The 57,671-nt window shown below is 38.9% G+C and carries 56 protein-coding genes, 1 other RNA gene and 3 other annotated features (2 of these 60 cut by a window edge); of the genes, 51 read left to right on the top strand and 6 right to left on the bottom strand.

What is annotated here, in order from left to right:
• From C7B89_RS17030 to C7B89_RS16925, 22 genes are all read left to right on the top strand, one after another.
• Window positions 1-789, top strand: partial view of a valine--tRNA ligase gene (locus tag C7B89_RS17030; RefSeq protein ID WP_048395142.1) — the final stretch only. It extends 1,857 nt beyond the left edge of the window; the window shows 789 of its 2,646 coding nt (coding positions 1,858-2,646); its start codon lies beyond the left edge, outside the window; its stop codon occupies window positions 787-789.
• Between the two features lie 257 nt (window positions 790-1,046).
• The gene (locus tag C7B89_RS17025) at window positions 1,047-1,445 is read left to right on the top strand and encodes a hypothetical protein (protein WP_048395144.1); all 399 of its coding nucleotides are present in this window, start codon (window positions 1,047-1,049) and stop codon (window positions 1,443-1,445) included.
• A 134-nt stretch (window positions 1,446-1,579) separates the two neighbouring features.
• A complete protein-coding gene (locus C7B89_RS17020) occupies window positions 1,580-2,860 on the top strand; it encodes a bifunctional folylpolyglutamate synthase/dihydrofolate synthase (RefSeq protein ID WP_208644739.1) in 1,281 nt (426 codons plus the stop codon).
• Window positions 2,857-4,107 (top strand): bifunctional folylpolyglutamate synthase/dihydrofolate synthase, encoded by a 1,251-nt coding sequence (locus C7B89_RS17015; RefSeq protein ID WP_115674147.1) that lies wholly within the window; start codon window positions 2,857-2,859, stop codon window positions 4,105-4,107. The genes C7B89_RS17020 and C7B89_RS17015 overlap by 4 nt, the downstream gene beginning before the upstream one ends.
• 168 nt (window positions 4,108-4,275) lie before the next feature.
• The gene (locus C7B89_RS17010) at window positions 4,276-4,920 is read left to right on the top strand and encodes a hypothetical protein (protein ID WP_004226648.1); all 645 of its coding nucleotides are present in this window, start codon (window positions 4,276-4,278) and stop codon (window positions 4,918-4,920) included.
• 98 nt (window positions 4,921-5,018) lie between these two features.
• Window positions 5,019-5,612, top strand: a complete 594-nt coding sequence (locus C7B89_RS17005) for a Maf family protein (protein ID WP_066036508.1) — start codon at window positions 5,019-5,021, stop codon at window positions 5,610-5,612.
• 33 nt (window positions 5,613-5,645) lie between these two features.
• Entirely contained in the window at window positions 5,646-6,317 is a 672-nt protein-coding gene (gene radC, locus C7B89_RS17000; RefSeq protein ID WP_175400705.1) for a RadC family protein, read from the top strand.
• Between the two features lie 580 nt (window positions 6,318-6,897).
• Window positions 6,898-7,917, top strand: a complete 1,020-nt coding sequence (locus C7B89_RS16995) for a rod shape-determining protein (RefSeq protein ID WP_048395153.1) — start codon at window positions 6,898-6,900, stop codon at window positions 7,915-7,917.
• 13 nt (window positions 7,918-7,930) lie between these two features.
• Entirely contained in the window at window positions 7,931-8,845 is a 915-nt protein-coding gene (gene mreC, locus C7B89_RS16990) for a rod shape-determining protein MreC (protein ID WP_048395155.1), read from the top strand.
• A complete protein-coding gene (gene mreD / locus C7B89_RS16985; RefSeq protein WP_054550026.1) occupies window positions 8,845-9,369 on the top strand; it encodes a rod shape-determining protein MreD in 525 nt (174 codons plus the stop codon). Before mreC ends, mreD begins: the two co-directional genes overlap by 1 nt.
• A 27-nt stretch (window positions 9,370-9,396) precedes the next feature.
• Window positions 9,397-10,065: a septum site-determining protein MinC gene (gene minC, locus C7B89_RS16980; RefSeq protein WP_004226657.1), complete on the top strand. Its 669-nt coding sequence runs from the start codon at window positions 9,397-9,399 to the stop codon at window positions 10,063-10,065.
• 1 nt (window position 10,066) lies between these two features.
• Window positions 10,067-10,864, top strand: coding sequence for a septum site-determining protein MinD (minD, locus tag C7B89_RS16975; RefSeq protein WP_004226660.1), 798 nt, complete (start codon window positions 10,067-10,069; stop codon window positions 10,862-10,864).
• A gap of 93 nt (window positions 10,865-10,957) precedes the next feature.
• Entirely contained in the window at window positions 10,958-11,512 is a 555-nt protein-coding gene (locus C7B89_RS16970) for a peptidoglycan DD-metalloendopeptidase family protein (protein ID WP_016991889.1), read from the top strand.
• Window positions 11,502-12,113, top strand: a complete 612-nt coding sequence (locus C7B89_RS16965; protein WP_048395158.1) for a zinc metalloprotease — start codon at window positions 11,502-11,504, stop codon at window positions 12,111-12,113. Before C7B89_RS16970 ends, C7B89_RS16965 begins: the two co-directional genes overlap by 11 nt.
• A 45-nt stretch (window positions 12,114-12,158) precedes the next feature.
• Window positions 12,159-12,236 (top strand) — a sequence feature (ribosomal protein L21 leader region).
• Window positions 12,237-12,250: 14 nt separating this feature from the next.
• Window positions 12,251-12,559, top strand: coding sequence for a 50S ribosomal protein L21 (rplU, locus tag C7B89_RS16960; RefSeq protein ID WP_004226667.1), 309 nt, complete (start codon window positions 12,251-12,253; stop codon window positions 12,557-12,559).
• Window positions 12,560-12,575: 16 nt separating this feature from the next.
• Window positions 12,576-12,932: a ribosomal-processing cysteine protease Prp gene (locus C7B89_RS16955; protein ID WP_016991891.1), complete on the top strand. Its 357-nt coding sequence runs from the start codon at window positions 12,576-12,578 to the stop codon at window positions 12,930-12,932.
• Entirely contained in the window at window positions 12,929-13,228 is a 300-nt protein-coding gene (gene rpmA, locus C7B89_RS16950) for a 50S ribosomal protein L27 (RefSeq protein ID WP_016991892.1), read from the top strand. Before C7B89_RS16955 ends, rpmA begins: the two co-directional genes overlap by 4 nt.
• Window positions 13,229-13,405: 177 nt before the next feature.
• Entirely contained in the window at window positions 13,406-13,933 is a 528-nt protein-coding gene (locus C7B89_RS16945) for a Spo0B domain-containing protein (protein WP_048395160.1), read from the top strand.
• Between the two features lie 5 nt (window positions 13,934-13,938).
• Entirely contained in the window at window positions 13,939-15,228 is a 1,290-nt protein-coding gene (gene obgE, locus C7B89_RS16940; RefSeq protein WP_054550027.1) for a GTPase ObgE, read from the top strand.
• A gap of 24 nt (window positions 15,229-15,252) precedes the next feature.
• Window positions 15,253-15,708, top strand: coding sequence for an ACT domain-containing protein (locus C7B89_RS16935; protein ID WP_004226679.1), 456 nt, complete (start codon window positions 15,253-15,255; stop codon window positions 15,706-15,708).
• A gap of 165 nt (window positions 15,709-15,873) precedes the next feature.
• Window positions 15,874-16,752, top strand: coding sequence for a prephenate dehydratase (pheA, locus tag C7B89_RS16930; RefSeq protein WP_048395164.1), 879 nt, complete (start codon window positions 15,874-15,876; stop codon window positions 16,750-16,752).
• 24 nt (window positions 16,753-16,776) lie between these two features.
• Window positions 16,777-17,169: a thiol-disulfide oxidoreductase DCC family protein gene (locus tag C7B89_RS16925; protein ID WP_048395166.1), complete on the top strand. Its 393-nt coding sequence runs from the start codon at window positions 16,777-16,779 to the stop codon at window positions 17,167-17,169.
• A 132-nt stretch (window positions 17,170-17,301) separates the two neighbouring features.
• Here the strand turns inward: C7B89_RS16925 and C7B89_RS16920 are convergent, their stop codons facing one another.
• The gene (locus C7B89_RS16920) at window positions 17,302-17,835 is read right to left on the bottom strand and encodes a transcription repressor NadR (RefSeq protein WP_054550028.1); all 534 of its coding nucleotides are present in this window, start codon (window positions 17,833-17,835) and stop codon (window positions 17,302-17,304) included.
• Window positions 17,836-17,976: 141 nt separating this feature from the next.
• Here C7B89_RS16920 and C7B89_RS23455 point away from each other — a divergent pair, with 141 nt between their 5' ends.
• The 7 genes from C7B89_RS23455 (at window position 17,977) to yajC (ending at window position 24,427) form a co-directional block, all read left to right on the top strand.
• A complete protein-coding gene (locus tag C7B89_RS23455; protein WP_048395169.1) occupies window positions 17,977-19,023 on the top strand; it encodes a LysM peptidoglycan-binding domain-containing protein in 1,047 nt (348 codons plus the stop codon).
• Window positions 19,013-19,891: a phosphotransferase gene (locus tag C7B89_RS16910; RefSeq protein WP_310794744.1), complete on the top strand. Its 879-nt coding sequence runs from the start codon at window positions 19,013-19,015 to the stop codon at window positions 19,889-19,891. Before C7B89_RS23455 ends, C7B89_RS16910 begins: the two co-directional genes overlap by 11 nt.
• A gap of 111 nt (window positions 19,892-20,002) precedes the next feature.
• Window positions 20,003-20,623, top strand: a complete 621-nt coding sequence (gene ruvA / locus C7B89_RS16905; RefSeq protein ID WP_048395174.1) for a Holliday junction branch migration protein RuvA — start codon at window positions 20,003-20,005, stop codon at window positions 20,621-20,623.
• Between the two features lie 18 nt (window positions 20,624-20,641).
• Window positions 20,642-21,646, top strand: a complete 1,005-nt coding sequence (gene ruvB, locus C7B89_RS16900; RefSeq protein ID WP_004226692.1) for a Holliday junction branch migration DNA helicase RuvB — start codon at window positions 20,642-20,644, stop codon at window positions 21,644-21,646.
• A 17-nt stretch (window positions 21,647-21,663) separates the two neighbouring features.
• Window positions 21,664-22,704, top strand: coding sequence for a tRNA preQ1(34) S-adenosylmethionine ribosyltransferase-isomerase QueA (queA, locus tag C7B89_RS16895; RefSeq protein WP_054550032.1), 1,041 nt, complete (start codon window positions 21,664-21,666; stop codon window positions 22,702-22,704).
• A 57-nt stretch (window positions 22,705-22,761) separates the two neighbouring features.
• Window positions 22,762-23,907 (top strand): tRNA guanosine(34) transglycosylase Tgt, encoded by a 1,146-nt coding sequence (gene tgt / locus C7B89_RS16890; protein WP_016991901.1) that lies wholly within the window; start codon window positions 22,762-22,764, stop codon window positions 23,905-23,907.
• Window positions 23,908-24,160: 253 nt separating this feature from the next.
• Entirely contained in the window at window positions 24,161-24,427 is a 267-nt protein-coding gene (gene yajC / locus C7B89_RS16885; RefSeq protein ID WP_004226696.1) for a preprotein translocase subunit YajC, read from the top strand.
• A gap of 73 nt (window positions 24,428-24,500) precedes the next feature.
• On the opposite strand, the gene C7B89_RS16880 is transcribed toward yajC, so the two are convergent.
• Window positions 24,501-25,352, bottom strand: coding sequence for a polysaccharide deacetylase family protein (locus C7B89_RS16880; protein WP_048395178.1), 852 nt, complete (start codon window positions 25,350-25,352; stop codon window positions 24,501-24,503).
• A 138-nt stretch (window positions 25,353-25,490) separates the two neighbouring features.
• Between C7B89_RS16880 and C7B89_RS16875 the strand changes: the two genes are divergently transcribed.
• Complete coding sequence (locus C7B89_RS16875; protein ID WP_066036504.1) at window positions 25,491-26,126, top strand: DUF421 domain-containing protein; 636 nt, start codon at window positions 25,491-25,493, stop codon at window positions 26,124-26,126.
• On the opposite strand, the gene C7B89_RS16870 is transcribed toward C7B89_RS16875, so the two are convergent.
• Window positions 26,123-27,640 carry a putative polysaccharide biosynthesis protein gene (locus C7B89_RS16870; RefSeq protein WP_004226701.1) on the bottom strand — a complete coding sequence of 506 codons (1,518 nt, stop codon included), beginning with the start codon at window positions 27,638-27,640 and terminating at the stop codon, window positions 26,123-26,125. The genes C7B89_RS16875 and C7B89_RS16870 overlap by 4 nt on opposite strands.
• A 93-nt stretch (window positions 27,641-27,733) precedes the next feature.
• Between C7B89_RS16870 and C7B89_RS16865 the strand changes: the two genes are divergently transcribed.
• Both C7B89_RS16865 and secDF read left to right on the top strand, forming a co-directional pair.
• A complete protein-coding gene (locus C7B89_RS16865; RefSeq protein WP_004226703.1) occupies window positions 27,734-28,042 on the top strand; it encodes a post-transcriptional regulator in 309 nt (102 codons plus the stop codon).
• Window positions 28,043-28,388: 346 nt separating this feature from the next.
• The gene (secDF, locus tag C7B89_RS16860; protein WP_066036503.1) at window positions 28,389-30,656 is read left to right on the top strand and encodes a protein translocase subunit SecDF; all 2,268 of its coding nucleotides are present in this window, start codon (window positions 28,389-28,391) and stop codon (window positions 30,654-30,656) included.
• Window positions 30,657-30,762: 106 nt separating this feature from the next.
• On the opposite strand, the gene C7B89_RS16855 is transcribed toward secDF, so the two are convergent.
• Window positions 30,763-32,451, bottom strand: a complete 1,689-nt coding sequence (locus tag C7B89_RS16855) for a methyl-accepting chemotaxis protein (protein ID WP_115674146.1) — start codon at window positions 32,449-32,451, stop codon at window positions 30,763-30,765.
• A gap of 320 nt (window positions 32,452-32,771) precedes the next feature.
• Window positions 32,772-33,013 (top strand) — a binding site (T-box leader).
• Window positions 33,014-33,112: 99 nt separating this feature from the next.
• On the opposite strand from C7B89_RS16855, the gene C7B89_RS16850 reads away from it, so the two are divergent.
• The 8 genes from C7B89_RS16850 to C7B89_RS16815 all read left to right on the top strand — a co-directional run bounded on the left by C7B89_RS16850 (window position 33,113) and on the right by C7B89_RS16815 (window position 41,878).
• A complete protein-coding gene (locus C7B89_RS16850) occupies window positions 33,113-34,441 on the top strand; it encodes a chorismate-binding protein (protein ID WP_054550036.1) in 1,329 nt (442 codons plus the stop codon).
• On the top strand, window positions 34,441-35,469 hold the full coding sequence (trpD, locus tag C7B89_RS16845) for an anthranilate phosphoribosyltransferase (RefSeq protein WP_054550037.1): 1,029 nt from the start codon (window positions 34,441-34,443) through the stop codon (window positions 35,467-35,469). The genes C7B89_RS16850 and trpD overlap by 1 nt, the downstream gene beginning before the upstream one ends.
• The gene (gene trpC / locus C7B89_RS16840) at window positions 35,469-36,260 is read left to right on the top strand and encodes an indole-3-glycerol phosphate synthase TrpC (protein ID WP_115674145.1); all 792 of its coding nucleotides are present in this window, start codon (window positions 35,469-35,471) and stop codon (window positions 36,258-36,260) included. Before trpD ends, trpC begins: the two co-directional genes overlap by 1 nt.
• Window positions 36,257-36,871, top strand: coding sequence for a phosphoribosylanthranilate isomerase (locus tag C7B89_RS16835; protein WP_115674144.1), 615 nt, complete (start codon window positions 36,257-36,259; stop codon window positions 36,869-36,871). Before trpC ends, C7B89_RS16835 begins: the two co-directional genes overlap by 4 nt.
• Window positions 36,871-38,082, top strand: a complete 1,212-nt coding sequence (gene trpB, locus C7B89_RS16830; protein ID WP_004226717.1) for a tryptophan synthase subunit beta — start codon at window positions 36,871-36,873, stop codon at window positions 38,080-38,082. The genes C7B89_RS16835 and trpB overlap by 1 nt, the downstream gene beginning before the upstream one ends.
• A complete protein-coding gene (gene trpA / locus C7B89_RS16825; protein WP_103118488.1) occupies window positions 38,079-38,870 on the top strand; it encodes a tryptophan synthase subunit alpha in 792 nt (263 codons plus the stop codon). The genes trpB and trpA overlap by 4 nt, the downstream gene beginning before the upstream one ends.
• Window positions 38,871-39,011: 141 nt before the next feature.
• Window positions 39,012-41,342, top strand: a complete 2,331-nt coding sequence (gene recJ, locus C7B89_RS16820; RefSeq protein WP_115674143.1) for a single-stranded-DNA-specific exonuclease RecJ — start codon at window positions 39,012-39,014, stop codon at window positions 41,340-41,342.
• Window positions 41,343-41,365: 23 nt separating this feature from the next.
• Window positions 41,366-41,878, top strand: a complete 513-nt coding sequence (locus tag C7B89_RS16815; RefSeq protein ID WP_004226730.1) for an adenine phosphoribosyltransferase — start codon at window positions 41,366-41,368, stop codon at window positions 41,876-41,878.
• A gap of 39 nt (window positions 41,879-41,917) precedes the next feature.
• Here C7B89_RS16815 and C7B89_RS16810 read toward each other — a convergent pair whose 3' ends face one another.
• Window positions 41,918-42,376 carry a MarR family winged helix-turn-helix transcriptional regulator gene (locus C7B89_RS16810; protein ID WP_009373748.1) on the bottom strand — a complete coding sequence of 153 codons (459 nt, stop codon included), beginning with the start codon at window positions 42,374-42,376 and terminating at the stop codon, window positions 41,918-41,920.
• A gap of 184 nt (window positions 42,377-42,560) precedes the next feature.
• On the opposite strand from C7B89_RS16810, the gene C7B89_RS16805 reads away from it, so the two are divergent.
• The 7 genes from C7B89_RS16805 (at window position 42,561) to C7B89_RS16770 (ending at window position 51,125) form a co-directional block, all read left to right on the top strand.
• Window positions 42,561-43,811: an MFS transporter gene (locus tag C7B89_RS16805; protein ID WP_048392111.1), complete on the top strand. Its 1,251-nt coding sequence runs from the start codon at window positions 42,561-42,563 to the stop codon at window positions 43,809-43,811.
• A gap of 113 nt (window positions 43,812-43,924) precedes the next feature.
• Window positions 43,925-45,016, top strand: a complete 1,092-nt coding sequence (locus C7B89_RS16800) for a carbohydrate kinase (protein WP_009373750.1) — start codon at window positions 43,925-43,927, stop codon at window positions 45,014-45,016.
• 4 nt (window positions 45,017-45,020) lie between these two features.
• On the top strand, window positions 45,021-45,935 hold the full coding sequence (locus tag C7B89_RS16795; RefSeq protein WP_115674142.1) for a pseudouridine-5'-phosphate glycosidase: 915 nt from the start codon (window positions 45,021-45,023) through the stop codon (window positions 45,933-45,935).
• A gap of 205 nt (window positions 45,936-46,140) precedes the next feature.
• On the top strand, window positions 46,141-48,336 hold the full coding sequence (locus C7B89_RS16790; protein WP_048392114.1) for a RelA/SpoT family protein: 2,196 nt from the start codon (window positions 46,141-46,143) through the stop codon (window positions 48,334-48,336).
• A 32-nt stretch (window positions 48,337-48,368) separates the two neighbouring features.
• Window positions 48,369-48,809, top strand: coding sequence for a D-aminoacyl-tRNA deacylase (gene dtd / locus C7B89_RS16785; protein WP_115674141.1), 441 nt, complete (start codon window positions 48,369-48,371; stop codon window positions 48,807-48,809).
• A 71-nt stretch (window positions 48,810-48,880) separates the two neighbouring features.
• Window positions 48,881-49,096: a DUF2642 domain-containing protein gene (locus C7B89_RS16780; RefSeq protein ID WP_004226745.1), complete on the top strand. Its 216-nt coding sequence runs from the start codon at window positions 48,881-48,883 to the stop codon at window positions 49,094-49,096.
• A 622-nt stretch (window positions 49,097-49,718) separates the two neighbouring features.
• Entirely contained in the window at window positions 49,719-51,125 is a 1,407-nt protein-coding gene (locus tag C7B89_RS16770; protein WP_115674140.1) for a YfcC family protein, read from the top strand.
• A gap of 43 nt (window positions 51,126-51,168) precedes the next feature.
• On the opposite strand, the gene C7B89_RS16765 is transcribed toward C7B89_RS16770, so the two are convergent.
• On the bottom strand, window positions 51,169-52,755 hold the full coding sequence (locus tag C7B89_RS16765) for an N-acetylmuramoyl-L-alanine amidase family protein (RefSeq protein ID WP_054550045.1): 1,587 nt from the start codon (window positions 52,753-52,755) through the stop codon (window positions 51,169-51,171).
• A 164-nt stretch (window positions 52,756-52,919) separates the two neighbouring features.
• Window positions 52,920-53,162, top strand: a binding site (T-box leader).
• Between the two features lie 231 nt (window positions 53,163-53,393).
• Between C7B89_RS16765 and hisS the strand changes: the two genes are divergently transcribed.
• The 4 genes from hisS to C7B89_RS16740 form a co-directional block, all read left to right on the top strand.
• Window positions 53,394-54,662, top strand: coding sequence for a histidine--tRNA ligase (hisS, locus tag C7B89_RS16755; protein WP_054550047.1), 1,269 nt, complete (start codon window positions 53,394-53,396; stop codon window positions 54,660-54,662).
• A 65-nt stretch (window positions 54,663-54,727) separates the two neighbouring features.
• Window positions 54,728-56,497, top strand: coding sequence for an aspartate--tRNA ligase (gene aspS / locus C7B89_RS16750; RefSeq protein WP_054550048.1), 1,770 nt, complete (start codon window positions 54,728-54,730; stop codon window positions 56,495-56,497).
• 139 nt (window positions 56,498-56,636) lie between these two features.
• Window positions 56,637-56,836: non-coding RNA, 6S RNA (gene ssrS, locus C7B89_RS16745), on the top strand.
• A gap of 552 nt (window positions 56,837-57,388) precedes the next feature.
• Window positions 57,389-57,671, top strand: partial view of a GntR family transcriptional regulator gene (locus tag C7B89_RS16740; protein ID WP_004226770.1) — the 5' portion only. 440 nt of this gene lie beyond the right edge of the window; 283 of the gene's 723 nt are visible here — the first part of the coding sequence; it begins with the start codon at window positions 57,389-57,391; the stop codon falls past the right edge of the window.

Below are 57,671 nucleotides of genomic sequence, written 5' to 3'. Positions count from 1 at the left end.
GAACGTGTAACCTCTCTTGCAGAGCGTTATGAATTCGGCGAAGTTGGCCGTGAATTATACAATTTCATTTGGGATGATTTCTGTTCTTGGTATATTGAAATGGCAAAATTACCACTTTACGGTGAAGATGAAGCAGCTAAAAAGACAACTCGATCTATTTTAGCTTACGTACTAGATCAAACAATGCGTCTTTTACATCCATTTATGCCTTTCATTACAGAAGAAATCTGGCAGCACTTACCACACGAAGGTGAATCTATTACAGTGGCAGCATGGCCAACAGTACGCACAGATCTTCATTTTGCTGATGAAGCAGATAATATGAAGCTCCTAATGGATATTATACGTTCAGTACGTAATATTCGTGCGGAAGTAAATACACCGATGAGCAAAAAAGTACCGTTGTTTATTTCAGCGAAAGATGCAGCAACAGCAGCTGTACTTAAAGATAATCAAGCATATCTAGAAAAATTCTGTAATCCTGACACTTTAACAATTGGTGAAGGTTTAGAGGCCCCAGGACAATCAATGACTGCTGTTGTGACAGGAGCACAGGTATTCCTGCCTCTTGTTGGACTGATCAATCTTGAGGAAGAAATTGCCCGTCTTGAAAAAGAATTAGAGAAATGGGCAAAAGAAGTAAAGCTTGTTACAGGTAAATTATCGAATGAGAAGTTTGTATCGAAAGCACCGGAAGCGTTAGTCAACGCAGAACGTGAGAAATTAGCAGATTACGAAAGCAAGCATGCAGTTGTGTTAAAACGTTTAGAAGAATTAAAAAATATGTAAAGACGAAGCAATGGATGACGAAAAAGTCATCCATTGCTTTTTTTATGTAGAGCTAAAGATATACATTGAATTAGGAAAAAATATATAGTATTATTTTAAATAAATTGGTCTAATAGATGATGTGCAGCGCTGAACTAATAGGAAACAAAACCTAATTTTATGTTATTTAGCCGTGAAAAACCAAATCTAAATAGATGGTTTTTTAGATAGATAGTCTTTATTAGTAAAGAAAATAAGAGCCAATGGAGGTGTTGAGAATGTCAGGAAATATTGCAACCATTATTACAAAAGTCAACAAAGCATGTGATGAATTAGACTTTGTAAGCGCGAGAGTATTGATCGAAACGAATCTCTTAAAATTATCCGAAGCAAAGTATTATCGTTTATTGAATACAAGTGGCCGTGTCCTGATTAAGCACATATTAGCAAATAGTAATCCCCAACAGGATAGCACTAAATTATCACGAACAGATTTATTAACGATCCAAAAAATTAATGAATATTGCTCAGATTTTGATATATCGATGCTAAAAAGAACGTTAAAAAATGCTTTTGACTTAGTGCAACGCCCAGATGTTCATCCATTATTAAATAGTGATGCAAAAACCATTTTAAATAATATGGGTGCTTTATTAGGTGCTCACAAAGTACACTAAAATAATATTAATACGAACACGCAGTTGCTAGCTGCGTGTTTTTTGTATTTTGTCATTTTGCTATGTTATTAAACGTTACTTGTACTAAAATAAAGATATTGCAGTAAGAAGGAGTGTTTCTTTTGTTTAACACAATGAACGAATGTACAAAATTTATTTTTACATTAAAAGCAGTTGATCATAAACGTGCGCCACTTGTCCTTATGCGGGAAGTACTAGGACATTTAGATGAACCTCACAACAAGCTAAGAGTAATCCATGTAGCAGGTTCAAATGGTAAAGGTTCTACGGTGAACGCATTAAGAGAAATGCTTCAACATGCAGGCTACACTGTAGGGGCATTTACGTCTCCACATTTAGAGCGAGTTAATGAACGTATGACCATCAACGGCCACCAAATTTCGGATGAGCAATTTCTCTACTATTTCAATAAACTTGCGAAAATTATAGAAGAACACTACAATGGTGAATTTCCAAGCTTTTTTGAGGTAGTTACACTCATTATGTTTCAGTATTTTGCACATGAAGGTGTAGATATAGCGCTTATTGAGACAGGGCTTGGAGGGCGTTTGGATGCGACAAATGTCGTAACACCGCTTTTAGCTATTATTACAACGATCTCGTTAGAGCATACAGCCTTTTTAGGCGACACTTTCGCAAAGGTTGCCGCTGAAAAAGCTGGCATCATCAAGGAAGGCATACCAGTTGTTGTAGGTGTTCATAATGAGGAGGCATTGGCTGTCATTAAAGCCACGGCAGAGGAACGACATGCGACGTGCTATGTTTTAGGTCAAGACTTCATGGTGACAAATAGTTGGCAAAGTACTGACTATCAGCATTTTACATATGAAAAGGACCCTGTCTTGATGAAGGATGTACCATTAAAAATGGCTGGTCAACATCAAATAAATAATGCAAGTTTGGCAATCACAGCCATACTAACATTACGTGAGCAGGGGGCAATTGTCATTACTGATGATTCTATTTGTCAAGGTCTACAATGTGCGCAATGGGCAGGCCGCTTTGAGCAATGGCCGAATCAAATTGTGCTAGATGGTGCTCATAATTCAGAGGGTACAGCTGCTCTGATCCAAACACTAAAAAATGTCTATCCAAGAAACAATTATCACTTTATTTATGCGGCATTAGCAGATAAGGATCATGGTAACAGTATAGAACTAATGGATGCTGTTGCCACCTCGATCACTTTTACACAAATAGATCTACCGAATGCAATGCCTGCTGAAAGCTTAGCGATGTTGTCGACTCATGCAAATAAAACGGTTCATATAGAATGGCTAAAAAGCCTTCAAACAGTATTACAAGAACGCCAAAAAGAGGATATTGTTGTCATTACAGGCTCATTATATTTTATAGCACAAGCTCGACAGTGGCTACAGGAGGAAGGACGATGATCCCAAACTTTGATCATTATAAAGAGAAATGGCAGGTTAAAAGTGAGGATATCATTAAACCAGGTCTTACAGCGATTGAAGAGGCTTTATCATATTTAGGTAATCCTGAGCAAACTTTGCGTGTTGTCCACTTAGCGGGCACAAATGGCAAAGGCTCTACGTTAACATTTCTAGAGGCAATTGCACAAGAACATGGCTTACGCGTGGGCAAATTTATGTCACCATGTATCGTTGATGTTCATGACCAAATTCAAATAGCTGGTCAACCTATAACAGAGGCTGAAATGGATCAAGTTTTCCAACAGATGCATGATGCTGGGCTGAGTGGCAAACTAACCGATTTTGAATTGCTGACGGTGGTGGCATTTTTACATTTTGTCAATGGGCAGGTGGATATTGCGCTGATTGAAGCGGGAATGGGTGGTTTATTGGATAGTACAAATGTGGTAACACCTATTGTCTCTATTATCCCAAGTATTGCTTTAGAGCACACAAAGTTTTTAGGGGATACGCTTGAAAGCATTGCACACCATAAAGCAGGTATTATTAAACAACAACGTCCAGTTATTATTGGTGATTTGCCTGATGAGGCGAAGCGAGTTGTGGATGCAGCAGCCGTTCGAAAAAAAGCCACTCTATTTGCATTAGGTCAGCATTTTGCCATTAAGCAAACAACTGATGGAGAAAGCTATATGAATGACGTACAGCAGTTCCAAATTGCGAACCTGAATCGTTCTATGAAGGGGACACATCAGGGAAACAATATGGCTCTCGCCATTACAGCATTTTTTGAAGTGGCGTCAGAATTAGACGTGTCTATTGATCAAACAGCTATTCGTCAAGCTGTGCAAAAGGCCTCTATTTTGGGACGCTTTGAAGAAATAATGCCTTTCGTTATATTGGATGGTGCGCATAATCCTGCAAGTGCTGAAAAATTAATAGAAACGATTCAGTGTGAATATCCAAATGAGCAGATAACATTTGTCGTTGGCATACTAGCAGATAAAGATGTTGAGCAGATTCTCGGAATTCTAGAGCAGGTGAGTGATGACTTTTACTTCGTCGATTTTGCTAATTCACGAGCAATGCCAGCACATCAAATGGTCAAACTTTCTCATGCAACATCGAAAACAACCTTGCTTGACTATGCATCCTTTATACAGGCACAATCACATAGACAGCAGAGAACCATTGTAGCAGGCTCGTTATATTTATTAACAGAGGTTCGTCATAGATTAAAACAATGAAATAACTAGGGCTCTTAATAGTGAGTCCTAGTTTTTTTATGGCTGCAAATTTAGGATTGCAATGAGTTCCGTATCAAAAAATAATAAATTCGCATTTACCCTTTGGAATGTACATATAATATCATATGATGTTGGCATAGATAGGTGGAAGGATGAGGTGATAGTTGAATGAAAATTGTAAGTCATGTGATGAAAAAACAAATATTTCGAGCAATGATTATTGGTGGATTTGTTGGTCTATTAGGTGTAGCAATTTTTCTGGGCGTTTTACAAGCCAGCACACAGTTACCTTTAAAGAAAAATGGTAGTGAAGTGGCAAATAATCAATCACAAACAGAAACGATTCCAACTGCCGGGGAGACAACCAATACATCTAATGCATCGATGTTTTATGCAAGCCAAGCTGGCGTGTATTCAAACTATGAGAGCGCAAGTTCATTTGTTGCTGAGTATCCTGCCTTAAAAGAGAGCGCGATCGTTCAAGTTGATGACAAGTTTTATGTGTGGACAAGCATGGTGACGGAGGAAAGTCAGCTAAAATTTTTACAGGACCCCGCAACCTTTAAAAAGGCATTTAGCGTCAGTGGTGAAAGCTGTAAAGAACCTACCTTGGCAGAACTACCAACTGCATTAGCAGATAAAAATGCCGCAAAATTAAATTTTAAGGAAAATGGCAAGGACTCAACGCTACCTGAGGATTGGCAGTCCATTGGCGCAGCGGCCTCTACTATTTCCAACGATATCAACATCATTCGTCTGCATGTTTTTGCACATTACCAATCTAAAAATACGTGTCTTCAAGTGAAGTTTTAACAATAAATAATAATGAAATCTTCATTATCTTGTTTTTTTGAAAATTTTCAAATTGTGCATTCTTCTGTATCATAAGGATAAGGAGGAATGATCAGATAATGTTAAAAACAAATCATAAGCTTGTCCTTGCTTCTGCTTCCCCTAGGCGCAAGGAATTGCTTAACATGCTAGCACTCCCGTTTGAAGTCTTGACAAGTGAAGTGGAAGAAACAAGTGTACAAGCTCATACAATGCAGGATTATGTAAAAGGAGTAGCTTTATTGAAGACGCGTGATGTAGCCAAAAAAGCAGCTAATGCCACGATTATTGGTGCAGATACAATCGTTGTTTACAATCAAGAGCTACTACATAAACCTAAAACGCGTGAGGAAGCTATTTCTCACTTATTACGTTTGTCAAATAACAAACATAGTGTGATGACTGCGGTCGCTATAATCGAACCGAATGGAAAGGAAACGACCTTTGTGGAAGAGACTACAGTTGTTTTCCACCGTCTATCGCAGGAATTAATCGAAGCTTATGTAGATTCAGGAGATCCTTTTGATAAAGCGGGTGGTTATGGCATTCAAACGATTGGTACACTATTAGTTAAAAGAATTGAAGGAGATTATAACAATGTTGTAGGTTTACCACTTGCAACTTTGTTTTCGCAATTGGTGGATCTACAGATAGTCCAATTTGCGAAGGAGTGAATATTTTTGCTAGAAGACGCTTTACCAACTTTGATGATACGAGATGTCAATATAGAGGATCGTCCCCGTGAACGGCTATTACGACAAGGAGCTGAGAGTTTATCGAATCAAGAGCTACTCGCTATTTTATTGAGGACAGGCACAAAGGAAGAATCTGTGCTTGTTCTTGCAAATAGGGTGTTAAATGTTTTTGAACGACTCCATCATTTGAAGCATGCAACCATCGAAGAAATGATGGCTATTAAAGGAATAGGCGAGGTGAAAGCCATTCAATTAATGGCTGCTGTTGAACTTGGTAGAAGACTGGCTCAAAAACATAATGATGAGAAATTCACAATACGTTCTCCACAAGATGCAGCAACTTACTTAATGCCTGATATGACCTCGCTTAATCAGGAGCATTTTGTTGTGCTTTTTTTAAATATAAAAAATCAAATTATTCATAAGCAAACGATTTTCATTGGCAGTTTAAATGCATCCATCGTTCATCCTAGAGAAATATTTCGAGAAGCTGTCAAAAGGTCTGCCGCTTCTATTATATGTGCCCACAACCATCCAAGTGGGGTGCCAACACCGAGCACGGAGGACATTGAAGTAACAAAGCGAATTGTTGAAGCAGGCTATATTATAGGGATAGAGTTAATTGATCACGTCATCATCGGCGACCATCAATATATTAGTTTAAAGGAAAAAGGATATTTTTAACTCTGCATACAATATGCAGAGTTTTTTATGATGAATCCATTTTGTTGTATAGAAGATTCTATTACTATAAATGACCTTAATTATAACCAGTCATAAAATTTTTGTATTTTTTTGTGGTATATTGGCGAACCTTTTTTCTTACATAACGTTAATGTATTCATAGAAAAGCAATTATCTTCACAAAAATTGGTAGCCTGATACACATTGTCTTATGGGAATAAAAATTATATGCTAATCTATACGTACTATTTTTAGTTTAAGAGGGAATTAAAATAGTATCTTTTCTGTGAGATGAAGTATGTGATACTACAAATTCTTGCGTTTTTCCGTTATAATGAACGGTATGAATTTTATCTTTATTCAGGGAGGACTCCCATCAAAATTGGTGGTGAGGTGAATGAGTGTGTAGTTTTTTCATAGGTGTAAACTACCAACTGATGGAGATAAAAAAATTTGACAGGTGTTATGGACGTTGAAAGGAGTCAATTGTGTATTTACACAATTCAATTTCCTATACATTGTCGTCAAATATATTGGATGTCAACGAAAGTATGGCTTATATAGAAAGGGAGTACACAATTTGTTTGGACTAGGAAGCAAAGATGTCGGGATTGACCTCGGCACAGCGAATACATTAGTGTTTATTAAAGGAAAGGGAATCGTATTACGTGAACCTTCAGTTGTAGCAAAAAATACAAAAACAGGGGATATTGTTGCCGTTGGTAATGATGCGAAAAATATGATTGGTCGAACACCTGGCTCAATCGTAGCGATTCGTCCAATGAAAGATGGCGTTATTGCTGACTTCGATATTACAACAGCAATGATTGAGTATTATTTAAAAGAAGCATGTAAAAACTCTGGAGGCAACTGGAAAAAACCAAATGTTATGATTTGTGTACCTTATGGTATTACTTCAGTGGAGCAGCGTGCTGTTATTGATGCTGCACGACAAGCAGGTGCAAAAGAGGCGTTCACAATCGAAGAGCCATTTGCAGCAGCAATCGGTTCAAATCTTCCTGTATGGGATCCTACAGGGTCAATGGTTGTTGATATCGGTGGAGGTACAACAGAAGTTGCCGTTATTTCATTAGGTGGTATTGTAACGAGTGAATCTGTACGTGTTGGTGGTGATGCAATGGATCAATCCATCATTTCGTATATCCGTAAAACGTATAATTTAACAATTGGTGAACGTACAGCAGAAGCCGTAAAAATGGAAATTGGTACGGCATTGGCAGAAGGACCAGAAGCACGAATGGATATTAGAGGACGTGACCTGTTAACAGGTTTACCGAAAACAATTGAAATTTCTTCACAGGAAATTTCTGAATCATTACGTGAAGCGGTTTCCTCTATTATTGACGGTGTTCGTAAAACATTAGAACAAACACCTCCAGAATTATCTGCTGATGTAATGGAGCGCGGTATTGTATTAACTGGTGGTGGGGCACTGCTAACAAACTTAGACAAAGTAATCAGTCAAGAGACAAATATGCCAGTATTCATTGCAGAAGATCCTTTAGACTGTGTAGCGATTGGTACAGGTAAGGCATTAGATCATATCGACTTAATTCGTCAACAACAAGTTAAAGGGTAAGGAGGTTTAGGCAATGCCACACTTTTTTTTCAATAAGAAAGTAATTTTGCTGCTCATAGGCATGGTTTTTCTTGTGGCATTGATTAGCTTCTCATTACGTGATCGGACGAATGCAACTTTACCAGAGCAAATTATTAAAGATACTGTCGGTTTCGCACAATCGCTTGTTGCGAAGCCGGCGAATTATATTAATGGTGTTTTTAATAGTATTGACTCCCTCTTAAACACGTACGAAGAAAATAAACGTTTAAAAGCACGCTTAGAAGATTTTGCAGTTGTACAAGCTGAGGCTACGGATTTAAAATCAGAGAATAACAAGCTTCGAGAGCTTTTGGATAAAACTGAGAGCTTAAAGGCATTTAATCCAATTCAAGCAACAGTGATTGCTAGAAATCCTGACCAGTGGGAAGAGAAAATTATTTTAGATAAAGGGTCTTCTCATGGAGTCAAAAAAAATATGGCAGTTATGACCGCGAAAGGGTTAGTGGGGAAAATTACCCTAGTTACACCTTTCACATCTGAGGTAGAGCTTTTAAATACAAATAATCCAAACTATCGTGTTTCCGCGATGGTGCTAGGAGAAAAAGAAGCATACGGTTTAATCGAGGGCTTTGATGAAGAACGTAATGAACTCATTATGAAGCGAATCGATTCTAGCATGAAGGTGAAAGAAGGCGAGCAAGTAGTTTCTTCAGGTCTTGGTGGTATTTTCCCTAAGGGAGTGCCGATAGGAGAAATTACGGAAGTTAGTACAGATGACTTTGGTTTAACGAAAATGGCGTATGTCAAACCATCTGCTGATTTTTCAATTTTAGAGCATGTTGTGATTGCCAAGCGAACATCCACAAGTATTGATGGATCAGATGGCAATGCAACGAATGAGGATTTATCGAATCCGCAAGAGGCAAGTGAAGAGGAGGCGGAGTGATGGTTCGATTTCTCATCCCCTCTGTAGCGGTTTTACTATTCCTGTTAGAACCAGAATTTGCTATGCTTTCCCCGATTGAAATTAAAGGGGAAGTCTATTTTCTGGTACCGCGTTTTTTAATCTTATACCTTATTTTTATATCCATCTATTACAGCCGTCAACGTGCGGTAATGTATGGACTTTTTTTTGGTGTCTTGTATGATGTGTTTTACATTGATATTATTGGATTATATTCAGTACTTTATCCACTTATATGTTTTTTGGCAGGGTCTATCGTGAAAGTTATACATCAGCACTTAGTTGTAACAACTACAATTTCAGTTATACTAGTAGCGATTTTAGAATTTATTCTCTATCAATTCTTTTTCCTAATCGATTTTACAGCAATTCCTTTAGCGGATTTCTTACGTTCACGACTACTACCAACAATCATTGCGAATGCTTTATTTTTAATGATTCTTGGGTGGGCCTTCAAGTATCTAATTAATGCGCGTGTCTTACAGAGAGCACGTGAGGTTTCTTAACAAAGAACAACGTGAGGTGAGGCATTCATGAAAAAACAGTTAGTTAATATGAAGGGAACGAAGGACGGTTTTGTACTACGCCTAGACGACCAATGTGCGTATGGTGAACTAGTGGAAGAATTAAAGAATAAGGTTTTAGAGGGCGGTATCGATGGTAAAGTTGATGTACAATTATACTTAGGCTATCGATACTGTACTGAAGAACAATTAAATGAACTTATAAAAATTATAGAAGAAACAGAACAGCTTATTGTATCGAAGGTGCAAAGTGAAGTACTGACTGTCCACGAAAGCAACCAGAAGATGTTTGAAAGCCAACAAGATACATATATAGGAGTGGTCAGATCAGGACAAATTCTGCGTTCATCCGGGGATATTACCATCATAGGAAATGTCAATCCAAACGGTCGTGTTGAGGCTGGAGGTAATGTATATGTCCTAGGTAGACTTAAAGGGATTGCACATGCTGGTATGCAAGGCAATAAAGAAGCAATCATTGCAGCATCTCGATTTGAAGCCACGCATATCATGATTGCCGATCAAGTTCAGGTAATGTCAGATGAACATGTAAAAGCGATTAATCAAGTAGAAATGACTTGTGCATTTATTGGCTACGATGGACGCATTACGTACGATCAAATTCATGCCTTAAAAAATATTCGACCATTGTTAAATGTGTCTAAGGGAGGAAGCTAGTGTGGGAGAAGCGATCGTCATAACTTCAGGTAAAGGCGGTGTCGGTAAAACAACGACAACGGCTAACCTTGGGACTGCATTGGCTCTACAAGGTAAAAAAGTATGTTTAGTGGATACAGATATTGGCCTACGTAATTTAGATGTGATTTTAGGCCTTGAAAATCGTATTATTTATGACCTAGTCGATGTGGTGGAAGGACGCTGTAAAATTCATCAAGCATTGATTAAGGATAAACGCGTAGATGAGAAACTATTTTTATTACCTGCTGCTCAAACAACAGATAAAAATGCTGTTACCCCTGAGCAAATGAAGAGCTTAGTAGAGGAATTGAAAAGAGACTATGATTATGTATTAATCGATTGCCCAGCGGGAATTGAGCAAGGCTACCGTAACGCTGTTGCTGGTGCAGATCATGCGATTGTTGTCACAACACCTGAAATTTCTGCTGTTCGTGATGCAGATCGTATTATTGGTTTACTGGAGCAGGAAGAGATAACAGCACCTAAACTCATCATTAATCGTATTCGACAACATATGATGAAGAGCGGTGACACACTGGATGTCAATGAAATTACAACTCATTTATCTATTGATTTATTAGGCATTATTATAGACAGTGAAGGTGTCATTTCATCTTCTAATAAAGGTGAACCAATTGTAATGGACCCCTCAAATAAAGCGTCATTAGGCTATCGAAATATTGCCCGTCGTATTCTTGGTGAATCAGTGCCATTAATGGCTATACAAGATGAGCAAAGAGGGATGTTTTCAAAACTTAAAGCCCTTTTCTCAAAATAAATTAAAACCTTTTCGTGCAATTGTACGAGAAGGTTTTTTCTTGTGCATGTTTGGACATGCAATCACATATAGTGAGGAAAAAAGGATGAGGGCTTGTTTAAAAAATGGAAATGGTTTGTCACGATACTTCTTGTGGCGGCGATCATGCTTGTAATTCGTTTAGAGGACCAGGGTGTAGTGGATACACCTGTTCGGAAGCTTGTTACAACCTCTGCTGATTTAACGTATTTAAGTGAGCTCGGGCAAAGCTGGTTTGAAAAAGAAAAAGAGACCATCATGGTTTCTAGTGATGTAGGGCAAGCAGATCTTTTAACATTTGCGAATGCCCAAGTATTTAAAGAAGGCTATCTATTGCAGTATGATGTTGGCTTACCTATCTATGCTGGTCAAAATGGATTAGTCGTTTTTACTGGCCATACAAAGTACACAGGTAAGACCATGACCATCAGCTATGAAGATGGTACAACCGTTTCCTATGGTATGTTAGATAGTTTAGCTCAACTACCATACACATCTATTCAAGCAAATGATTTAATTGGCATGAAAGAAGCGGGTCAACTTTATGTGTCCATCGAAAAGGGAGATGCCCATTATGATTTAGAGCAAATTGTACAATGGCTTGAAACGACGGAGACAAATGAGGATTAAATTACATCTTCTGTGTATCCCTCTCGTATTTGTCATGATTTTTAGTGGCCAGTTAGCCTATTACGCGATCATTCTGTTTTCCTTACTGTGGCATGAGGCTGGTCACTTAGTTGCGGCAGTAATGTGTGGAGTGAAGGTGAAATCCTGCGTAATTACACCATACGGGGGAGAAATTCAATTTGAAAATCCAGCGGTTGTGCAAGCTTCGTCACTCCTATGGATTGCATTAGGAGGGCCAATCGCTACGATTATTGGGATTGGCCTCGCTTTTTTTATGCCTGATTTACTCGCTACTAAGCTTATAAATGTACAACTCGTGTTATTGGCTGTCAATATTGTACCCATCATACCGTTAGATGGTGGAAGGATATTGTTAGCCTGCCTATTTTTAAAATATCCAAGAGCTCACGTGATAGAGCTATATTATTGGTTATCATTCATCGTAGCTACTATACTATTACTTGTCACTTTCAAGTTCTTGCCACAATCTATTTTTTTAGCCATCATAAATTTATTCATTTGGTTGCAAGTGTTGAAAGAATGGCGTTATCGAAAATACCGAGTTGCTTTTGAAAAATATGTTATGAATAGATTGACTTGAAAAAATTCGTGTGGTAATATTTTAATGTTATTGTTTGTAGCACCCGTGCTACTACAACCGCTCTGTAAAGGTTTAAGTGTCTAGTAAGATCACCTTATGAAACAGGCGAGTCTGAGTCTAAGAGGAGGTGCAGTAAAATGTACGCAATTATTGAAACTGGTGGTAAACAAGTCAAAGTAGAAGCTGGTCAAGAAATCTATGTTGAAAAATTAGGCGTAGAAGCTGATGAGGTTGTAACTTTTGATAAAGTTTTATTCGTAGGTGGCGAAAACGTTAAAGTTGGCGCTCCATTCGTAGAAGGCGCTACTGTAACAGCTAAAGTTGTTAAAGAAGGCCGTGCGAAAAAAATCGTTGTTTTCAAATTGAAAGCTAAAAAGAACTACCGTCGTAAACAAGGTCACCGTCAACCTTACACAAAATTAGTTGTTGAAGCAATCAACGCTTAATTGTGAGGTATAGCGAATGATACAAGTTACGATTCATCACGATGAAAATAGACATGTGTCAGCATTCGAATTTTCAGGACATGCTGGTTATGATGAATCTGGTAAGGATTTAGTATGTGCAGGAGCATCAACTATAGCCATTGGTACAGTGAATGCTATTTATGCATTATTACAAATTCAGCCAGAAATCGAACAAGCTGCTGAAGGTGGAGGCTATCTCAAGGTAGATTTACCATCAGACATAGAGCCTGAAGTAGATGCAAAACTACAGTTAATTGTTCAAGTAATGACTGCCCAAGTGTATTCTATGGTGCAAAATTACGGACAATACATCCAAATCAACTACAACCAAGTAGGAGGTGGAACTCGATGAAATTATTATTAGCATTAGACCTTCAACTTTTTGCATCGAAAAAAGGGGTAGGTTCTACTAAAAACGGACGTGACTCTGAGTCTAAACGACTTGGTGCAAAACGTGCTGATGGCCAATTCGTAACAGGTGGTTCAATTCTTTACCGTCAACGCGGTACAAAAATTTACCCAGGTACAAACGTAGGTCGTGGTGGTGACGATACACTATTTGCTAAAGTTGACGGCGTTGTTAAATTTGAACGTTTAGGTCGCGATCGCAAACAAGTATCTGTTTATCCAACAACACAAGAAGCTTAATCTTTTATAAGATAACATAAAGCGGAGGACTGCATTTATTGCAGTCCTTTTTTTGGCTAAATTTCAAAAAAGCCGATTGGACGCAATGACACCAAGGTATAATTGATTAAAGAATTAAGGGAAAAATACAGCAAAACTTGTTATACTAGTAAGGATAACTTTATTGGAGTGAATGGGATGAACAATCAATCACTAACCATTAGTGAAGTATTACGTTTTGCAAATCATGATTATGTGAATCAACTGCAACTGATTCGCATGAATTTAGATTTAGGTAGAATCGAGGAATCGAAAAAACTTATTCAACATTATTCAGAACAATTACGAGTATTTTCTATCCTCAATCGACTACAATTACCACAAACAATTGAATGGCTTCAAACAGCAGGATGGCGTTACCCATCATTAGCTTGGAAGCTAAGCGGTGAGATAAAAAAGCCTGTGACCAATGATATTGATCAGGAAGTTGTAGATTATTTAAACAAAACAGTTATGCATGTTTATGATACATTAGATCCATTTACAGAGCAGATCCTAACGCTTGATGTACGTGTTGACGATCATACATTTGCCGTGACATTCACGCTAAATGGGTTATGGAGTGCTGATGCATTCACCGAAAAAGGTTTGAAACAATTCGACATTCAAACAATTGAGCAGACAACTACACGCTGGCAATATGTCTTGAGTGCAAATAGGGAGTGAACTAAATGTTTGTCGATCACGTAAAGATTTATGTTAAAGGTGGCGATGGCGGAGATGGTATGGTAGCCTTTCGCCGTGAAAAATATGTACCAAATGGTGGTCCAGCTGGTGGAGATGGTGGACACGGTGGTAACGTTGTATTTGAAGTAGAAGAGGGCTTACGAACATTAATGGATTTCCGCTATAAACGCCATTTTAAAGCACCTCGTGGCGAGCATGGGATGAGTAAAGGCATGCATGGTAAAAATGCGGAGGATTTAATTGTTAAAGTACCACCAGGCACAGTGGTTATGAATGAAGAAACAAATGCTGTTATTGCTGACTTAGTCGAGCATGGGCAAAGAGCAGTTATTGCGAAAGCAGGCAGAGGTGGACGAGGTAATTCTCGCTTTGCTACACCTGCCAACCCGGCGCCAGAACTTTCTGAAAAAGGTGAGCCAGGACAAGAATTAAATGTTATATTAGAGTTAAAAGTTTTAGCAGATGTAGGGTTAGTTGGTTTCCCAAGTGTTGGTAAATCAACACTTTTATCTGTTGTTTCCGCGGCTAAGCCAAAAATTGGTGCTTATCATTTCACAACAATTGTACCGAACTTAGGCATGATTGAAACGGATGACCATCGAAGCTTTGCGATGGCTGATTTACCAGGGCTTATTGAAGGAGCACATCAAGGAGTTGGACTAGGTCATCAATTTTTACGACATATCGAACGTACACGCGTTATCGTTCATGTCATTGATATGTCAGGGATGGAAGGCCGCGATCCATATGAAGATTATTTGACAATTAATGAAGAGCTAAAACAATATAATCTTCGTTTAACAGAGCGTCCACAAATTATCGTAGCCAATAAAATGGATATGCCAGATGCAGAAGAGAATTTACAAGCATTCCGTCAGAAGGTTGGAGAAGACGTTCAAATTTTCCCAATTTCTGCTGTTTCACGTCAAGGTTTAAAAGAGCTACTTTTTGCCATTGCCGATCTATTAGAAGTAACGCCTGAATTCCCACTATATGATGATCTAGAGGAGCAATCAGACGCAACCGTAATGTACAAGCATGAGGCAAAAGGTGAAGATTTCGAAATCACACGTGATGATGATGGTACATTTATTATTAGTGGTTATGCAATTGAGCGTTTATTTAAAATGACAGACTTTAGCCGTGAGGATGGTATACGTCGTTTTGCTCGTCAATTGCGTGCAATGGGTGTGGACGAGGCTCTGCGTGAGCGTGGAGCACAAGATGGCGATACAGTACGCCTACAAGAGTTTGAATTTGAATTTGTCGATTAAGACATGAGTTTTAGGGGGAAGCGTATGAAGAATGTTGCGAATCAGCGATATTATTTAGTTCGTGAGGATGTTTTAACGGATGCAATGCAAAAAACTTTGGAGGCGAAACACTTACTATCAAGTGGTTCAGTATCTTCCATTTGGGATGCGGTAAAGCAGGTGGATTTATCGCGAAGTGCGTTTTACAAATATCGTGATGCGGTTTTTCCTTTTCATTCAATTGTGCAGGAACGCATTTTAACAGTCTTTTTACAGCTTCAAGATAGAAAAGGAACACTTGCCAAGCTTTTAGAAACTGTGACAATTACACATTGTAATGTCTTAACGATTCATCAAACAATCCCTATTCAGGGACGTGCGAATGTTACATTGTCATTAGATGTAACAAGCATGACTTGTGATCTTGATGATCTTATCCAGCAATTAAAACGCTTAGATTTTGTGGAATCAGCGGAAGTGATTAGTTCTGGAGCATTATAATCACAGAGAGTGTTCAATCCTTTAATTTTTGACAAAATGACAAACATCGTGTTGAATAACCCCAATGGGTAAAGATACGATAACAAAGCTCAAATAAGGAGCTGTCCCAAGCGTTTTTCATCACGAGGGACTGCTCCTTATTGTGCCATAAAGGAGGTATTTGCAATGACAAAGCAACAATGGGAAAATCGAATCGCCTATCTAGGACCAGAAGCATCATTTACATACTTAGCAACAAAGGCTACTTTTCCAAATGAGTGGCTCGTACCGTGTGCCACGATTCCAGAATGTATAGAGGCTGTTGCAGAGGGAAAGGTAGATTTAGCTGTCGTGCCGCTAGAAAATGCTCTAGAGGGCTCTGTATCATTAACATTAGATTACTTATTCCATGAGGCAACACTTTATGTAACTGGTGAGTTATTGCTGAAAATTCAGCAGCATTTAATGGTCAATAAAGCGCAGAAGGATGATTGGCAGTCAATCGAAGGTGTTTATTCTCATCCGCATGCACTAGCTCAATGTCATAAATATTTATTTTATCGTTTTAGTCATGTACCATTACATCAAACAACTTCAACTGCAGCAGCAGCAAAATATGTATCAGAGAATCCACAAGAGTGTATAGCGGCAGTCGGCAATGCAGCCGCAGCTGAAAAATATGGTCTTGAAATAGTGGAGCAGAATATCCATGATTTTCATTTTAATCATACACGATTCTTTGTACTGTCTAAGCAAAATAAACGATTGCCACAAGAGCTATCAGATGGGCAAGCGAAAACAACATTTATGATTACCTTACCAACAGATCGTTCAGGTGCATTACATCAGGTGCTTTCTGTTTTTGCATGGCGTCAGCTAAATTTAAGTAAAATCGAATCACGTCCATTAAAAACTGGATTAGGTGATTATTTCTTTATGATTGATGTATTAGCAGATGAAAAGGAACCGATGATGCGTGGGGCAATGGAAGAATTAGCTGCGCTAGGCTGCAAAGTAAAGTCACTGGGTACCTATTTTACTTATGTAACATCAGACGAAGCATAGTAATGTGAAGGAGGAGGAAAGAAGATGGGTGGGATTATTTTATTCGATGGTGTCTGTAATTTTTGTGATAGCACTGTTCAATTTATCATCAAACATGATCAAGCTGGCTATTTTCAATTTGCATCGCTGCAAAGCGAGGCTGGTCAATCGCTTCTCACTCAATATCATATACCAAAGAATATAGATAGTGTAATTCTTATTGAACAAGGGAAAGTGTCTGTTGAATCTACCGCTGCGTTAAACATTTGCCGTAAATTTGATGGATTGTGGCCTTGTTTCTACGCCTTCATTCTTGTACCACCATTTATTCGCAATGCATTATATCGATTATTTGCAAAGCAACGCTATCGTTTGTTTGGAAAAAAAAGTGAATGCTTATTGCCTACGCCTGCTCAACGTCAAAGATTTCTTTCCTGATAGGGAAATACTCGCCTTTAAGGGAACAATACAATAGCTGCGGACGGAAGCCCGCGCTTAACGAGACAATACCAGCATTAAAAAACAGAAAGCACCGTTTGAAATCAATTTTTCAGACGGTGCTTTTACTATTCATTGATCTGACACTAAGTAGCCCTTTTTTTGTAAAGCTCGCTCAATTAATGTTAAAACTTCAACAGAGGGTGCTGTGATGACATGTAGATGGATGCCACCAGTGAGAGCAGATAAATAGTTGGCCTGTGTTGCATTCACACGTTCGATAAATTGTTTCACCTCATGGCGGTTGGATACCATGATAGAGGCTGTCAGTTCACCATATATTGGATGTTCGACAATGACATTTTTGACGGTTCCGCCACAGTCTACAATCGTCATTAATTCATCTTCCGTCTGCTCTGATGTATGCAAGCAAGGGAATGTTCGTTCAACGGTTTGTTGTATTTGTTCTTGATGCATATAAAGATAACCTTGGCTTGTGGCAATAATGGGCTCATTTCTTGCCTTTAATAAAGTCATATCATTGACGATTACTTGTCTAGAAACATTGGCGAACTTTGCTAAGTCTGTCCCAGTTATAGGTGCTTTATTTTTTTTTAATTGCGCTAATAGTTGCAGTCGGCGTTCTTCGCCTAACATTTTTTTCATAAGAGATCACCCCTGCTCGTAATAAAGGAATCAGCGTTCCTTATGAATTAGTGTACCATGAAGCTTTTCTAACTTGCTGAAATTTTTGTATCCAAATGAAACATTGAACATATGATACGTAGAGAGGAAGGGAGGAAAAAATTGCGTATTCATATTGTTCAAAAGGGAGATACATTGTGGAAGATTGCGAAAGAGTACGGCATTTCGTTTGAAGATTTGAAGCGGCTCAATGTCCATCTTGCCAACCCAGATTATATTGTTCCAGGCATGGAAATTATATTGCCTGAAAAAATAAACAAAGAGCCGCATAGAGATTCACATAAAGAAATGCCGAAAAAGGAAACACAAGTGCATAAGGAGACACCAAAGGAAAGTCCTAAAAAAGAGGTACAGCGACCAATGCCACCACCACCGCCAATTGTACCGCCACCACCAGCTCCTATGCCAATGCCAGAACCACAAATGATACCGATACCAATACCGATGCCAATGCCAATGCAGATGCCACAACAGCCGATGTGGGTACCGCAGCCTGTGGAAATGAATTGGCACCAGCAATTGGTGATGCCACAAATGGAGCAAAATGTTACAACACCACCTGTACAAATACAGCCACCACCACCGCCAGCACCTACACCGCCACCACCGCCTGTAGCTAAACCAAAGCCAATGCCAATGCCACAACCAGCACCACATCCACCAATGCATATCATGCCACAAATGCCTGCCGTACCACATTGTTCAAGTTGCCATCAGCCAATCTATCATCAGATGTGGTGGCCGATGCCAATGCAGCCGCAGGTCGAGCATTATACGATGCCACAGCAGCCAATGTCCTATGACATGCCAGATCATAAAGTAGGTGGAATGGAAGACTTTTTAGAGTCCACATCACCATTCTTCCATACGCAAGATCACCAAAAGCCACAAATGGATATGATGCCCGATATGAATATGGGGCAATCCTGTGGTTGTGGCACACAACCAATGATGATGCCTGATATGAACATGGGTCAATCTTGTGGCTGTGGCACACAACCAATGATGATGCCAAATTGGCAAATGGACCCTTGTCATTGCCCGCCACCACCATGTCCGACACATTGTCCACCACCATGCCCATCAGCAGCAGGTCCTTGGATGTCTCCGCATTATTTCCCAGGCGGGATGACGCCTTATCGATGGTGAAAAAGCGTATATTGTAGAAGAAGTAAAGCCAAATATTTGGAAATATAAATATCGATCGAAAAATTATTTTGTCAAACGTGCAAAGCAAGTGGAAATTGCGGAGAAGGTAAGAACCATTCATCGCCAATTAGGACGTATGGAACCTTCTTTGATCCTACCATTAGTTCAGAGCGATGATGAGCAGTTAATTGTGCAAATGTGGCAAGAAGGAAGCCACGGGGCTAACTTTGCGCATAAAAAAGATCGTAATGAATCTCTTAGACTATTAATCGCTTTACATGACACACATAAAAAGATTGCGTGGCAGCGCGTGCCAGGCTTGCATACCTACTCACAGCTTTTAAAATGGCAAATGCGTCATATGCGTTTTAAAAGTAGAAGAAATGAGTTTCGAACATTTTTAACGAAAGAAGAAATTGATCAAATATTGCATTATAGTGATAAGTCATTACAATTGATTGCATTGGAAGATGCACCTGAAAAAGAGATTACGCTATTGCATGGGGATGTAGTTCATCATAATTTTTTATGGTGCTCCGATGGACAATTACGTTTAATTGATTTTGATTTAGCGCACCTTGGTGAAGCGGATGACGAGTATATTTTATGGTTACATCGTGTGTTACCTGCTGTAGATTATGATCTTGGAAAGATTTTTGCAGAGTTACCTGAGCTGAAACGACTGGATAAAAGAAAGCTTCATCGCTTGAAATACCCAAATGAGTTATTACGAGAATGGCTGTTTGCTATAGATTTACCACTAGAGCAACAGCTAGTATTTTTAGATTATTTAGTACCATTTACAAAACGAGCCCTCACCTATTGGCCAAAACTGTGGTACGATATTGATAGATTTGTCAAGAAATGACCGTCAATTGGCGGTCATTTTTGTCTGCGAACGGAGTTTAGACGCTACTTTTTGTCGAGCATTCGTTCGCTATATGCTATAATCGAAGACGATGATTGTGAGGGATTATAGATGTATGATTATTTAAAAGGACAAATTACTCGTATTACACCTGAATTTATTGTGCTGGAACAACAGGGGATTGGGTGGCAACTTAATACGCCCAATCCATTTGCTTTTCGAACATCTGCCCTTGAGCAACAGATATATGTTCATTTGCATGTGCGAGAGGATGCGCAAGTTTTATATGGCTTCCCTAACCTAGATCAGCGTGAGTTATTCCGTAAGCTTATTTTAGTGTCAGGAATAGGACCAAAGGGCGCTTTAGCGATTTTAGCTACAGGTAATCCACAACAGGTTATTAGCGCAATTGAGCGGGAGGACGAAGCGTTTTTAGTGAAGTTCCCTGGAGTTGGTAAAAAAACAGCACGTCAAATGATCCTCGACTTGAAGGGCAAACTTGGTTCATTATTAGATACACTTGAATTACCTAGTGCAGAAGATGAATTACCTTTGTTTGGTGTGCATGCCTATAAACATGAATTAGAAGAAGCCCTACTTGCCTTAATGGCTCTTGGCTATTCTGAAAAAGAGCTAGAAAAAATTAAACCACAGCTAGAGGATAACGATAAACTTGAAACGACAGATGCCTTTATGAAACAAGCATTGCAACTACTGCTAAAATTAAAATAAGGAAAGGAGGAAAGGTGCATGTCTGAACGTATGATGGCAAGTGAAGCAGGGAGCTATGATGAGCAGTTTGAGTTATCTTTACGTCCTCAAAAATTAGCACAGTATATTGGGCAACATAAAGTAAAGGAAAACTTACAAATATTCATTGAAGCGGCAAAGCTTCGCCAAGAAAGTTTAGATCATGTGTTGTTATATGGACCTCCAGGACTTGGTAAAACGACCTTAGCGGCTGTTATCGCAAATGAGATGAATGTTAACGTACGCATGACAAGTGGCCCTGCGATTGAGCGTCCAGGAGATTTGGCAGCTATTTTAAGTTCACTAGAGCCTGGGGACGTTTTATTTATTGATGAAATTCATCGACTGCCCCGTGCTATTGAAGAAGTATTATATCCAGCAATGGAAGACTTCTGCTTAGATATTGTGGTAGGAAAAGGTCCTGAAGCACGTTCTGTACGACTTGATTTACCTCCCTTTACCCTTGTAGGTGCAACAACAAGAGCGGGTGCTTTATCAGCTCCTCTAAGAGATCGCTTTGGTGTGTTGCTGCGCCTAGAATATTATGATGACCGATCGCTTGCTGAAATTGTTGTGAGAAGTGCACATTTATTTGAGGTAGAAATAGAGCAAGTAGCAGCAATGGAAATGGCGAGACGCTCACGTGGAACACCTCGAATTGCCAATCGTTTATTGAAACGAGTGCGAGATTATGCACAAGTGCTTGGAGATGGTATGATAACGGAGGGTCTTGCACAGCAAGCATTAGAGCTGTTACAAGTAGATCCTAGAGGGCTTGATCATATTGACCATAAACTTGTAACCAATATGATTGAGCGATTCCGAGGAGGCCCAGTAGGCTTAGATACTCTTGCTGCATCAATTGGTGAGGAACGGGTTACGATAGAAGATGTATACGAGCCTTATTTGATGCAAATTGGCCTTATTCAACGTACCCCGAGAGGAAGAGTAGCCACACATTTAGCCTACGAACATTTTGGATATGAGTATCCCCAACAAACATAAAGAAGGAAGTTATTTTCATGCGTGTAGAAGATTTTGATTTTGAATTACCAGAGGAGCTTATTGCCCAAACACCATTAGTTGATCGTACAGCAAGTAGATTAATGGTCGTGACACCGGGCTCAAATAAAGTGGAGCACCACCATTTTGCCCATGTATTAGACGAGCTACATGCTGGAGACTGTCTTGTACTAAATGATACAAGAGTTTTACCTGCTCGTTTAATGGGTGTAAAAGAAGAAACAGGTGCACATATAGAAGTATTGCTACTGAAGCAAATGGCTGGTACAGATGAGTGGGAAACACTTGTAAAACCAGCAAAGCGTGTAAAAGTAGGAACAGTCATCACATTTGGTGACGGTTTATTAACAGCTACATGTACAGGTGAGCTTGAACATGGCGGACGTACATTTGAATTTCAGTATGATGGTATTTTTTATGAAATATTAGAGCAACTTGGTGAAATGCCATTACCTCCCTATATTCGTGAAAAACTAGAGGATAAAGATCGTTATCAAACCGTTTATGCCAAAGAGCGTGGTTCTGCTGCAGCGCCTACAGCTGGGCTGCATTTTACAGAGGAGCTATTAGCTCAAGTGAAGGCTAAAGGAGTAGAGGTTGTCTTTATTACGCTACATGTCGGTCTTGGCACTTTCCGTCCCGTTAGTGTAGACTCGATTGAGAACCATGAAATGCATGCGGAATTCTATAGTGTTACAGAACAAGCAGCAGATACAATTAATCGCGTAAAGCGTAACGGTGGCAAGGTAATAGCTGTTGGGACAACCTCTACTCGTACATTAGAGACAATTGGTTCTAAATATGAGGGAGAAGTGCGAGCAGAACAAGGTTGGACGTCTATTTTCATCTATCCAGGCTACAATTTTACGGTGGTGGATGGGTTAATCACAAACTTCCATTTACCAAAATCAACACTAGTCATGCTTGTTAGTACGCTAGCCACTCGTGAGACCATTTTAAGTGCTTATCAGCAAGCTGTAGGAGAAAGATATCGCTTCTTTAGTTTTGGTGATGCTATGTTTATACGTCCCAAAAAATAATAGTGGATAAAATCGGAGTACTGTTTTTACTTCAGATAAGAAAGGATTATTTATTTTATGACACAACCAGCAATTCGATATGAACTACTTCATACATGTAAACAAACAGGAGCACGTCTTGGCATCGTCCATACACCACACGGCTCCTTTGAAACACCAGCATTTATGCCTGTTGGCACACAAGCAACGGTGAAGACCATGTCACCAGAAGAATTAAAAGAGATGAATGCCGGTATTATTCTGTCCAATACGTACCATTTATGGCTTCGTCCAGGTAATGATATTGTCAAAGAAGCAGGCGGACTTCATAAATTTATGAACTGGGATCGTCCAATTTTAACGGATTCAGGTGGTTTCCAAGTATTTTCACTTAGTCAATTCCGGAAAATTGAGGAGGAAGGAGTTCATTTCCGTAATCACCTCAATGGAGATAAATTATTTTTGAGCCCAGAAAAGGCAATGGAAATTCAAAATGATTTAGGCTCTGATATAATGATGGCCTTTGATGAATGTCCACCATATCCTGCGACACATGACTATATGCTGAAATCAGTTGATCGAACAACTCGTTGGGCAAAACGCTGTAAGGAAGCACATCAGCGTCCAGAGGAGCAAGGTTTATTTGGCATTATTCAAGGTGGAGAGTACGAAGATTTACGCCGCCGCTCAGCAGAAGCGTTAGTAGAACTAGATTTCCCAGGCTATGCAATTGGTGGATTATCCGTTGGAGAACCGAAAGATGTGATGAACCGTGTTTTAGAATTTACTACGCCAATGATGCCTGAAAATAAACCTCGTTATTTAATGGGTGTTGGCTCACCAGATTCTTTAATTGATGGGGCAATTCGTGGGATCGATATGTTTGACTGTGTACTGCCAACACGTATTGCACGTAATGGAACACTGATGACATCAGAAGGACGTCTAGTAGTGAAAAATGCAAAATATGCACGTGACTTTGGGCCGATTGATCCGAACTGTGACTGCTATACATGTAAAAATTATTCTCGTGCCTATGTTCGTCACCTTATTCGCACGGAAGAAACGTTCGGTATTCGTTTAACATCCTATCATAATCTACACTTCCTATTAAAATTGATGGAGCAAGTACGTGAGGCAATTCGTCAAGATCGCCTTGGTGATTTCCGTGAAGAGTTCTTTGAAAAATACGGCTTTAATGGGCCAGATGCAAAAAACTTTTAAACTAGACGAATAGGATCATTCATGCGCTAAATTAAAAAAAGGACATTAGGCATCCCCTAATGTCCATAATCAATAGCAATAGTTTTGCAAATCATTCAAAACTTTGTAAAAAGTGAATATTTCTAGCAAAATATTGTCAATCATAGAAAAAATATTAGTAATTGAGAAAATTTTTGGGCTTGTCCATCGCTTTTTAATGGTGGAATAGTCTATACTAAAAAAGTGAGATTTGGAAAGGGGGCAAGATGCTATTATGGATCAATTATTAGGATTAGCACCAATATTATTAATGTTCGTTGCAATGTGGTTTATCTTAATCCGTCCAGCTAAAAAAAGACAGCAGGAAACACAAAATATGCAAAGTAGTTTGCAACGTGGAGATAAAGTCATTACGATTGGTGGTTTACACGGTGTTATTGATGCAATTGAAGACACAGCAGTGACATTAAAAATTGCTGACAATGTACGAGTGAAATTTGACCGTCAAGCAATTGGACGAATTGTCAATGACAATCAGTAACAAAGAAGAAAAGGCTTACAATAGGCGATAGCTATATTGTAAGTCTTTTTTATACAATATTAGAAGGCAGTGTTTAGATGTTTTTTGCAGTTGTAGTTTTTAATTTATGAATGAATGCCTCACCAGTATCATTGCCATTAATCGTTATTCGGCTTAACGTAAATAGGGAATCGCCTTTTTTCACATGTTTATTTTGTATGACAAAGGCCATCTTAAAGCCAGCTTCCTTGGCTAATTTGATGGTGGAGGGTGAGTAAATCCCATAAGGATAGCTTATTGCTATTGGTTCATATCCTAACTTTTCTTTGATTATTTTTCTTGAATGAATAAAATCATTTCTTACTCTTTCTTCATATTCAACCTGACTCTCTAGTTGCCCATTTACAATACTAGGACCAAATACTGCGCCATTTAGTTTACCATTTTTTGAAGGTAATTTATAATGTAAGTCCCAAGTATGACTCTGGATTGTAATATAATCCTTCATTTCCTTTAATTGATCCCAACTCATCTTTGCTGTTTCATTTGGATGGTAATTGTTTCCATTCATCTCTAAGATTCGGCTTGCAATCACAAAGATTTCTGCATGCATATCATATTTTTTCAATATCGGGTAAGCTTTTTCATAATTACTAAAATACCCATCGTCAAAAGTAATTAACACGGGCTTTTGAGGTAACGGCGCTTGGTCGTTTAAGTAATCATATAATTGCTGAGCAGAAATGGCCTGATAGCCTTCCATTTTAAGTAATTTCATTTGATTTTCGAAGCTTTTGGGTGAAATAACAGTAGTATTGTTTATATTGTCCTCTAAATGATGGTACATAAGAATAGGTATTTCCTGTTCCTGATACCCGTAAATAGGATAAGGTCTAATAAGAAAAAGGATATAAACAAAAACGAAAACGATTATTTTTTTTGTCATGTCCTCACCTTGTTTGCATGTTTATTGTGATAAGCATCTAAGCTCTATGTTAGTGTGTACGAACAAGTAGGGACTATTCCTTGAAAACTGTATAAAAAACAATAAGTAAGGTCACCTTGATAGTATGGGGGTGTTTATATGGAAGAATATTACCATATTATTTTTAGAACTTGCTTTTTGTATGTGTTTATCATCATCGTTTTCCGTTTAATGGGTAAACGAGAAGTAGGTGAATTATCAGTCATCGATTTGGTCGTATTTGTATTAATTGCAGAAGTAGCGGCCTTTGCGCTAGACGATTATAAAAATCCTCTCTTTAATGCCATACTACCTATCATTATTTTGCTCTTTATTCAAATATTAAGTGCCTTTTTGTCATTAAAGTTCAAAAAAATACGTGACCTAGTGGATGGTGACCCTGCTTTATTAGTAAAAGACGGTGTTATTTTAGAGAGTGAGATGAGAAAACACCGCTATAATTTAGATGATTTATGTCAGCAATTACGAGAAAACGGAATTGCATCTGTGACAGATGTAGCCTTTGCGTATTTAGAGCCTTCAGGCAATCTTTCTGTCTATAAAAAAGATGAAAAAGCCTTTGTGTATCCATTGATTATCGACGGTGATATCCAAGAGAGACATTTATTTACCATGCATAAAGATGTGGATTGGCTAATGGGTGAGCTAGCAAAAAATAATATTACTGACAGTGAAACGGTATTTTTTTGTATTTGGGAAGACAATAAGCTGCATATCCAATTAAAGGAATCCTAAACTTTCTTCGCCAATTTTTTAATGTAACGGAAATCTGTAATACGCAACTGATTGGTAAATAATAAAAAGGTAAATAGCAAAAATAATGTCACACCACTACTTAAAATAAATGGTAGTGATAGTATTGGAATAAGGAAATACTGGGCGACGCAAACAGCAATAAAACAACTATAAGGCACGACAAACATTCTAAAGCCAGCACGCAGGTTTTTACGTTGTCTAACTGTTGCTATATGCAAGAATGACGTTAGTAATACCCCAAAGCCAATAGCTACAACGGCTCCTTTTTCTTGGATACCTGGTTGAGAGGCAAGTACAAACATCACGAAAAGTTTACCTAGCCCACCATAGATGGAGTTCATCATGGCAGCTCTTGCCTCACCAATTGCCTGTAAGATGGAGTGTAGAGGACTTTGAATATAATAAAAATAAAAAATAGGTGCTAAAATTTTAACGTACCCACGATTTTCTTCTAAATGGAAAAGCTTCATAGCTAATTCATCTCCATGCACAAAGAAATACGTAGCAGCAAAGCAACCCACTAGCGAAGACAATCTTAGGGACACCGAAATTCGTTCCTGTAATAGCGGGATGTGCTGACGAGCGACGGCATCACTAACAGCTGGAATGAGCACAATCGATAAGGCTGTTGATACAAACGCAGGAAATAACAGTAATGGCACCAAAACACCGGAGATGACACCATATAGAATAGTGGCAGCAGAAGCGGTTAAACCGGCCACAGTTAAAGCTTTTAAAAAGATAATCGGCTCTAAAAACCAAGTGAAAGAACCAAAAAGCTTACTGCCTGCAGAGGGAAGGGCAATACGTAACATTGGTGATGCAGGATACCCTTCAATTTTAGTTTTTCGTGTCAGTAATTTCTTTTTGGAAACGATATAGTGTAGCCATAAATACAAGAATGCTACAACTTCGGCTAGCAGTGTAATGCCCATTGCCGCCGCAGCCGTGACAGCAGCATTATTGTAATTAGCCACATAGGGTAGCATTAAAGTAATGAAGCTAATACGTACAATTTGTTCGATCATTTGTGCCCATGCTGTCGGTGTAATCTTTGCAACACCTTGTAAATAGGCACGTAATAAGCCAGATCCAACTGATACTGGTACAGCAAAGAGTGCAATCCATAGTGTAAATGTTGTCTGTTCATTATGTAATAGAGTTGTTGAAATATATGGTATTGTTAGTGCAACGAGTGGCATAAAAATGATCATGCCAATGAATGACCAAAGAATGGCTGTACGCATGACACCAAAGATGTTCTCACGTTTATTTTTTGCTAGTAATTCAGCCACTATTTTAGCCACAGCGATAGGTAGTCCTAGTTGAATGAGTGAGATGAAGAAAATAAACGCTGGATAGACGGTCATATAAATACCGACAGCCTCTTCACCAGCAATCCGCATAAATTGCATTCTATAAAAGAAGCCAAAAAGTTTAGATAAAAAAATCACAAACATTAAAAATAATGTACCTCGTACAAAAGAACTCATGCCATCCGTCCCTTCTCAAGCCGCAAAAATTCATTTACACTATTTGTATGCAAGCATGTCTTACGTTACGACTTTGATTGGAGATGATTCAAAATGAGTATGCAATATGAGCAACTATTTGAAAAGATTCGTCCGGCAATTGATAGTAAGATAGCAGAGTTCCAGCATTATCAATATAATGCTATTACAGCCGAAGAACTCTGGCGCTACTGTATTGAAAAAAAATGGCGTAAAAAGAAAGTTGAGCAACTACGTTTACATGAAGTCATTTCTACCATTTTTTCGGTATCACCATCTGATATCGTCTCATTTAATCAAGTAGAGTTTTTACAAAGTAATAATTGGTTTGAAGAAGTCAATACAGACGAGTTACAATTACTGCTTGGTCCAGTCAGAACGTAATCAATGATGTGTCAAATTTTACAATAATTCTAAGAATCCTATACGTGTTGAATTGACACCAAGCGCAACCTGTTTCATAATAAGTGTGTTGCGCTTTTTTTATTTTGAATAAGTTCTTACTTACATAAGTCTTCATTGCTTTTATTGACATTTAGAAGGCTAGTACCTAATAATACTAAGATAAACTTGCGCGTTATGAACGATTGAAATAAGTAAAGCAACCTTTTTGAAGCACAGGTAACACGATTCTAGATGAAAAGGAGGATTAAACGTTTCAAAAGGTATTGCTAGTTACTTGTTTGGCGTGTAAGGACAGCCCTTACACCAATTCGAGGAGGATTTATTGATGAAACTAAAAAGTCGTATAGTTGCATTCCTACTGATTATCGTGCTATTGGCAGCAGGTATTAGTACGACTGTAAACGGCGTCTTAAAGGACATCAAGCTTGGTCTTGACTTACAGGGCGGGTTTGAAGTGCTTTACGAGGTAAATGAATTAAAAGAAGGACAAAAAATTACACCAGAAATTGTCACAGCAACATCCACTGCACTTGGTGAACGTGTAAATACGATGGGGGTTAGTGAACCGAGTATTCAGGTTGAGGACAAAAATCGTATTCGTGTGCAATTAGCTGGTGTTGAGGATCAGGAATCGGCACGTAAGTTATTGTCTACTTCTGCGAATTTAACATTCCGTGATGTTGATGATAATTTATTATTAGATGGAGACGATTTGAAAGCTAACGGTGCTAAAGGCTCTTTTGACCAACAAAATCGTCCGATTGTATCCTTAACTTTAAAAGATGCGAAAAAATTTGCTGATATAACAAGTAAAATTGCGGCAAAACCCGCAGGTCAAAATTTACTGGTTGTATGGTTAGACTTTGAAGAGGGTGTCGATTCCTATAAAGCGGAATCACAAAAAGCAAAGCCTCGCTATGCATCTGCAGCAACAGTTAGTCAAACATTAAATACAACAGATGTTATGATTAGCGGTAATTTCTCTGTTGAAGAAACAAAAAATTTAGCAGATATTTTAAATGCTGGGGCATTGCCTGTAAAGCTAGATGAAATTTATTCAACTTCTGTTGGTGCTCAATTTGGTGATGCAGCACTGAAAAGTACTATTTTTGCTGGTATTGTCGGCGTAATAGTTATTTTCTTATTTATGCTATTCTACTATCGTTTACCAGGCTTTATTTCCATCATTACACTGGTTGTGTTTACATTCCTAGTATTAGTGGTCTTTGACTGGATTAATGCGGTATTAACACTCCCAGGTATTGCGGCCATTGTTCTGGGTATAGGGATGGCAGTAGATGCCAATATTTTAGCGGCAGAACGTATACGTGAAGAGCTACGGGTGGGTTATTCCGCTAAACAAGCCTTCCAAATTGGTTCTAAACAATCTTTATCAGCCATTGTCGATGCGCAGTTGACAACTTTATTAGCTGCAGCAGTATTGTTCCAATGGGGAACAAGCTCTGTTAAAGGATTTGCTACAACATTAATTATTAGTATTTTATTGAGCTTCTTAACAGCAGTTTGGGGCTCACGTGTCCTATTAGGACTACTTGTAAACAGTGGCTATTTCAACAGTCCTGCATGGTTTGGTATTGCAAAATCTAAACAGCATAGTCTAGATGAAAATATTGGTACATTAGATTTATCAACGAAATTCGATCGATTTGACTTTGTTCACAACCGTAAGAAATTCTATACGTTCTCATTAGCCATTTTAGTGGCTGGTTTAGTGGTTCTTGGCATCTTCCGCCTTAACCTAGGTATCGATTTCTCAAGCGGTACTCGTGTCCAAATTGAATCGAATCAAACATTAACAAAAGAAGAAGTGTCCAAATATCTAGATAGCATTGATTTTTCATCAGAAGATATCATACTCTCTGGTGAGAAAAGTAATACAGCAGTCATTCGCTATAAAGATGACCTTACACAAGCAGAAATTTTAGAATTTAAAAAAGAAGCTGGCGAAAAATATGGTCATGAACCAGCTGTAAGTACTGTATCGCCTACAGTTGGTAAGGAACTTGTAAAAAATGCGATTAAGGCTTTATCTCTTGCAGCAATAGGGATTATCATTTATGTAGCAGTTCGTTTTGAATGGCGCATGGGTATTGGTGCAATTGTTTCATTATTGCATGATGTATTCTTAATTGTTGCCGTCTTTAGCTTCATGCGTTTAGAAGTAGATATTACGTTTATTGCGGCTGTATTAACAATTGTTGGGTATTCCATCAATGATACGATTGTTACCTTTGACCGTATGCGGGAAAACTTAGATCGTTATGATACCATTAATGACCGTGAAGTATTGGCGAATATCGTGAATAAATCGCTACGCCAAACAATGGGTCGTTCGGTTAATACAGTATTAACTGTAATTATCGTTGTTGTAGCCCTATTAATTTTTGGTGCACCATCTATTCAAAACTTCTCTATCGCGTTATTGATTGGTTTGATTACAGGTATGTATTCTTCAATCTGTATCGCAGCTCAAATCTGGTATTCATTAAAAATTCGTGAAATGAAAAAATCAGATGGGAAGCTACGTAAAAAAGAGAAGAAACAATGGGGTACAGACGAGCCTACTGTATAATATAATGAGCAGAGAATGGAAAACATATAGTTTTCTATTCTCTGCTTTTTTCATGCAAAAAAAACTGCTGCCTTTTATAAAAAGCAGCAGATTTTTCATATAGTATTTACAATTTAAATTGCTGGATTAAGCCTTGTAGCTGTTGCGCATTTTCACTTAATTCTTCTGCGACAGTATTTACCTGCTGCATGGTCGCAACTTGCTCGTCAACAGATTCTGCAATCATATGAGAATTCGTTGCTGATTCGTTAGAAACATTGGCAATTTCCGTGACAGAAGCTGCAACCTGCTCTGCACTAGCAGAGATTTCTTCAGATGTGGCAGAAATTTCTTCAATTTGCTCTGTGAATGCAGCAACAGCAGAGGTGATGGAGTAGAAAGCATCTCCAGCCTCATGAATTTTGGCTACACCATCCTTTACAGAAGCTAAACCATTATTTACTGATGCTGCAACATTTTGTGTATCTGTTAGAATTTCTTTTGTAATAGCAACGATTTGATTGGCAGATTGATTCGATTCCTCAGCAAGTTTTCGTACCTCATCCGCTACGACTGCAAAGCCTTTCCCATGTTCTCCTGCTCTTGCTGCTTCAATAGCTGCATTTAGTGCCAGTAAATTTGTTTGTTCTGAAATTGCTGTAATCACTGTTGTAATTTGCCCAATTTCTTCTGATTGCTTACTTAGTTTTTGCGTTAATGTTGCAATATCAGAAGTTGCTAGTGCGATCATATTCATCTGTTCTTTTGCTGTTGCAATCGTTGCACCACCTGTATGGGCAAGCTGAGTCAGATTTTCTGCATTGTGATGAAGACTTTGAGTAGCCTCTGCAATGCGTTGGACACCTGATGCAGTTTCATCCATTGCCACAGCACTTTGCTGAGAGGCACTAGCAGAAGAAGAGATATGTGTTACATTATTTTGAATTCGTTGAGCAATATTATCGGAAGTTGCAGTTACTTCTTCAGTGCTAGCAGAAAGCTCTTCTGAAACAGCCGATAAATGGGATGCACTATCTTGAATGTTAGTCATTAAACCAGCTAGATTTCGTTTTAATGTATTGACTGCATTGGCAAGTGTACCGATCTCATCTTTTGATTGATGGTCAAGCTCAGCAATTGTTAAATCACCTTGTGCTAATGTATCTGCTGCTCCAATAACCTTGCGTAGGGGCAGGATAATGGAGGCTTTGACCATATGCATAAAATATAATCCAATAATAATACTTGCAAGGAGAAGGCTAATAGCAATGATAATAGCGCGTGAAACGGTTTGATTAACAGATTGGTCAACATTTTGAAGCTGTTCATCGTGATAAGCTAATAATTCAGTTGTTAACTTAAAAATGTCCTTATTGTATTTTGTAACATCATTATTAATGATTGAGAGTGCTAGATCCGTGTTGCCACTATTAAACGCTTGTAAAGCTTTCTGTGAATTTGACAGTAACTCTTTTTGCAATTCCGTGATTTGCTGCATAATATTTTTTGTATAATCTGATCGAACAATAGTAGAAAGTTCATGAACTGTTTCAGGTAACAACTTTTCATAGCGCTCTAAATTGGCCTTAGCTGTTTCGTCCTTCTTATTTAAAATATAGGAGCGTAAAAATAAACCTTGAGAAGCAAGTTGTTGTTGGATTTTATCTGTTAATTGGATTTGCACCATCCGATGCTTTAATACTTCTTCTAAATCATTCTGAGTTGTTTTAAATTGAATAAATGATACGATGCTTGAGATAAAAAGTAAACATGTTAAGGAAATGAATCCTATATTTAATTTTTTGCGAACGGACATAAACTTCCTACTTTCTTTTATTATATGGAAAAAATTGATGTTCTGAAATTACTATAACTTGATATATTTACATGGTCAATAGTCAAGGAATTTTCAATCGTAGGAAATCTTATTCTCCAATAAGTTTTTATAGAAGGATAATATACCTACTTTTGATTCCTCTGATAAAATAGGAATTTCAACTTTTTTCGTCAGAATTGATTGACAATAGTATTGAATTGGCATAGAATTAAGGCTAACTTTTTGTTCGGTCAAGGTAGAAGATCTCGGGAGCGAGGTCAGCCACAGAACAGATGAGCTGAGTTTAGATGAGAATAGCTGAGAAATTGTTGAATAAGAGTAGTAGCCTAAGTGTGTAATAAAGAGAGTCAGTGGCTGGTGTAAACTGATTTACAGCTTATGTGAATGGACTTATGAGAGTCGCTTATAAAAAAGCGAACGTGATTCCCCACGTTATAGGGGTGCTTTCATGGTATGGTTTACCATAGCCATGATGTAAAGCACAAAAGTGAGAGCATATGCTCTAATATGAGGTGGCAACGCGGTCATAATCGTCCTCTGCAATTAGGAATAATCCTTTTTGCAGAGGGCTTTTTTATTTTCATTCAGCATTCGTCTAGACATTAGCTAAAGGAATCTTTGAAAAAGGAGCAAAATAGCTATGCAAATAACGAGTTCAAGAACAAAAATGAAAACGATCAATGGCGATTCTTTAACACCTATTTTGATTTTTAGGCGTTTACAGGGAAAACATAAATTTTTATTGGAAAGTTCTGCCCAACACGAAGGAGCTGGAAGATTTTCCTTCATTGGTGCTAATCCACGAAAAACATATAAAGGTGTGGGCCAAGAAATCCAAGAGGTTTCCTATAAAACAGGAAAAACATACGTGCATCAAGGGGAACTTTTTGTTCTTCTTAAACGCCTCATGCCACGTATTTCCAATACGACGCAATTTCCATTTTCAGGTGGTGCCGTTGGATATATAGGCTTTGGCGGTACAACGATGTTCGTAGATAAAAAAATAGAACTGCCTGATGCTTATTTTCATGTCTATGAAACGATTATTGTCTTCGATCATCAAACAGATGAAGTGACATTAATTCATACAAATATAGATGCAGAAAAGCAGGAACCTGATTTGGAAGAATTGGCTCAACAAATAGTAAACGGGCATATCAGTGACGAAGCATCTTATCGTTATCAACCGCTTGATACTACAACAAACGAATCATTTGCAACGGTTTTACAGACAATGCAAGCCAACCTACATGATGACATAACAAGGGTAGTTTTGCCGAACCGCCATGTAGCCAATTTTCAAGGTGATACGTTGGCTTTGTATCGACAGCTACGTAAAAAAAAGCCTGCAGCCTATATGTATTATATTGAATTTGAGGATCATGTTGTGTTAGGTACTTCTCCTGAAAGTCTAATCCGAGTAAAAGGTGAAAGCGTTATTGCGACTCCTACAGAGGGAACATATCCGCGAGGGGAAACAAAAAATGAAGAACTAGAAAATGAACGTAAATTATACAACCATGAAAGCATTAGGCAATCACATGCACTTCTTGTTAGGGCTATTCAGCAAGAATTACAGTCGGTTTGTTTCCGAGATTCTGTTCAGGTCATGGAGGCTATGCGTATCCAGCGGTCCAAAAAGGCACTGCACATGACGACTAGGGTAGAAGGAAAGCTTTTACCAATGCTTCATGCCCTGGATGTTTTAGCAGCAACCATATCCCCGCTTTCAGCAACGGAGCTTCCGCATGCAGCTGGTTATTTTGGTGCTCTCGGCTTTATTGGATTTAATGGCCATTTGGATTTTGCCTTAACAGGTCAATCTATTGTAGTTAAACAGGATACCATGCATTTGCAAGCAACAATAACTGTTACCAAATATACAAATGTGCAAAACGTTTTACATCAAGTGCAAGAGGAAGAACAGGCATTTTTACAGTTACTGGTGAGCAATGGGGGGCAAAACTAATGGAACGATTACAAGGGAAAGTACTGCAGGGAACACATCTCATGTACGAAGAAATGCTACAGGCAGCGCAATGGTTATTTCGGGATGATACTCCTAAAGAAGAAATAGCAAGCTTTTTAACAGCTTTAGCTGCGAAGGGAGAAACTGCACATGAAGTAGCCGCATTAGCAACTATTATGCGATCTTTTGCTCTTGATATAGCCGTAAAAGAAGGTAGCTATATGGATAATTGCGGTACAGGTGGAGATGGTCTTCATACTTTTAATATCAGTACAGCTTCTGCTTTCGTGTTAGCTGGGGCAGGTGTCAAAATTGCCAAGCATGGGAACCGTAAAATTTCTTCCTCCTCTGGTAGCTCAGATGTGCTAGAGGCACTAGGTATTCATACAGCTATTTCCATCCCACAAACAGCCCATTTGCTCGAGCGAGAGGGAATCGCTTTTATTTATGCACCGAATGTTCATCCGAAATTAAAGAGAATTGGTGAAGTTCGCCGTTCATTAGGAAAACCGACAATCTTTAATCTTGTTGGTCCTTTAACAAATCCGGTCCCATTATCCACACAATTTACAGGCATTAATCGACCGAATTTTGTCATGGAATATGCCTCAGTCTTACAAATGCTTGGACGTGAGCGGGCCATTGTCGTCTCAGGACCACAAGGCTTAGACGAGGCTTCATTAGCAGGTCAAAATACATTGGTTTTAGTAGATAAAGGAGATCTAATTCCCTTTTCCCTAAATGCAGAAGATGTCGGTCTTCAAATGGCCCCTTTAGAGGCCATCCGTGGTGGCAATGCAGATGAAAATGCGGTGATTATGCAAAAAATATTGGCTGGGGAACGGAGTCCTTATTTAGATACAGTACTATTAAATGCTGGCATCGGCTTATTTGGCTATGGTCAAGCGGAAACCATCAAAGAGGGTGTAGCCATGGCAAAGGAAAGTATTTTTAGCGGGAGAGCACAACAAAAATTAGAGGCGGTTGTAACATATAGCATGCAAATTAAAGAAGTGGAGGTAGGGTAATGAATATACTCAATAAAATATTACTGCAAAAAAAGATTGAGGTAGGTGCTTTATTAGAGCAGCCAGATCCTTTAGCAAACTTTACAGAAACGCCACGTCGCTCGTTCATTGAATCATTGTGTCAAGCTCATACACTGCAAATCATCGCGGAAATGAAGCGTGCTTCCCCTTCAAAAGGGTTAATAGCTGGCGGAGCAGACCCAGTTGCTCAAGCAAAAGTCTATGCACTAGCAGGAGCAGCAGCTATTTCGGTCTTAACAGACAAGGAATTTTTTAAAGGCTCCTTTGAAGATTTAGCAGCAGTTGCTGCTGCTGTAGATACCCCACTTCTTTGTAAGGATTTTATGATTGATCGAGTGCAGATTCGATTTGCCAAGGCGGCAGGTGCATCCATTATTTTATTAATTGTGGCAGCCCTAACAGACGATGCCTTACGTGATTTATATAGCTATGCAACGGGCTTAGGCCTAGAGGTTTTAGTGGAAGTACACGATTGTGAAGAGCTTGAACGTGCTCTTGCGGTAGATGCAAAGTTAATTGGCGTTAATAATCGTGATTTACGTACCTTCGAAGTAAGCCTAGAGCGCACCAGAGAAATTGCTAATGCGTTTCCATTTGATGAGAATCGAGTATTAATTAGTGAGAGCGGCATATGGACGCAGGACGATGCGAAGCTAGTAGCCTCGATGGGGGCTAGTGGTGTCCTGGTAGGTGAAGCTTTGATGAGGAGTGGAGATGCGGGGCAAGCACTACGAGATTTGCAAGTAAGTAAAGAGGGGGCATCGGTATGACAAAGGTCAAAATTTGTGGTCTACAGGAGCAAGAACATGTCAAAACAGCTGTTCATGCTGGTGCAGATGCTATAGGGTTTGTTTTTGCACCGAGTAAACGCCGTGTATCCATTGAGCAAGCCCAACAGTTAGCGAAGCATGTACCACAAGGTGTTTTAAAAATAGGTGTCTTTGTGAATCCAACGTCAGCCGAATTAAAGGAAGCAGTAGAGCGAGTGCCCTTAGATTATGTGCAATATCATGGGGAGGAAACGCCAGCATTTATTCAGGAGCAAGGTTATCCCGCCATAAAGGCATTATCGATACGAGAAAAAGAGGATGTTCAAGCGGCTGCTAGCTATCAGGTAGATTATTATTTATTTGACGCGCCTGGTACAGAGTTTAAAGGCGGGAGTGGTCACACTTTTGATTGGACACTCCTTGAGCAAGTAGGGATTCCCAAAGAAAAATTACTATTAGCGGGTGGTCTCAATGTAGACAATATTGAAGCGGCTATTACGGATGTAGGGCCTTTTATGGTGGATGTTTCAAGTGGTATAGAAACAGATGGAAGCAAGGATTCTACCAAAATACAAGCTTTTTTACAGGCAGTAAAGAGGGGGAGCAGATGATGGGAATATCAATAGCAAATAGTGTACCGACAAAAGAAGGGCGTTTTGGACAATTTGGTGGTCGGTTTGTGCCCGAAACATTAATGACAGCCTTGCTTGAATTAGAAGCTGCTTATGAGCAAGCATTACTAGACCCTGCATTTACAGAGGAGCTGTCCTATTATTTAGAAGACTATGTTGGCCGCGAAACACCGCTCTATTACGCAGAAAATTTAACGAAGGCGCTAGATGGAGCAAAGATTTATTTAAAGCGTGAAGATTTAAACCATACAGGTGCACATAAAATTAATAATGCGATTGGGCAAGCACTTCTAGCCAAACGCATGGGTAAAAAGAAAATCGTTGCTGAAACAGGAGCTGGGCAGCATGGTGTGGCAACAGCTACTGCATGTGCATTATTAAATCTAGAATGTGTTGTATTTATGGGAGCAGAAGATATAAAACGTCAGCAGTTAAATGTCTTTCGTATGGAGTTGCTTGGCACAAAGGTTCAATCGGTGGAAAGTGGTTCTAAAACATTAAAGGATGCTGTGAACGCTGCCCTACGTTACTGGGTGACAAATGTTGAGGATACCCACTATATTTTAGGCTCTGCCTTAGGTCCTCACCCATTCCCAAAAATTGTTCGGGACTTTCAGCGTGTCATTGGAGTAGAAACAAGAAGGCAAATCGTGCAAAAAGAGGGGCGTTTACCTGATGCAGTTGTTGCCTGTATTGGAGGTGGCAGTAACGCAATCGGTATGTTTCACCCATTCGTTGATGATGAATCAGTTGCCTTATACGGTGTTGAAGCAGCGGGAAGTGGTCTTGAAACTGGGAAGCATGCTGCGGCCATCGCAGGTGGACAATTAGGTGTATTACATGGCGCCTATATGTATTTATTACAGGATGAAAACGGCTTTGTCCAAGAAGCACATTCTATTTCAGCTGGGTTAGATTATCCAGGGAAAGGACCAGAGCATTGTTATTTACATGATATTGGTCGAGCTCAATTTGACTCCATCACAGATGCTGAAGCACTGGAGGCACTACAATTATTAAGCCGAACAGAAGGGATACTGCCTGCACTTGAAAGTTCTCATGCCATTGCTTATACGGCAAAACTTGCAAAGACCATGGCAAAAGATCAGATCATTGTTGTGTGCTTATCTGGTCGAGGAGATAAAGATGTTCACACAGTTCGAGCAGCACTAGGAGGGGATGTAAAATGACAACTTTACAGCAAGCGATCGATCAGGCAAAAGCTGAAGGTCATAAAGCTTTTATACCTTATATCATGGCAGGTGACGGAGGGCTAGAGACCATTAAGCCAACTATTTTAAAACTGCAGCAATTAGAGGTAACTGCTATTGAAGTAGGGATTCCTTTTACAGATCCTGTTGCCGATGGTCCAACAATCGAACGAGCAGGAGAACGTGCACTCAAAGCTGGTGTGACATTAAGAAAAGTGTTGCAAACACTCGCGTCATTTAGAGATGAAATAACAGTGCCTCTCGTAGTCATGACTTATTTCAATCCAGTATTAGCATATGGCTTAAAGTCTTTTGCGCAAGCCTGTGTAGCTGGAGGAGTTAAGGGATTAATTGTACCAGATGTCCCTTTGGAAGAGAGCGAGTTGTTACGTGATGCATTAAATCCATATGGCATTGATGTGGTACAGCTTATCTCATTGACAAGCCCTCCAGAGCGTATAGCACGCATCGCAGCAGCTAGTCAGGGTTTTGTTTATGCAGTGACCGTTAATGGGATCACAGGAGCAAGATCGCGTTTTGCTGATAATTTAGAACAGCATTTTGCAAGCTTACGTCAAGCAAGTCCAATCCCTGTGCTTGCAGGCTTTGGTATTTCAACACCAGAGCAAGTGAAAAAGATGGGGGCTTTGGGAGATGGTGTAATTGTCGGTAGTGCCATTGTGACGGCATTGCATCAAGGAGATTTGGCAACGGTGGAAGCATTAGTAGCCGCCTCGAAAGGTATGTTAGAAAAGTCTACTCTTTAGAAGAGTAGGCTTTTTTGATGATGAAAGAAATGGAAAAGTGACGAATAGAAATTAAAAATCGATGGATAAAACTATCAATCTAACGGATAGTGCGCAACCTATAGAAATTCGGTATAATAGCTTTCGTAAGGAAGTGAGCAGATGATTCTATCGAAAAAAAGATGGCAGGTGGAGCGTCCTGACGCAACACTTGTACAAGCATTACAAAATGACTTACAACTTTCTGCGATTGCAGCAAAAATTTTAGCAGCACGAGGCTGCGAAACAACGGCTGAGGCAGAAAGCTTATTAAATATGACTGAGGCAAATATCCATGACCCATTTCTTATGCATGGTATGGCTGAAGCGGTAGCACGAATTGAACAAGCACTAGAAAATGGTGAGAAAATTTTAGTGTATGGTGATTATGATGCGGATGGTGTGACAAGCACAACCGTTATGTTACATGTTTTACTAGATCTTGGAGCAGACGTCTCCTTTAAAATTCCGAATCGTTTTATCCATGGCTATGGTCCGCATGAAGCCCTATTTCGGGAGGCCTATGAAGCTGGTGTACAGTTAATCATTACAGTGGATAATGGTATATCTGGTATTGAGCCTATTCGAGTAGCAAAGGAGCTTGGTATGGATGTCATTGTGACAGATCACCATGAGCCAGGTGAGGAGCTACCACCAGCAGATATTATTCTTCATCCCCGAATACCAGAAGGGCAATATCCATTTGGCGAGCTAGCAGGAGTAGGGGTAGCCTTTAAGCTGGCACATGCTCTTTATGGTGAACTACCAAGCCATCTAATAGAATTTGTGGCGATTGGCACTGTAGCAGATTTGGTTCCGTTGGTGGATGAAAATCGCTATCTCGTGAAGAGGGGCATACAAGAAATGCGTCGTTCCCTTAGTCCATGGGTACAAGCGATGTGTGACATAGCCAGTACAGAGCAGATGAAAATTACAGAAGAAACGATTGGCTTTTATTTTGGTCCACGATTGAATGCTGTTGGTCGTCTAGGTGAAGCAGCTCCTGGTGTCGAATTATTAATGGCGGAGGATAATGCTAAAGCAACCGCATTGGCAAAAAAGCTAAATGCCTGCAATACCGAGCGCAAAGATATTGTGAAAAGTATTACAGATGAAGCCATCGCACTGATTGAAGCAGATGAAAAAATCGGCAATTCCTTAGTTCTTGTTGTTGCTGGCGAGGGCTGGAACGCAGGTGTTGTAGGAATTGTAGCCTCACGTCTCGTTGAACTGTATTACCGCCCAACGATTGTGCTGTCACTCGATCCCGAAAAGGGCATAGCAAAAGGTTCTGCTCGAAGTATTGAAGGTTTTCATCTATATAATGAACTAGCTAAAAATCGAGATATTTTACCGCATTTTGGTGGACATCCTATGGCTGCAGGTATGACCTTATCATTAGAGCATGTGGATGAACTACGTACTCGCTTAGATGCTCAGGCAAGAGCCTGTTTAACAGAGGAGCAATTAACACCTGTAGTGCATATTGATATACCGCTCAGCATAGACGAAATTTCAGCGGATGCTATTGAGGAAATTTCAACACTAGGACCATTTGGCACAGATTTCCCTAAGCCTGTGTATGTGCTGGAGGATGTAGAAATCGCCTCCATGCGTAAAATTGGAGCGGGCGAGAATCATATTAAAATGGAAATAACAAACGGCTATGATAAATTGGATAGTGTTGGTTTTAACAAAGGGCATTTACATGATGAATTAACGTATGGCATCAAAGTTTCCTTTATAGGCGATTTGCAAATTAACGAATGGCAGGGACGTAAAAAAGCCCAATTTATGATCGAGGATGTCCAAACTACAGAATGGCAGTTATTTGATATTCGTGGTATCCGTCAAACAGCTCGATGGCTGAATACGGTACCGAAGGACGTGGCCCGGTTTATCGCCTTTCGTCCAGAAACGATGACCTATTATCAATCATTAATCGGTGCACCTATTACACTGGTTGACCCAGCCCTTTCAAATATTGAACAAAGTGATTACATCGTGCTCTTAGACTTGCCACACAATGTTCAAAAGCTAGAGGACGTTTTACAGAAGACAGCCCCTTCACGTATTTATGCTCATTTTTATATGCCTGACTCGCAATACTTCAGTGGTCTACCTACTCGTGAGCAATTTGCTTGGTATTATAAGTTCTTGAAAAATCGACCAGCCTTTCCGCTTGATATGCATATCGCAGATTTAGCGAAGCATACGGGGTGGCCATTAGATACACTAAAATTTATGACACAGGTGTTTTTTGAGCTTGATTTTGTTAAAATGGAGAGTGGACTGACGACTGTCAACGTGAATGCTCCAAAACAAGCACTAACAGAGGCACCGTCTTACAAACAACGTTCAGAACAGATTGAAATGGAGCAAAAGCTTGTCTATGCTCCTTATATAGAATTAAAACAATGGTTTGATGAACGTTTAACATCAGCGGACGAATAACGTTTCGTAGGAGGAGCAATAACATGGATTTAAAGCAATACGTTACAACGGTTGAAAATTGGCCGAAAGAGGGCATTACCTTCAGAGATATTACAACAATTATGGATAATGGTCCTGCATACAAATATGCAACAGACCAAATCGTAGAATATGCAAAAGAAGTGGGCGCTGAAATTATTGTTGGCCCTGAGGCACGTGGTTTTATTATCGGTTGTCCAGTTGCCTATGCACTTGAAATCGGCTTTGCCCCTGTTCGTAAACCTGGTAAATTACCACGTGAGGTAATTAGTGCAGACTACGGTCTTGAATATGGTAAAGATACGTTAACAATGCATCATGATGCAATTAAGCCTGGTCAAAAAGTTTTAATCTGTGATGATTTACTAGCGACTGGTGGTACAGTTGAAGCAACGGTTCGTTTAGTAGAACAATTAGGTGGTCAGGTAGTAGGCTGTGCATTCCTGATTGAACTTCTAGAATTAAATGGTCGCGAAAAGCTTGGCGATTTAAATATTAAAACACTTATTCAATATTAAGAGCATGGCAAAAAGCGCCCTATACTGTGGGCGCTTTTTTTATACTTCGTCATAGGCTTGAATAATTTTTTGCATTGTTCGCAAGGTATCGTAGAAATCTGCGTATTTTTCGGTTCCAATATCCTCGATAATTCTATCTTGAATGCCTTGCCAAATAGGTGCTGCTTCATGCAGCTTTTCTAAACCTTTTTCAGTGAGCGTTATTTTTTTGGTACGAGCATCATTGGTATCTCGCTTTAACTCAACATAGCCATGTTGCTTTAATAGATTAATATTACGTGTTATAGTGGTTTGATCCAGTTGTAAAATTTCACCTAAACGGCTGATTGAGACAGCTTGTTGAAGGTCAATATGTGCAAGCATTGAATATTGTGTAACTTTTAAACCTGTAGGCTGTAGCAGCTTATCATATAATTGTGTGACAACCCTTGTTTTTTTTCTAAGGTTTGCACAAACACAAATTTGTGTATAATCAATATTTTTAAGTTGATTCTTCATCGACAGTACTCCTTTAAGGGGATTCTACTAATTATAAGTATACACCCAATAACTAGAAATTACTTCTTGACAGCTTTATGAACGATTACTATGATTATACATGTATATACATATAAATGAAATAAGCAGACTTAAACATGTATATACATGTTTTGTAGTCTATCAAAGAAAAGAAGGTGTTGAGGTGAAGCGTGTTCATTATAGTTGGTTTATTTTAATCGTCACATTTTTCTCGATAATTGTCGCAGGAATTACAATGTCATCATCTGGCGTGTTTATCGACCCTCTTGAAAAAGAATTTCACTGGGATCGTTCAACCATTGCTTTAGCTTTTGCTGTAAGTTTGTTTTTATATGGCATATCTGGACCATTTATGGCTGCGTTGCTTGAAGTCATTGGCTTAAAGAAAATGATGCTAGGTGCTATGGCAACTTTAGTATTAGGAATGACTTTAACATTTTTGATGAGTGAATCCTGGCAGCTAATCGTTATTTGGGGGGGCATTATTGGTCTTGGAGCAAGTCTTTTTTTAACTGTCCTTAGCCCATATGTTGCGAATCATTGGTTTGTAAAACGCAGAGGATTAGCGGTTGGTATTTTAACGGCAAGTACAGCCACGGGCCAGTTAATTTTATTACCAGTTCTAGCTATCATTATTGAACACTATTCTTGGCGATGGGCTATCACATTAATGCTACTCCTTAGTATCATAATGTTTTTCATGATTGCGCTTTTTATAAAAAATAGACCTCAGGATATGGGGTTAACTCCTTATGGACAAGAGGAGGCTATAGAGGAACAACAAATACAGCAAAAGAAGAATCCAATAGCTATGGCTTTTAAAGGTTTATTTGAGGCGATTAAGGTTAAAGCATTTTGGCTCTTAGCAGGTAGCTTTTTTATTTGTGGGCTATCGACAAGTGGATTAATTGGTACTCATTTTGTTTCTTATTGTATTAGCTTTGGCGTTCCTTTAGTCACTGCCGCATCATTCCTTTCTTTTATGGGCATTTTTAATTTATTAGGCACAACTGCGTCTGGCTGGTTATCTGATCGCTTCGATAATCGGTGGTTATTGTTTTGGTATTACCTGTTAAGAGGCGCATCTCTATTATTGCTCCCTTATGCACTTGCACAAGGATCATTTGTTTTATTAACGATTTTCACGATCTTTTACGGACTAGATTGGATTGCTACAGTGCCACCAACCATCAGTATTACACGACAAATTTTTGGTATGCAAAAAAGCAGTATTATCTATGGGTGGATATTTGCTTCACATCAAGCAGGAGCGGCGGTTGCAGCGTATGGTGGAGGGTTAATTTATAAATTTTTTAACTCTTATACATGGGCTTTTTTTCTTGCAGGAATGTTTTGTGCAATGGCCAGTTTATTCGTCATCATTGTTAAAAAACAAACACCTCAGCAAGCATAAACAAAAAAAGTTGAACCTCAGTAAGATGAGGTTCAACTTTTTTAATAAAGAATCTTTTGACATAACTCAAACAAAAGTTTATAATATAAACAAATATAATAAAAGGTGATGCTATGAATGAAAGAGAACAGGCGGTGCTTGCTTTAATTCGCCAGAATCCGTTTATGTCTCAGCAAGAAATGGCAGATGCAATGAATCTGTCGCGTCCTGTGCTTGCTAATTTAGTGTCTAGTTTAACGAAGCAAGGAAAAATTGTAGGTCGTGCTTATATATTACCCGAAGAAAATGAAATTATTTGCATCGGTGGAGCTAATTTAGACCGCAAATTCCATGTCAAGGGCAATGTTCAATTTGGAACATCTAACCCTGCCAGTTCTTCCTTTAGTGTAGGTGGCGTTGGTCGAAATATTGCTGAAAACTTAGGCAGATTAAACCACCAAGTGACGTTACTGACAACGGCAGGTAAGGATGCTGATTGGCAAGTGATCCAAGAGGCTTCGGAATCCTTTATGAATCTACGTTATGTAGAGCAGCTTGCAGAGGCTTCCACAGGTTCTTATACTGCCATCATGGATGAACAGGGTGAGCTAGCACTAGCTGTAGCAAATATGGAAGTTTACGACCTTCTGTTACCGAGCTTGTTGAAAAAACATGAAACAATGCTTGTAAACGCGGGCTGTTTTATTTTGGATTTAAACTGTCCAAAAGAAACAGTGGCGTATATCCAGCAAGTAGCCCTTGCTCGTGATATTCCACTTGTCATTGTGCCAGTATCTTCGCCAAAAATGAATCGACTACCTGAAACATTACAAGGCGTAACTTGGTTTATTTGTAACACAGATGAAGCGGAAACGATTGTTGGACATAAAATTGAAAACGCTACCCATTATGAAAAAGCTTTACAACAGCTCCTACAATTAGGTGCGGAGCATGTCATTATCACGGCTGGTAGCAAGGGCGTTTATGCAGCATCTACAACGATTGCCCCTTGTCATGTTGCCGCTAAAGTGATTGACAAAATTGAAGATGTGACAGGAGCAGGAGATGCCTTTGTTAGCGCTGTTATTCACAGTTGGCTGACTGGACAATCTTTTGAGACATGTATTGATGCTGGATTAACCAATGCAAAAAATACATTGGCATCTCCTTATACAGTAAGACCTGAATTATCAGTAGATTTGTTGAAAAATGAAATGGAGGAATAACAACATGAAAGAATTCATCGTATTATCAGAAGAAGTAAAAGCAGGACAAGCAAAAGGTCTACCAATCGTTGCGTTAGAATCAACAATTATTTCACACGGTATGCCATACCCACAAAACGTGCAAACTGCGCGTGAAGTTGAGCAAATTATTCGCGATAATGGTGCAGTCCCAGCAACAATTGCATTAATTGATGGAAAAATTAAAATTGGTCTATCAGATGAAGAACTAGAAATGTTCGGTAATGCTCAAGGTGTTGCAAAAGCTTCACGTCGTGACTTAGGCTACTTACTAGCAACGAAAAAATTAGGTGCTACAACAGTTGCAGCGACAATGATCTGTGCAGAGCTTGCAGGTATTGAAATCTTTGTTACAGGTGGTATTGGTGGTGTACACCGTGGTGCGGAAACAACAATGGATGTCTCTGCTGATTTAGAAGAATTAGCACAAACAAATGTTGCCGTTATCTGTGCGGGTGCAAAATCTATTTTAGACATCGGTCTTACATTAGAATATCTTGAAACAAAAGGTGTGCCAGTGGTTGGTTATGGTACGAATGAATTACCAGCATTCTACACACGTCAAAGTGGATTTGATGTAAACTTCCAATTAGATACGCCAGAAGAAATTGCAGAAATGCTATCTGCGAAATGGCAATTAGGCTTAAAAGGTGGCGCTGTCATCGCAAATCCAATTCCTGAGTCTGAAGCATTAGAGCATGCATTTATTACAAACATTATTGAAAAAGCTTTAGTTGAAGCTGAAGAGAATGGCATTCAAGGTAAAAATGTTACACCATTCTTACTTGGCAAAGTTAAAGAATTAACAGAAGGTAAAAGTCTTGATGCCAACATTGCATTAGTGAAAAACAATGCAGTAGTCGGCGCGAAAATTGCTGTAGCTTACAATCAATTACATTAATCAATTTGTCGAAACAAGGACTCTTTGTGACGTGAAGTCACAGAGGGTCTTTTTTATTAAAAAGAAGAATATTTTTTCCATTTTTCGAACTGTTCACGAGATTAACTAAACTAAATGATACAGTCTCTTTACAATAGACCACAATATTTTATACAATTAAGTTTATATCTAATCTGAAAAATTTGACGAGCAAGGTGGACATGTTATGGCGAAAGAGCAAATTTTGACTCCTGAGGACGTTTTTGAGTTAGTCAAATCCTACATGAATGATGAAAATGTCGCATTCGTGAAAAAAGCATATGAATTAGCAAGGGATGCCCATATTGAGCAATTCCGTAGCTCTGGTGAACCGTATATTATTCACCCAGTACAAGTAGCAGGTATTCTAGCTGAATTACAAATGGACCCAGAAACTGTAGCGGCAGGTTTTTTACATGATGTTGTCGAAGATACGGATTTTACACGGGATGATTTGGTACGTGAATTTGGCGAAGAGGTGGCCGTGCTTGTTGATGGTGTTACCAAACTAGGGAAAATTAAATATTTATCTAAAGAGGCGCAGCAGGCAGAAAATCATCGGAAAATGTTTGTGGCTATGGCGCAAGATATTCGTGTCATCCTCATTAAGCTAGCAGACCGTCTTCATAATATGCGTACGTTAAAGCATTTACCTGCTGAAAAGCAACGACGCATTTCAAAAGAGACGCTCGAGATTTTTGCACCACTTGCTCATCGTCTTGGAATTTCGACTGTAAAATGGGAGCTTGAAGATACAGCACTGCGCTATTTAAACCCACAACAATATTATCGTATTGTCAGTCTGATGAAGAAAAAACGTGATGAACGTGAAGCTTATTTAGAAAATGTGATGGCTGAGATGAAATCACAACTGAATGAGGTTGAAATTGACGCAGATGTCTATGGTCGACCAAAACATATTTACAGTATCTATCGAAAAATGGTGTTACAAAAGAAACAGTTTAATGAAATTTATGATTTATTAGCCATTCGTGTTCTTGTCGATAGTATTAAAGATTGCTATGCCGTATTAGGGATTGTGCATACACTTTGGAAACCAATGCCAGGACGCTTTAAAGACTATATTGCTATGCCAAAACAAAACCTGTACCAGTCCCTACACACGACTGTTATTGGACCTTATGGTGATCCGTTGGAGGTACAGATTCGTACAAAGGAAATGCACAAAATTGCAGAGTACGGGATTGCGGCGCACTGGGCATATAAAGAAGGCAAAAACGTTGATCATCAAAAGCAGAATGTCGACCAAAAATTAACGTGGTTCCGTGAAATTTTAGAATTTCAAAATGAATCTTCCAACGCAGAAGAATTTATGGAATCCTTAAAATTTGATTTATTTTCTGATATGGTTTATGTCTTTACACCTGAAGGTGATGTCATTGAATTACCAGCAGGTTCTGTTCCTATTGATTTTGCCTACCGTGTTCATTCCGAAGTGGGAAATCGTACGATTGGAGCGAAAATCAATGGGAAGATGGTACCGCTTGATACACCATTAAAAACGGGCGATATCATTGAAATTTTAACTTCTAAACAATCCTTTGGTCCGAGTCGCGATTGGCTAAAAATAGCTCAATCCTCGCAGGCGAAGAATAAGATAAAGCAATTCTTTAAACGACACCTGCGTGAAGAAAATATTGTCAAAGGTAAAGAAATGATTGAAAAAGAAATCCGTGCTCAGGATTTCGATTTAAAGGAAACGATGTCCTCCGAAAACCTAAAACGGGTATGTGACAAATTTAACTATACGAATGAAGAAGATTTGTATGCTGCAGTTGGTGTGAATGGGATTACTGCGCAACAGGTCGTAAATCGTTTAGCTGAAAAACGTCGTAAAGAACGTGAGCAGGAAGAAGCACTAGAGAAAATTGAACAAAAAATGAAAAATCCAATTCCACAAAAACGTACGGAATCGGGTGTTATTGTAAAGGGTATTGATAATATGCTCATTCGACTTTCTCGCTGCTGTACGCCCGTTCCTGGTGATGATATTGTAGGTTTTATTACGAAGGGTAGAGGTGTTTCTGTCCATCGTGAGGACTGTCCAAATATTCAAATTGAGGATGAGCAGGAGCGCTTAATTGAAGTAGAATGGGAGCATGGTGTCATTCCTGAGAAAAAGGAATACCCTGTTGATATTGAGGTTTCAGCTTTTGATAGACCTGGCATTTTAAATGAAATCATGCAAATTGTTAGTGAAACGAAAACGAATATTTTAGCAGTAAGTGGTCGTGCTGACCGTGATAAAATGGCAACAATTCATTTAACAATTTCTATTTCGAATATTTCACATTTGCATAAAGTAGTTGAGCGAATTAAACAAACACCTGATATTTATTCGGTGCAACGTGTCATTAACTAATTGATAGGTAATATAGAATTGGGGTTTAGTACATGAAAGTAGTATTACAGCGCAGTAAAGCTGCCTCTGTAACAGTGGACGGAACTGTTACAGGAGCAATTGATCATGGCTATGTTCTTTTAGTGGGAATCACACATGAAGACACACAAGAGGATGTTGCCTATTTAGCAAAAAAAGTAGCCAATTTACGTCTCTGGGAAGATGCAGATGGAAAAATGAATCATTCGATCTTAGAGCATGGGGGCGCTATTTTATCCGTCTCACAATTTACATTGTATGGGGATGCAAAAAAAGGGAATCGTCCAAGTTTTATCAATGCAGCTAGACCGGAAGCAGCTGAGCCAATGTGGGAGGCTTTTAATCAAGCTTTACGCGAGCAAGGCTTACATGTGGAAACAGGTATTTTTGGTGCCATGATGGATGTAGCACTAATTAATGATGGTCCAGTCACAATTCTTCTAGAGTCAAAATAATGGAACATTTCCTATAATTCCTTCATATACTAAAGAGTATGGTTAGTTTTATAGGAAGGAGTGTCTTAAACATGACGCAGACGAGAAGTATAACAAATCCATATTTATACGAAACTCTTAACATGATGATTGGTCAGGCAGTAGTTGTGCAAACAGAAAAAAATATTCAACAAGGTATTTTATTATCCATACTACCTGACCATATGGTTCTTGAGATAAATCGTACGCCTTTCTTCATTCGGATGGAGGAAATTGTATGGGTTACATTGGAAACTACAAAAAAATGAGAAAATATGAACCTTCAAATCATAATAAATGATAGAAGGTTTTTTTATTTGTTTAGGGCAAATAAAAATACCTAAATAGCAAATTTATTTCGAAGAGATAAAAACTATTAAAACAGTTTCTACTCTTTGAATATTATTTTTTTAAAAAAATATAAACGATATGTAAGAAAGTCCATTTGATTCCTCATGGATAGTTAACCTACGATTTCCATTCTACTTACAACCTTTGATGTCTTTCATCCCAGTAATAAGGGGATCTTTATGAAGTTCATGAATAAAAAGCATTTAAGGACAATCCATACAAACTTTATCATTTCTAACACCGCTGCATATTGCTCCTGCCTTAATAAAAACAATTCGTCATATACGATGAAATTATTATTTTGGAAAACAAAAAATAATGTTGAAAATGCCCATTATTATTTGAGTATGTGTATAAAATTTTCCATGTTTATAGAAGAGGAACAAGAGGTTTAATTAGGAAAGATAGCGTGTGCTTTCAGAAATAATAGAAAATTAATACTTTACAATAAATTTAAACTCATGTATATTTATTTTCAATTAGCGACAAATAGCGACAATATACTGCTAATGTCTAAATCAGAAAAAGGAGCGTGATTTAATGGAAAATGAACAGGGGGTCAAGAAGAAAAGCTGGTTGAAAGTACCTCATACATATACGATTATTTTTGCTATTATTTTTTTAGCAGGTATTGCAAGCTATATTATACCAGCGGGTGAGTTTGAACGTGTAGAGGATGAAGAAGGGCGAATGCTCGTTGTAGATGGAAGCTATCATCATATTGAGAGTGAGCCAGTTTCCTTTTTTGAAATGTTTACAGCGGTTCCAATGGGTCTCGAAAAAGGGGCTCAAATTATTTTCTACATTTTTTTAGTCAGTGGTGTATTTGGTATTATTCGTTCTACAGGTGCTATTGAGGCTGGTGTTTATAAAGGAGTAAAAGCTTTAGAGGGCAGAGAGAAATTACTGATTCCTTTATCGATGATTTTATTCTCTGTTGGTGGTTTTACAATGGGGATGGCGGAAGAAACTATTATTTTCGTACCAATTGGTGTGGCCATTGCACGCGCGATGGGCTTTGATGCTGTAACAGGAACAGCCATGATTACACTTGGTGCCGCCAGTGGATTTTTTGGAGGAATGCTTAATCCCTTTACGGTAGGTGTAGCACAATCCTTAGCGGATGTACCATTATTCTCAGGGATTGGCTTCCGTGCTGTTGTCTATGTTTTTGTATTAAGTTTTGCTATTTTCTATGTATCTCGCTATGCTTTTAAGGTGAAAAAGAATCCTCAAGCAAGCGTTATTTACGATATTGAGCAAAAAGCTAAATCCAATGTTTCAGCGATTGACATTCCTGCATTAACAGGCAAGCATAAATTCGTATTTATTGTCATGGCTTGTGGGATTGGCTTTAATATTTATGGTGTCTTTAACTGGGGCTGGTTCTTAACGCAGCTAACTGCATCCTTTTTAATAATGGGGTTATTTGCAGGATTAATTGGTGGTTTAAAACCTGCTACTATCTTTGATTCCTTTATTGAGGGAGCCAAGGCCGTAACATTTGGTGCTTTAATTGTAGGTTTTGCCCGTGCTATTACAGTTGTTTTAGAGCAGGGGAAAATTATTGATACAATCGTTTATGCAGCATCAGAAACAATTGGACATTTGCCACATGCTATCAGTGCAATCGGCATGTTATTTATCCAAGCTCTTTTGAATTTATTTATTTCATCTGGTAGTGGACAGGCAGCTGCAACAATGCCGATTATGATTCCAATCACTGATTTACTAGGATTAGAGCGACAAGTGGCTGTTTTAGCCTTCCAATATGGGGATTCCTTAACGAACTCTATTATTCCTACTTCGTCTGCATTAATGGCGTATTTAGCTGTTGCAGGTATCCCATATGAAAAGTGGATTAAGTTTATCTGGAAGATGATTCTTGGGTGGGCATTGATTGCCTGTCTGGCGCTAATTGCTGCGGTAGCATTAGGAATATCTTAAATATAAAAAAGCTGTGGATGTTATCATCCGCAGCTTTTTTTGCTTATTCATCTTGTTCATTAAAGTAGTTGAGAATTCCCTGATAAATACCAAGAGTCGCTTGTTCGCGGAATTTAGCTGTTGTAATGACGCGCTCCTCACTGGAATTACTTAAAAAGCCTAACTCAATAAGGACGGCCTTTTGACGATTCTCTCGTAAAACTAAATAATTTCCTTGTTGTGTACCACGGTCTCTTAAATCTAGTTTACTGGAAAGACCATCATGAATTGCTTCAGCAAGCCCTTTTTGATTGCTATTCATATAATAGGATGTGAAGCCGTTAATGGAGCTATCATCTGTCGCATCATAATGAAGGCTAATAAAGGCATCTGCCTCATATTGATGGGCAATCGATACACGCTTACGCAATGCCACATATTCATCCGATTCTCTCGTCATGACAACGTTTGCGCCAGCAGCACTTAACTTGGAAGCAAGCAAAGTAGCCGTTTTTAAAGTAATGCCCTTTTCCTCTGTACCTCGTTGACCAGTTGTGCCATGATCATTTCCACCGTGACCAGCATCAACAACTATCGTTAATCCAGTTAAAGTACCTTTTTTGCGAGGCTCTTCCTTTTCTTTCTGTGGACTTGTCGCTTTATTGGAACTTGTTGTGACCACCCAGTTCGCGACAAAAGCTGTTTTTTCGTCGTCTATTTGTATTTCATAAAAATCATTTTTAACGCCTACTATCGGGTAATTTACACCAGCATCTACACGTTCAACCACTTCTGCTGCTGTTGAGGCATCCGTTCGTAGGTTTGTCCCATTATAAATAATCGTAACAGACTCTAACTCTTTGGAAGTTGATGTTTTTGAGGTACTTTTTACTTTATTAGAGAATGTACCGTAAAAACTATAGACCCAACCTACTTTTTTATCATTGTACTGAATTTGTACCCAATTATGCTCATGTGCGAGGACTTTAAAGGCTTGTCCTTTTGTTGCTGTGCCGATTTTTTTAGCATTCAAATCTGGCTTCTTACGAACATTAAGGGTGTCCACTAAAATGGTGAAGGTTGTATCTTTGTTAGCGGGTGCCGTGGTTGTAGTGGTTACTTCTACAGCATCTTCTTTGGGTTCTGTTTCTTTTTTAGGGTTATCGTTGATCGTGACATAATCCTTCGACACCCATCCTGTTAGTCCATTCCAATCGATTTTTGCCCATTCTCCATTTTCTTCAACGAGGTTTGCTTGGTTACCAGTTGAAAGTTGACCAAGAACAGCTGAAGAGATATCTGGTTCTGTTCGAATATTTAAACGGTCAACTTGTGAAATGACGGTTTTGTCGATCACTTGTTTAGCATTAGTAGGTGCTGTCAGCCAAGAGGCAACCCATCCTTCGTAATTGCCTGCTTTGACTTGGTACCAATCACCTTCTCGACCGATTGAGGTTAAAGGGTCACCTTCTTCTAAAGTCGTAATAATGGGATAAGACAATCCAGGACCCTCTCGCAAATGAAGAATCGTTCCAGCGACTTTTAGATCACTGGTGTCAGCGGAAGCTCTTTGAACAAAGTTCTTATTTGGCATCGCCATCGTTACCATTAGTACGAAGATGATTATACTATGTAAAATTTTTGTCCTCATCAGATTCCTCCTATTCCTTGTGCTATTTTACCATGCTTTTATCATAAAATTCGTGGTAAAATGGTAACAGAATTAGTTATTTTCAACATAGACTGATGAAAAATACAAAAATAGTTGACATTGCTTTGGCTAGTGACTAACATAAAGGGTAATCGAAAAATGATTAATCGCTTATGACCAAGCAAGTAGCGTATACCACTATTGGAAAAGAGAGGGAAAGACTTAGGCTGCAATCTTTCCTACAAAAATGTATAACGTGAATAACACTTGAGAGGCTTTTTTCTGAAAAGCAGTGCCTAGTAGGAAAAAACGGAATCGGCCGTTATCCGATTAAGAGGAGGACACATGTAATCATTTGTGTCAACTAGGGTGGAACCGCGGAAGCTTATACAGCTCTCGTCCCTTGCTATTGCAAGGGACGAGAGCTTTTTTGTTGTTCAAAAAGTAATGAGTTTTTTAAGAGGGATTGTTGTTTTTGCTCAGAAAAGAGGGGAAGGCGCTCTAATTAGTATGAAAAGCGCTCATCAAGGCTGTAACCCGCTCCAACCGGACAAAAATTTGCTCAACCAAAGCATGCATTCGCTCAAAGTGGGACTACAGCTGCTCTATCATAAGCAATCAATATAGGAGGGAATTACATGAGTTTTAAAGTGCCACGAGGGACACAAGATATTTTGCCAGGTCAATCTGAAAAATGGCAAAAAGTTGAAGCGATTATTCGTGATATTTGTCGTGTTTATCGCTATAACGAAATTCGCACACCAATTTTCGAGCAAACGGATCTATTTGCACGTGGTGTTGGGGAAACAACTGATGTTGTACAAAAGGAAATGTATACATTTGAAGATCGTGGAGGGCGTTCATTAACACTACGTCCAGAAAATACGGCTGGTGTCGTACGTGCCTATGTGGAGCATAAAATGTTTGGTGCTCCTGATCAGCCAGTTAAGCTTTCTTATTTAGGACCAATGTTCCGCTATGAGCGCCAACAGGCTGGTCGTTATCGTCAATTTGTACAGTTTGGAGTAGAAGCAATTGGTTCAGCAGATCCTGCGATTGATGCAGAAGTCATTGCTCTTGCTATGGACGTCTACGAATCAGCGGGTTTAAAGGATTTAAAATTAGTGATTAATTCTCTTGGCGATAAAGAAACACGTGATACACATCGTACTGCTTTATTACAGCATTTTGAGCCACATATTCATGAATTTTGCTCAGACTGTCAAAATCGTTTACAAAAGAATCCATTGCGGATTTTAGATTGTAAGGTAGATCGTGAGCATCCATTAATGCAAACGGCTCCAGCGTTAACTGATTTCTTAACAGAAGAGTCAGCTGCTTATTTCGCTCAAGTGAAATCGTACTTAGATACATTGGGTATTTCATATGAGGTCGATCCAAATCTTGTACGAGGACTTGATTATTATAATCACACAACTTTTGAAATTATGTCCACAGCATCAGGCTTTGGTGCTATTACAACATTATGTGGTGGTGGACGCTACAATGGATTAGTGCAAGAAATTGGCGGTCCAGATGTACCAGGTATAGGTTTTGCATTAAGTATTGAGCGTTTGTTGCTGGCACTTGAAGCGGAGGGTGTTGAATTAGACACAGCTTCAGGGCTAGATGTTTACATTATTGCAATGGGCGATGAAGCGAAGCAAAAGGCTGTTGAGCTGACAAGCACTTTCCGAGCGAAGGGACTTGCGACAGAGATGGATTATTTAGACCGTAAAATGAAAGCTCAAATGAAATCAGCGGATCGACTAGGTGCAAAATATACGCTTGTTCTTGGCGAAACAGAACTTGAAGAGCAAGCAGCGGCTGTAAAACATATGGAATCTGGGGAGCAGCACAAAGTGGCGTTCTCAGAGTTAGTGAACTATTTAACACAAAAAGCTTAAAAATAGACAGAGGGCATTTCTAGGAAATGCTACATAAATTGAAGATATTTTGGAGGAATTTAACAATGGCTACAAGAACACATGCTAGTAACGAGCTGTCAGAAGCGTTACAAGGCGAAAAAGTCGTATTAAAAGGTTGGGTACAGCGTCGTCGTGACCTTGGTGGTTTAATTTTTATTGATTTGCGTGACCGTACAGGTATTACGCAAGTTGTGTTTAGTCCAGATGTTGCAGAAGCACACGCATTAGCGGATAAAGTGCGTAGTGAATATGTGATCGAAGTGGAAGGCACAGTCATCCTTCGTACAGAGGATCAAATCAACCCAAATGTACCAAACGGTAAAATTGAAGTGGAAGCAACAAAATTAGTCGTAATTAATACGGCAAAAACAACGCCATTCCAAATCGAAGATCGTACAGATGTATCAGAAGATTTACGTTTAAAATATCGTTATCTAGACTTACGTCGTCCCGTAATGTTCGATACTTTCAAAATGCGTTCTGATGTGACACGTACAATTCGTAACTTCCTACAAAATGAAGGATTCTTAGAAGTTGAAACACCAATTTTAACAAAATCAACGCCAGAGGGTGCTCGAGACTATTTAGTTCCTTCACGTGTACATGAAGGTGAATTTTATGCCTTACCACAATCACCTCAATTATTTAAGCAATTATTAATGGTTGCTGGTTTTGAAAAGTACTTCCAAATTGCGCGTTGCTTCCGTGACGAAGATTTACGTGCTGACCGTCAACCAGAGTTTACACAGGTGGACATTGAAACGAGCTTCTTAACACAAGAAGAAGTATTAGAAATGAACGAGCGATTAATTCAAGCGGTTATGAAAGAAGTAAAAGGAATCGACATTCCTGCACCATTCCAGCGCATGAAATACCAAGAAGCAATGGATCGTTATGGTTCAGATAAGCCAGATGTACGTTTTGGATTAGAGCTTGTGGCGTTAAATGATATTTTTGAAGGCTGTAATTTCAAAGTATTTGCTGATACGGTTGCACAAGGAAAACAAGTGAAAAGTATCAATATTAAAGGTGCAGCTGACAAATATTCTCGTAAAGACATGGACGAGTTAACAAAATTCGTTGGGATTTACGGAGCAAAAGGTCTTGCCTGGTTAAAGGTAACAGAAGAAGGCTTAAACGGACCAATTGCGAAATTCTTTGACGAGGCATTAGCAGCAGCTTTAATCGAGCGTATGGGAGCAGAAGTTGGCGATATTCTAGTATTTGTAGCAGATAAAGCCGATGTTGTAGCAGCTTCATTAGGTGCTCTTCGTACAAAATTAGGACAAGATTTAAATCTGATCGATGAATCACAATTTGCTTTCCTTTGGATTACTGATTGGCCATTATTCGAATACTCTGAGGAAGATGGACGCTACTATGCAGCACACCATCCATTCACACGCCCGTTTGATGAAGATATAGCGTTAATGGACACAGACCCTGCAGCAGTACGTGCACAAGCATATGATATCGTTTTAAACGGCTATGAACTTGGTGGTGGTTCATTACGTATTTACGAACGTGACCTACAAGAGAAAATGTTTGAATTACTTGGCTTCTCAGAAGAAGAAGCACAAGCACAATTTGGCTTCCTATTAGAAGCGTTTGAATACGGCGTACCACCACATGCAGGTCTTGCCTTTGGTCTTGATCGCTTCGTTATGCTATTAGCAGGTCGTACTAATTTACGCGATACAATCGCATTCCCTAAAACAGCTAGTGCAAGCTGCTTGATGACAGAAGCACCAAGCGAAGTATCTCCTGAGCAACTAAGTGAACTAAGCCTGGCTATCAAACCATTTAGAAAATAATGTATAATTCAAAATACCTGGATTACCTAGCAAATACTGTTGGGAATCTAGGTATTTTTTGCGTTTTCGTAAGAAATTATAGATTATTAGAGAAAATCGTTTGAATTATCAGAAAAGTGGTGTTATGATAACTGTAATACGAATCCTGATGTGTTTGTCTAACTGCTAACTCTACTTCACAGTTTTGACCGAACATTATAGAATCGGGAGCCTTCATTTTGTAGTCGCAAACATGCCCCTAACAAAGCGGGACGTTTAAAGTTGCAAAGCGGGCACCCACCTGCAAATTGCGGGTTCAAAACGAATGTTTCTTGGCATTACGGCACAATTGGGATTCGTCCTATACATAGGATTGAGAGGAGCTTATTAATAGCTCCTTTTTTTACATAAAATTAAACAAGAACTAGTAGAGTGTTTTAAGTGAATGTTTAGAAAATATGAACAATTACTTTTTATTTCTGATGAAGCAGCATATAATTGGTATAGACAACTATACCTTTTGAGAAGCTATATCCGCTAAAGGAAAAGATACATTATATCTTTAGGCAGATATTACGAGGAAAAACACTTTATTTAAATGATTTTGAAAGCGTTTTAATTGTGGTTGATACAAAACACAGTGAGGGAAAAGCCTATTGAAAGAAGGCAAATTGGATCAAAATTACAAGACGGTGATTAGTCAGTTGAGAATATAATGGTACAATGATTGAGCTCAGATGCTACAATGATAGTGAGAAAGTTACCACATCAAGCGACTGTGTAAATATGTCTTTTTCACACTGTTATCGTGGATATCATTTAGCTTTGTTTAATCATGCGAAATACAAAAACCGATCTAACGAGGTAAAGTTGTATGGAGAAATCATAAAGGCGATAAGGAAGGTGCAAGAATTGTTAGAGAAAAATTCTCATATACCTATTTATATACAAATAGAAGAGATTATTAAACAACGAATTTATTTAGAAGAATACAGAATTGGTGAGACTATCCCATCAGAACGAGAGCTTTCTGCACAATTTGATGTAAGTAGAATGACTGTTCGTCAATCCATTACCAATCTAGTAAATAGTGGTCTATTATATCGAGAAAAAGGGAGAGGAACGTATGTTGCAAATCCAAAATTAGAGCAACCGTTAAAAGGCTTAACGAGTTTCACGGAAGATATGCGGGCAA

Origin of the sequence: Lysinibacillus capsici (assembly GCF_003367505.1) — a bacterium.
GTDB classification, from domain to species: Bacteria; Bacillota; Bacilli; order Bacillales_A; family Planococcaceae; genus Lysinibacillus; species Lysinibacillus capsici.
Note: the sequence above shows the minus strand (reverse complement) of the source record. Positions and strands in the feature narration are given on the sequence as shown.

Coding starts and splice junctions, on each gene's coding strand:
- C7B89_RS17010 (WP_004226648.1), top strand. CDS start 4,276: ATGAAAATTGTAAGTCATGTGATGAAAAAACAAATATTTCGAGCAATG.
- pheA (WP_048395164.1), top strand. CDS start 15,874: ATGACAAAGCAACAATGGGAAAATCGAATCGCCTATCTAGGACCAGAA.
- tgt (WP_016991901.1), top strand. CDS start 22,762: ATGACACAACCAGCAATTCGATATGAACTACTTCATACATGTAAACAA.
- C7B89_RS17020 (WP_208644739.1), top strand. CDS start 1,580: ATGAACGAATGTACAAAATTTATTTTTACATTAAAAGCAGTTGATCAT.
- obgE (WP_054550027.1), top strand. CDS start 13,939: ATGTTTGTCGATCACGTAAAGATTTATGTTAAAGGTGGCGATGGCGGA.
- C7B89_RS16965 (WP_048395158.1), top strand. CDS start 11,502: ATGAGGATTAAATTACATCTTCTGTGTATCCCTCTCGTATTTGTCATG.
- mreC (WP_048395155.1), top strand. CDS start 7,931: ATGCCACACTTTTTTTTCAATAAGAAAGTAATTTTGCTGCTCATAGGC.
- C7B89_RS16835 (WP_115674144.1), top strand. CDS start 36,257: ATGACAAAGGTCAAAATTTGTGGTCTACAGGAGCAAGAACATGTCAAA.
- C7B89_RS17025 (WP_048395144.1), top strand. CDS start 1,047: ATGTCAGGAAATATTGCAACCATTATTACAAAAGTCAACAAAGCATGT.
- trpC (WP_115674145.1), top strand. CDS start 35,469: ATGAATATACTCAATAAAATATTACTGCAAAAAAAGATTGAGGTAGGT.
- recJ (WP_115674143.1), top strand. CDS start 39,012: ATGATTCTATCGAAAAAAAGATGGCAGGTGGAGCGTCCTGACGCAACA.
- C7B89_RS17015 (WP_115674147.1), top strand. CDS start 2,857: ATGATCCCAAACTTTGATCATTATAAAGAGAAATGGCAGGTTAAAAGT.
- radC (WP_175400705.1), top strand. CDS start 5,646: ATGATACGAGATGTCAATATAGAGGATCGTCCCCGTGAACGGCTATTA.
- C7B89_RS16945 (WP_048395160.1), top strand. CDS start 13,406: ATGAACAATCAATCACTAACCATTAGTGAAGTATTACGTTTTGCAAAT.
- C7B89_RS16855 (WP_115674146.1), bottom strand. CDS start 32,451: ATGTCCGTTCGCAAAAAATTAAATATAGGATTCATTTCCTTAACATGT.
- C7B89_RS16870 (WP_004226701.1), bottom strand. CDS start 27,640: ATGAGTTCTTTTGTACGAGGTACATTATTTTTAATGTTTGTGATTTTT.
- queA (WP_054550032.1), top strand. CDS start 21,664: ATGCGTGTAGAAGATTTTGATTTTGAATTACCAGAGGAGCTTATTGCC.
- C7B89_RS16795 (WP_115674142.1), top strand. CDS start 45,021: ATGAAAGAATTCATCGTATTATCAGAAGAAGTAAAAGCAGGACAAGCA.
- C7B89_RS16800 (WP_009373750.1), top strand. CDS start 43,925: ATGAATGAAAGAGAACAGGCGGTGCTTGCTTTAATTCGCCAGAATCCG.
- rpmA (WP_016991892.1), top strand. CDS start 12,929: ATGAAATTATTATTAGCATTAGACCTTCAACTTTTTGCATCGAAAAAA.
- secDF (WP_066036503.1), top strand. CDS start 28,389: ATGAAACTAAAAAGTCGTATAGTTGCATTCCTACTGATTATCGTGCTA.
- C7B89_RS16765 (WP_054550045.1), bottom strand. CDS start 52,755: ATGAGGACAAAAATTTTACATAGTATAATCATCTTCGTACTAATGGTA.
- ruvB (WP_004226692.1), top strand. CDS start 20,642: ATGTCTGAACGTATGATGGCAAGTGAAGCAGGGAGCTATGATGAGCAG.
- C7B89_RS16880 (WP_048395178.1), bottom strand. CDS start 25,352: ATGACAAAAAAAATAATCGTTTTCGTTTTTGTTTATATCCTTTTTCTT.
- C7B89_RS16780 (WP_004226745.1), top strand. CDS start 48,881: ATGACGCAGACGAGAAGTATAACAAATCCATATTTATACGAAACTCTT.
- C7B89_RS16810 (WP_009373748.1), bottom strand. CDS start 42,376: ATGAAGAATCAACTTAAAAATATTGATTATACACAAATTTGTGTTTGT.
- hisS (WP_054550047.1), top strand. CDS start 53,394: ATGAGTTTTAAAGTGCCACGAGGGACACAAGATATTTTGCCAGGTCAA.
- C7B89_RS16925 (WP_048395166.1), top strand. CDS start 16,777: ATGGGTGGGATTATTTTATTCGATGGTGTCTGTAATTTTTGTGATAGC.
- minC (WP_004226657.1), top strand. CDS start 9,397: ATGAAAAAACAGTTAGTTAATATGAAGGGAACGAAGGACGGTTTTGTA.
- dtd (WP_115674141.1), top strand. CDS start 48,369: ATGAAAGTAGTATTACAGCGCAGTAAAGCTGCCTCTGTAACAGTGGAC.
- yajC (WP_004226696.1), top strand. CDS start 24,161: ATGGATCAATTATTAGGATTAGCACCAATATTATTAATGTTCGTTGCA.
- C7B89_RS16920 (WP_054550028.1), bottom strand. CDS start 17,835: ATGAAAAAAATGTTAGGCGAAGAACGCCGACTGCAACTATTAGCGCAA.
- C7B89_RS16815 (WP_004226730.1), top strand. CDS start 41,366: ATGGATTTAAAGCAATACGTTACAACGGTTGAAAATTGGCCGAAAGAG.
- trpA (WP_103118488.1), top strand. CDS start 38,079: ATGACAACTTTACAGCAAGCGATCGATCAGGCAAAAGCTGAAGGTCAT.
- C7B89_RS16770 (WP_115674140.1), top strand. CDS start 49,719: ATGGAAAATGAACAGGGGGTCAAGAAGAAAAGCTGGTTGAAAGTACCT.
- C7B89_RS16850 (WP_054550036.1), top strand. CDS start 33,113: ATGCAAATAACGAGTTCAAGAACAAAAATGAAAACGATCAATGGCGAT.
- C7B89_RS16790 (WP_048392114.1), top strand. CDS start 46,141: ATGGCGAAAGAGCAAATTTTGACTCCTGAGGACGTTTTTGAGTTAGTC.
- mreD (WP_054550026.1), top strand. CDS start 8,845: ATGGTTCGATTTCTCATCCCCTCTGTAGCGGTTTTACTATTCCTGTTA.
- ruvA (WP_048395174.1), top strand. CDS start 20,003: ATGTATGATTATTTAAAAGGACAAATTACTCGTATTACACCTGAATTT.
- C7B89_RS16935 (WP_004226679.1), top strand. CDS start 15,253: ATGAAGAATGTTGCGAATCAGCGATATTATTTAGTTCGTGAGGATGTT.
- C7B89_RS16865 (WP_004226703.1), top strand. CDS start 27,734: ATGAGTATGCAATATGAGCAACTATTTGAAAAGATTCGTCCGGCAATT.
- trpD (WP_054550037.1), top strand. CDS start 34,441: ATGGAACGATTACAAGGGAAAGTACTGCAGGGAACACATCTCATGTAC.
- trpB (WP_004226717.1), top strand. CDS start 36,871: ATGGGAATATCAATAGCAAATAGTGTACCGACAAAAGAAGGGCGTTTT.
- C7B89_RS16955 (WP_016991891.1), top strand. CDS start 12,576: ATGATACAAGTTACGATTCATCACGATGAAAATAGACATGTGTCAGCA.
- rplU (WP_004226667.1), top strand. CDS start 12,251: ATGTACGCAATTATTGAAACTGGTGGTAAACAAGTCAAAGTAGAAGCT.
- C7B89_RS16875 (WP_066036504.1), top strand. CDS start 25,491: ATGGAAGAATATTACCATATTATTTTTAGAACTTGCTTTTTGTATGTG.
- C7B89_RS17005 (WP_066036508.1), top strand. CDS start 5,019: ATGTTAAAAACAAATCATAAGCTTGTCCTTGCTTCTGCTTCCCCTAGG.
- aspS (WP_054550048.1), top strand. CDS start 54,728: ATGGCTACAAGAACACATGCTAGTAACGAGCTGTCAGAAGCGTTACAA.